The sequence below is a fragment of the Dysgonomonas sp. Marseille-P4361 genome (genome assembly GCF_900343125.1).
GTDB lineage: Bacteria > Bacteroidota > Bacteroidia > Bacteroidales > Dysgonomonadaceae > Dysgonomonas.
On sequence record NZ_OPYL01000005.1, the window covers coordinates 57672 to 115342 of the forward strand.

Here is a 57671-nt window from a genome sequence, read left to right on the forward strand (position 1 = left end):
TCGAGAAGTATGGAACTGTGGTATGTGCCGGAGGGGGAGTGGGAATTGCTCCTATGTTACCTATTATCGAGGCGATGAAAAAGGCAGGCAATAGAGTGATCTCTGTTATTGCGGCAAGGACAAAAGACCTAGTTATCCTTGAAGAGCAGGTTGCTGAAAATTCGGACGAGGTGATTGTGATGACAGATGATGGTTCTTATGGTCAGAAAGGTTTAGTGACAAATGGAGTGGAGATGGTTATTCAGCGAGAAAAAGTAGACCTTTGTGTAACAATAGGACCTGCTATCATGATGAAATTTGTATCATTACTTACTCAGAAATATAATATTCCTACAATGGCTTCATTGAACACGATTATGGTTGATGGAACAGGTATGTGTGGGGCTTGTCGCGTAACAGTAGGAGGTAAAACTAAATTCGTGTGTGTTGATGGTCCCGAATTTAATGCTCATGAAGTAGACTTTGATGAAATGCTGATGAGATTAAAAGCTTATAAATAACCAGAAGACATAAAAACTAACAACAATGCTGATCTTTTAATCAGTTTGATATAACTATGACAGAGCAAGAATATATACAAGCCAGACGTAGTGAGCCTTGGAGAGAAGAGCTGCGTAAATCTAAAAAAGCAAAAGAAAGAGGGGATGTCCCTCGTGTACATATGCCCGAACTCGATCCTGAGTATAGAAGTCATACTTTGGTAGAGGAGGTTAATTTAGGGTTATCTGCCGAGCAGGCTATGCTGGAAGCAACTCGTTGCCTCGACTGTGTAAACCCAACTTGCATGGAAGGGTGTCCTGTGAATATACAGATTCCGACTTTTATAAAAAATATAGAAAGAGGAGAATTCCTTGAGGCAGCAAAGGTCTTGAAGGAAACAAGTGCTTTGCCTGCAGTTTGTGGGCGTGTTTGTCCGCAAGAGAAACAATGCGAAGCAAAATGTATCTATATACAAAAAATGAAAAAAGAGCCGGTTGCAATCGGTTACTTAGAGCGTTTTGCGGCAGACTACGAACGTGAAAGCGGTAAAATATCATTACCGGAAATAGCTGTATCCAATGGAATAAAAGTAGCTGTTGTAGGATCAGGTCCTGCAGGTTTGTCTTTTGCCGGAGATATGGTTAAGTTAGGTTATGATGTTACTGTATTTGAGGCTTTACATGAGATCGGAGGAGTATTAAAATATGGCATTCCCGAATTCCGTTTGCCAAATCAGATAGTTGAAGTTGAAATAGATGGACTTCGCAAGATGGGAGTGAAGTTTATTAATAACTGTATTGTTGGCAAGACGATAAGTTATGAAGACTTACAACAAGGTGGTTTTAAAGGAATCTTTGTTGCCAGTGGAGCCGGATTACCTAATTTTATGAATATTCCGGGAGAAAACCTTATAGGGGTAATGTCTTCCAATGAATTTCTTACAAGGGTAAACCTTATGGACGCCTCAAATGAAGAAAGCGATACTCCTGTTCAAAAAGGTCGACTAGTAGCCGTTATTGGGGGAGGAAATACAGCAATGGATGCGGTTCGTACAGCTAAACGTATCGGGGCAGAACGCGCAATGATTGTATATCGTCGTTCGGAAGAAGAGATGCCTGCTCGTATTGAAGAAGTGAAACATGCAAAAGAGGAAGGGATTGAATTTCTTACCTTACATAATCCGATTCGCTACGAAGGAGACAATGAAGGGCGGGTAAAACGGATGTTGCTTCAGAAAATGGAACTGGGAGAACCTGATGCTTCAGGTCGTCGCCGTCCGGTAGAGATTGAAGGTGCTACCGAGTGGATCGATGTAGATGAGGTGGTGGTTAGTGTAGGTGTATCTCCTAATCCGTTAATTCCATCTACATTTAAAGGGTTGGAAATAACAAAATGGGGAACCATTGTAGTAAATCAAGATACAATGCGCTCAGACTTGCCTGATGTATATGCGGGCGGAGATATTGTTCGTGGAGGAGCTACAGTTATTTTGGCTATGGGAGATGGGCGTAAAGCTGCTGCAGCAATGAACAAGGCATTGGTGAAATGAAATAAATTTATATAGAAGTATAAAGAGGGTGTTATAATTATAATATCCTCTTTTTTGTTTCAAATATGTGTTTATTTATAAGAGTAGAAGGGGTGAAATATTGCTCACTTTTTCTGTGTTTGTGCATATGTTAACTTGTTGATACTAAAAACCGAAGACGATTGAAAATTTTATGACAAATTGATAATTTTAAACCTTGTTTTTTTTCTTTTATTCGAAGAGAAAAGGCTAAATTTGTGAAGCGATCAAAATAAATGATCATAAATTCGTAAATTAACTTATTTAGAGAGTATTACTATCGTATACTACTCTTTTTAATATACAACTAAAAATAATTATGGGAAGAGAAATTAAATTTAGTCTAATGTACCGCGACATGTGGCAGTCGTCAGGTAAGTATCAACCACGTGTAGATCAACTGGTACAAGTAGCACCTGCAATTGTTGATATGGGATGTTTTGCCCGTGTAGAAACTAATGGTGGGGCTTTTGAGCAAGTAAATTTGTTGTATGGAGAAAACCCGAACAAATCAGTTCGCGAGTGGACAGCTCCGTTTAACAAGGCTGGTATCCAAACTCATATGCTTGAGCGTGGTTTGAATGCTTTGCGTATGTTCCCTGTTCCTGCCGATGTTCGCCAATTAATGTTTAAGGTGAAAAATGCACAAGGAACAAACATTTCTCGTTCTTTTGACGGACTAAATGACCACCGCAACTTGGAGCTTTCGGTAAAATATGCTAAAGAAGCAGGCATGATTTCTCAAGGGGCTCTTTGTATAACATCTTCTCCAGTTCACACAGTTGACTACTATGTAAACTACGCTGATAAATTAGTAGAGTATGGTGTAGATGAATTCTGTTTGAAAGATATGGCAGGTATCGGTCGTCCAGCTTTCTTAGGTAAACTAGTGAAAGCTCTGAAAGATCGCCACCCAAATATTACTATTCAATATCACGGACATACAGGGCCAGGTTTCTCTGTCGCTTCTATGCTTGAAGTAGCAAGAGCCGGAGCTGATTATCTGGATACAGCAATCGAGCCTTTGGCTTGGGGTATGGTTCATCCGGATGTGATTACTATACAAGCGATGTTGAAAGATGCGGGATTCTCTGTGCCAGATATAAATATGTCTGCTTATATGGAAGCACGTTATCTGACTCAAACATTTATTGACGATTTCTTGGGTTATACAATCGACCCTTCTAACAAAATAATGAACTCATTGCTTATTGGACCGGGGCTTCCTGGCGGTATGATGGGATCGATGATGGCAGACTTGCGTACTATGCACCCTGCTATCAATATGGCTCTTCGCAATAATGGAAAAGCTGAGGTGACATTGAATGATCTGGTAATCCAATTGTTTGACGAAGTAACTTATATCTGGCCTATGTTAGGTTATCCTCCATTGGTAACTCCATTTAGCCAGTACACTAAAAATATTGCATTGATGAACATCTTCTCAATGGCACAAGGTCAATCTCGTTTCTCTAATATCGATAAAGATAGCTGGGGTATGATTCTTGGTAAATCAGGAAAACTTCCTGGTAAACTAGCTGATGAGATTGTTGATCTTGCTAAAGAAAAAGGGTTGGAATTCTATACTGGTAATCCTCAAGATGAATATCCAAATGTATTGGATCAATATCGTAAAGAGATGGATGAACTAGGTTGGGAATACGGAGAAGACGATGAAGAATTATTGAATTTTGCGATGTTTGATCGTCAGTATCGTGACTATAGATCAGGTGCGGCTAAAGAACGTTTCAATAAGGAAGTTGAAGCAGCAAGAGAAAAAGCGGGAGCTCCAATCGTTGTAACACGTCAGGTTGTTGAAGTACCTGCATTCGATGCAGAAGAAATAGCTCGAAAATATCCGGATGCAAAACCTCTTCAAGCTACAGTGCGTGGACAAGTTATCTGGCAAGTTGATGTAGAAGATGTTTCTACAGCGCCTGTTATTGGTACAGAAGTAAAAGAAGGAGATGTTGTTTGCTTCATTCAAACATATTATGGAATTGAAGAAGTGAAAGCATTGAAATCAGGTAAGATTGTTCAAATAGAAACAAAACAAGGAGCTCAGGTACAGAAAAATCAAGTTCTGGCATATATTGACTAATTCCTTGTTACCTTAAAATAAGAGAGGGGTTTTATATGCATATAAAACCCCTCTTTTTTTATTCAAAAATAAAAAAATATGAAGACAAAACATTTTATACTCATTGTTTTATTGTTGAGTGTAGTTACACAATTACAGGCGGGAGCAGATAATGTCATAGATAAAGAGAAATACACTATCCTTCTGACTGGGGCATCGTTTGCGTCACCGAATAATGAATGGTTTGAGTTGGGCTGCGAGAATTTGAGTGCTATCCCTTTGAATAGGGCTGTAGGTGGTCAGGCTATTGCTAATGCCGCTAACCTTATGGCAAAAGGAGAGCTTTACTCTTTAGAAGAATTGGAAGAAATTGATGCATTTGTAATAATGCATGTGCATAACAAAGATGTAGCAGCCAAAGTAGGATTAAAGAAAGATTTTAAAGATTATCCAATTCCATTCGATCGATCAAATTATGCAGCAGCCTATGATTATGTGATAAAGAAATATATAACGGATTGCTACAATCTGAAATTTAAAGAAGGATCTAAATATTATAATTCACCAAATGGCAAGCCTGCAACTATTGTGCTTTGTACGCATTGGCATGATGCACGTACTTTATTTAATACTGCTATTCGCGAATTAGGAGCAAGATGGGGATTTCCCGTAGTTGAATTTGACAAATATATTGGGTTCTCGAAAGAAAATATACATCCTGTCTTAGAGAAGCAGGTGAGTCTTCTTTTTACAAACGATAAAGAAACGATGGATGGGGTTGAATATGGCTGGCATCCTTACAATGGGAGAGATCAGTATATACAGCAGCGCATGGCTGCTATTTTTGTCGATTTGATGAAAAAAGTTTTACCTTTGAGGTAGTGTTATACCTGAAAGAATATATAACGGAATCTACTCTTATCGGTATCTGGAAAATAGAAGAATCGAGAGAGCTGCTCTTGGCAATGTTATCTTGTCAAGAATGGGTGCAGCATATTTTAACAATAAAGTCTGAATCGAGAGTGTTAGAAATACTAGCAGCAAGAATTCTCTTGAAAGAATTGATAGGAGAAGAGAAAGAAGTTTACTATACCAATTCGGGAAAACCTTTCCTGATGGATAAATCTTTTCATATCAGTGTGTCTCATACAAAGGGGTATGTTGCAGTAGCTGTGAATAAAGAAAAAGAGATAGGTCTGGATATAGAGCAGATATCTGAAAAGATAAAGCGTGTCCAAAGCCGTATAGTGTCAGACAAAGAATATATTGATCCTCAAAATGAGTTTATTCATCTTTTACTACATTGGTCGGCAAAAGAAGCGATGTTCAAATTTATCGATCGAGAAGGAGTTAATTTCTTAGAGAATTTGTTTGTCGATAAGTTTACACCGGAGGATAAAGGTTACTTTTACGCCTCAGAAACCCGAACGGAAGAACGGAATCGCTTTAAGGCTTGTTATCAGATAGAGAAAGAATTTATAATAGTATGCTTGGAGGCTTGTTGATCACCTCCAAGCATTTATTTTTTATTTCAAAAGGAAGCTAAAATCATCCTTGTTGCTTAGTTCTTTCGGTTCTTCTCCAAATTTGAAGATGCGAGCCGTTTTGGTTCCAATCAAAGAAAGCTTTCCTGACTCTAATTTAAGCATTGAACCTTCGCGTAGACCGACTACATATATCTCTTTATTTCCTGTAATAAATTCATTGATACGATCCTCTCTTGTTTCTCCTCCGTGTCCTTCAGGATGTACATCCAAATAGTGAGGGTTGATTTGGAAAGGAACAAGATTAATTACATCAAAGCCAAGCGGATCTATAATTGGCATGTCGTTGGTTGTGCGTAATGTAGGGCAAGCTACATTAGACCCAGCGCTCCATCCTATATATGGAGTCTCTGCTTGTACTTTCTTGCGGATGGCAGAAATGATATTGTTATCGCGCATCGTACGCACTAGCTTCCAGGTATTGCCTCCGCCCACAATAATAGCTTCGGCTTCTTCTACAGCTTTTACTGGGTCGGCAAAATGATGGATACTTGTAACCTTATGTCCTATATCTTTGAAACGGTTGTTTACTTTCTCCTCATACTCTTCGTACGAAAAAGTAACAGCAGCATAAGGAATGAATAAGGCATTGACTGGTTTCTCTCCTAAAAAATCCTTGATATTTTGTTTTGGGTAATCAAGGTAAGATTCACCCGGATTAGTCGAATTGCTTATCAATAATAATTTCATGGTTATAACTTTTTTTACGAATGTACCAAAGATAGCCTAAATAAGGTTATTTATTCCTCTTGTACAAAAAGTTTTTCCATTTCTCCTCCATATCTCCATGTTGATGCATCTCAAATCGAGCCATTGTGAAGAATAAATCGGAGAGACGGTTTATGAATTTCAGAATAGTAGCAGGAACTTCATCTACTTTGTTCAATGTCCACAATCTCCTTTCGCTTCGGCGGGCAATGGCACGAGCCATTTGTAGCTGTGCAGATAGTTGGTTACCTCCAGGCAAAATAAAGTGATAGCTGCCACCCATAGCGTCGTCCATTTGGTCTATCTGTTCTTCACAAAGGGTTATAGTTGCTTCGTCCAGCTTATTGGGATTTTTATCTCTTATCTCGGATGGTGTTGCAACTTGCGACATCGCCTCCATCAATTCATTCTGGATTCTGAATAGTAATTGCTGCCATTCATGATCGGGGGCAATTAAGGAACGCACAACTCCGATTATGCAATTCAATTCGTCCAGAGTCCCGTTAGCCTCTATGCGTACATCGTCTTTATCAACTCTCTGACCACCATATATTCCGGTCTTGCCTTTATCTCCTCCTCGTGTATATATTCTCATCTTTACTTGTTTAATATTTTGTATAAATGTAAGAAATGTATATTTATTGTTCGATTTTATTTATTTAATTTCTTTTATCTGCATCATTTAATTTACCTTTGTTTCTGATTAGGTGACACTCGGAAACATTCGTTTCGGTGTAAAAAGGGAATCCGGTTAAAATCCGGAACAGGATCCGCTACTGTGAGCTCTTTCGTATGTTTTGAGAAATACCATTGCCACTGTCCTTAGATGGATGGGAAGGCCTCTCAAAATAGAGTAAGTCAGGAAACCTGCCTAATGATAAAGAATATTCTCGGACTAAGAATAATAAAATGTATCTGCTGTTTACGTATTCGTATAAACAAACGATAGTGTAGATATGTTTTCGCATTTAAATAATGGATATAACTTTTTTGTATATATTACTGCCACTTATTGTAGGCTGGATTGCTGATTTTATTTTGGGTGATCCTCAGCGTATACCTCATCCCGTAGTTGGTTTCGGAAAACTTATTTCTTGGTGCAATAAATATTTCAATAGAGGTAAATTTCGAATGCTGAAAGGAGCAATATGTTCTGTTCTTCTGATTGGAGGTAGCTTCTTTTTAATGTACGCTTTGTTACAGCAATTGTATGTCCTGAGCCCAATTCTAGCAACAGCCTTTTCAACAATAATTGTATTCTTTTGTCTTGCCGGAGAAACTTTGGTTAGAGAGGTTAAACAAGTCTTTTTAGAAGTAGACTTTTCTTTGGGTAGAGGTCGACAGCAAGTTGCACGCATAGTGGGAAGAGATACTTCAGGTCTGTCAAAAAAACAGATACAGATAGCATCGTTGGAAACTTTGTCTGAAAATCTGAGTGATGGAGTTATTGCCCCAATGTTTTGGTATATGATACTTGGTGTACCCGGAATGTTTGCCTATAAAATGATTAATACGCTTGATTCGATGATTGGTTATAAAAACGAAAAATATAAAGACTTTGGATGCTGGGCTGCCCGTATCGATGATGTTGCAAATTATATTCCAGCCAGACTTACAGCTCTTCTTATGCTTCTTGCAGAAGGTAAACTCTCTTTATTCTCGTTTGTGAAAAACTATGGAAAAATGCATGCAAGCCCCAATTCGGGATATCCCGAGGCTGCCTTGGCTGGAATACTAAATTGTCGTTTTGGAGGGCCCAATAGCTATTTTGGGCAAGTAGTAGACAAACTATATATCGGCAATAATGACAGAGAAATAACATTGGAGGATATGTCTTTGGCCGTAAAGCTGAACAAGAAGGTTGAGGTACTAATGATTCTATTGGTTATTGTTTATACGATAGCCGTTCAAATAATATTTAATTCGTAATGAGAAAGATAACCCTAATAACAGGAGGGCAGCGTTCAGGAAAAAGCAGATATGCTCAGGAACTTGCCTTGTCATTATCGCCTAATCCAATCTATCTGGCGACTTCACGCGCTTGGGATGAAGAACATAGAGTAAGAATCAATCGTCATAAAGAGGAACGGAGTACAGAATGGACTACCATAGAGGAGGAAAAAGAATTAAGTAAGTATGACTATAATGGAGGAGTTGTGTTGATTGATTGTATAACCCTATGGGCTACAAACTTCTTCTTCGATTTAGAGTCAAATGTAGAGCTAGCTTTAGATGCTTTACAGACCGAATTCGAAAAACTGATAGCACAAGATGCTCAGTTTATCCTTGTAACGAATGAAATAGGAATGGGCGAAATGTCACAGAACTATTTGCAACGTAAGTTTGCCGATCTTCAAGGGTGGTTGAATCAGTATATTGCAAGCAGAGCTGATGAAGTGTATCTGATGGTTTCGGGTATTCCCCTTAAAGTGAAATGATAGAGATGTAATCGTTTGGAAATTATCTATATATGTAAACTTCGTAATAAAGTAACAGAAGAATATGAAACAGCAAAACATGTCACCTTTGTTCCTTTTTAGTTAAAATCAAGATTTATATAAAAACACCATAAAATGAAACAACAATTCAATATCGAAAAACCGAACGATGATATCCGTTCTTATCTACAAGAAAAAATAGATAACCTGACTAAGCCTAAAGGCTCATTGGGTACATTGGAAGAACTGGCTATGCAAATAGGTTGGGCGCAACAAACTTTAAGCCCTGAATTGAAGAATCCATGCCATATCGTTTTTGCCGGAGATCATGGTATAGCAGCAGAAGGGGTTAGTCCTTCGCCTCAGGAAGTGACTTATCAGATGATAGCAAACTTTTGGAATGGTGGTGCAGGTATTAATTTCTTATCTCGTCAACATGGTTTTAATTTAAAGATTGTTGATGCAGGTGTTAACTACGACTTTAAAGAAACAGACCCTATCATAAACAAGAAGATCAGAAAAAGTACACGCAACTATCTTCACGAAGCCGCAATGACTCAGGAAGAAATGGAGTTAGCTATTCAGAGGGGAGTTGAATGTGTGCAGGCCTGTTATGATGAGGGATGTAATGTGATCGGTTTCGGAGAAATGGGTATTACCAATACATCGTCATCTTCGTTGTGGATGACTTATCTGACAGGCATAACTTTAGATAAATGTATTGGCGCCGGCTGCGACCATACGGGGAGCATTATCAATCACAAATACAATGTCTTGAAAAAGTCGATGGAAAACTACAAGGGAGATCAATCACTTGAAGATATTGTTCGTTACTTTGGTGGTTATGAAATGGTGATGGCTGTAGGTGCTATGCTGAAAGCAGCTGAATTGAAAATGATTATTCTAGTTGATGGTTTTATTATGACAAACTGTATGCTGGTAGCCTCTAAGATGAATGAAAATGTATTGCATTATGCAATCTTTGGTCATCAAGGAGATGAGGCGGGACATAAACTATTACTAGAATATTTAAAAGCAAAACCAATATTGAACTTAGGACTTAGACTTGGCGAAGGTACAGGAGCTCTTTGTGCTTACCCTATCATTGATTCTTCGGTGAGAATGATAAATGAAATGAACTCTTTCAAGGAGATCAAGGTAACAAAATATTTCTAAGGGATGAAAGATATAGCGGCTGCATTTGTGTTTTTTACACGTCTTCCTCTTTGGCGATTGAAAGCTTTTAATGTCTCGATGGAACACTACAAGCAAGTGATAAACTATTGGCCTGTAGTGGGGTGGTTGACCGCAATAGTGATGGTCTCAGTTCTGTGGCTGTCGGCTCAGGTATTGCCTTTTAGTATAGCTGTATTACTAGCCATTATCAGTCGATTGCTTATAACAGGGACTTTGCACGAAGATGGTCTAGCTGATTTCTTCGATGGTTTCGGAGGAGGTGCGACTCGCGAGCGTATTCTTGCTATAATGAAAGACTCTCACATTGGGACTTATGGTGTTCTTAGTCTTGTCGTTTATTTCATGATGCTGTACACCCTTCTAAACTCAATGGACTTGCAGTTGGCATGCATTGCAATTTTAACGGGAGACCCTTTGTGTAAATTAATCGCATCGCAAATAACATTATTACTGCCTTATGCCCGAACAGAAGAAACGAGTAAGGCAAAGGTTGTTTATAATAAAATGTCGGTAAAGCCTTTTATTATATCCTTATTCTTTGGGTTATTTCCTTTGCTATTCTTGATGGGGATGATGCAATATATAGCAGTCATATTCCCCATACTAATATTCTTTATTCTAGTATTTTTGATAAAAAGGAAGATTGGAGGATATGCAGGTGATTGTTGTGGAGCGCTATTTTTGGTTTGCGAGCTGAGTTTTTATCTTGGGACCTTATCTGTTTATAATATCTTTAGATTATAATAAAGGGATGAACGTATAATAAAGAAGGCTAATCCTTAGGATTAGCCTTCTTTGTATTTATTAATCTCTGATTGTTAATATCCAGGATTTTGTTTTAATTGACCATTGCGCTCAATAGCAGCTTGAGGTATTGGCCAAACTAACATGTGCATGTTGTTGCTGAAGGTTTTACCATCCTTTTTGTTGTATGGTTTTGCTGTTGCTATATCTACCCATTTAAGAGTTTTATCAGCCTGAGCTTGAGGATATAGTCTGTTACGACGGATATCATCCCAGACTTTAAATTCTAGCGGGAATTCTTGTAGACGTTCAGTCAATACATCATCTATAGTAATTGTTGCAGGAACAGAGTAGCTGTCAGCTAAAGTACCATTCACAGTGAAAGCACGCTTTCTTACTACTTCTAAGTATTCTTTTGCTTTAGCTTGATTAGAAGCAGCTTGTTTTAGGAAAGCTTCAGCAGCAATCAAATAAACTTCAGACATACGTAATACTGGGAAATCGAGACTTGAACCCTTACTATTGATCATAGCTTCGTCATCGAACCAGAACCAGTTGCTGTATTGGTTATTTTCATATTCAATTCCTTCATTGGATACATACGTTTGGAAGAAAAAGTTTTTCTCCATACCACGTACGTCACCAGCTTTGTAACTTTCGACAATAGGATTGCTTACATGATACATGTTGTTTAGAACAGAAGTGCTGAAAACTTTGCTTCCATCGGATTTTACCCAGTTTGTAGCAGCACCTGCTAAACATGCATTGATATAAGGGTTACCTTTTTGTAATGGCTCGTTGTATTCTACAGCATAGATCGTTTCCTTGTTGTCTTTGTCTGTTTTAATAACATTGAAAGCACTTCTTAATTCTACATCTGCACTAGTTTCTAATGTATGACCTGATCCTCCATTAATAACGGCTTCAGCCATCTTTGCAGCTTCAGCATACATAGCTGTGTTTTGTACAGGATATCCAGCCCATTGAAGGTAAACAGATGCTAATAATGCTTGAGCAGCAGGTTTTGTTATACGAGAACCATTGTTGTAGAATGTTTTGTTCGGTAACACCTTGATTGCTTCAAGCAGGTCAGCTTCAATTTGTTTGTAAACGTCAGCGATAGGAGCACGCGGCTTTTCTATTGTAACTGGATCTGCTGTTGGATATACTTCTAATACTAATGGAACTCCTCCGTTAGCACCATCTTCAGCTTCTCCGTCTTTACATCCGAATTCTTTTACTAGAAAGAAATATGAAAGAGCACGGAAGAAATATGCTTGACCGATCAGTTCATTTTTCTTGTTTTCTGAAACAATTTGGTTATCTACCAAGCCCGGTAAACGTTGAATAACTAAGTTTGCTCTATTTATAGCCTCATAAGGCATACGATAAAGATTATTAACATCACTTGCTACTGTTTGAAATGTGATATTCAACATTTCTGTGTTAGCAGAGAAATCTCCATCTTTTCTATCATCAATAAATAGTCCGGACATTAACCCCCCGTACATAAGTCTTGTTGGGTGCCAACCATTGTTGCGGTTTCCGTAAAGAGCAGGAAGACCACTGTCATAAAGTTGATTCACACTTACTTCTGCATCAGCTTGAGAAGTCCATTCGTCTGTTTTTACACTATGTGGATCTTCTCCAAGAAAAGAGTCACAAGAGGTTGCTAGAGTAGCTAGCATCAACAGACCTGCAATGTTTCTTAATATGGTATATTTAATTTTTTTCATAAATCTCTTTTTTTTGAAATTAGAATGTAATGTTTGCTCCAAGTGTAAATGTGCGAGCTTTTGGATAAGCGAAGAACATTACACCTTGTCCCCATTTATTATCTCCTTTCGAAGAAGCTTCAGGGTCATATCCTTTGAAATCATCAGAGCAAAGCATAAATGCATTGTTTACGTTGAAATATAGGCGTAATCCTTGTAGTCCAACGCTGCTAGCAGCTTTCTTGTCGAATGTATAACCTAGTTGTACAAGGTTTAGACGAAGGAAAGATGCATCTGCTAACCAAGAAGAGTTAAAGTTTTGGTCACTATAACTGTCTCCGTATTGACGGTTATAAATCATTTGTACAGTTGTGTTTGTATTCTCTGGAGTCCACGCATCTGTAAGGATTGTTGAAAGACCTGATGTTAAGAAACGTGACTGAGTTGAATGTAAATAATCTTGAAGAACTTTAGCTCCCCATGAGAATTGGAAATCAAGTGTTAGATCAAAATTCTTGTAGTAGAAGTTATTGCTAAAGCTACCAGTCCAGTCGGGTAAACCTTTTCCTAAGATTGTTTTTTCTGTAGCTATTTTGCTACGTCCAATGTTATCGCCAGAATCATAGATGCCTAACCACTCATATCCACCAAAAGAAGATAATGACTCACCAACTTTCAATGTTCCCCAGTTTTCCCAGATAGTAGCATTATTGTTCCCTAATTTTTCTACTTTGTTCTTGTTGAAGTTCATATTCAATGTACTTGTCCAAGTGAAATCTTGAGTTGCTACTGGTGTAGCAGTAACCATAATATCAAGACCCCTGTTTGATACTTCTCCAATGTTATCCATAACAGTTTCAAAACCTGTTGAATATGGGATTGGACGTCCGTACAATAGATTGTCTGTGTATTTATAGTAGTAAGATACATCAAAGCTTAAACGATTTTTGAATAAACCTAGGTTTACTCCTACATCAAACATTTTTGATCTTTCCCATTTCAAATCTTTATTTGCTATTCTTTCAAGGCGTCCTGTAGATACTTTTTCTCCTCCAATAACAGTTGTTCCAGATGCTACAGTTGGAAGTGCTTGGTATGCAGATATTTTACTGTTACCTGTTACACCATAACTAGTATGGAACTTCAGCATGCTAATAGTCGGAAGATTTTGCATGAAAGATTCATTTGAAGCAATCCAAGCCAAACCTGCAGAAGGGAAGAATGAATATTTGTTATTGTCTCCAAACACAGAAGAACCATCAACACGACCAGTAATCATTGCAGAATATCTGTCTTTGAAAGTATATCCGGCTCTTAGGTAGTAAGAGTTCATCGCTTCACGAGTGCGACTAGAAGTTACAGATGCAGGACGGCTTCCTGCTCCCATATTATAATAGCCATAATAATCATCAATAAAACCTTTGGCATTAGCTGAAAAATAGTTGTACACCATTTCTGACCACTCTAAACCAGCAGTTGCATTGATACGGTGATCATCAAATACGTTGTTATATGTCAGGTAAGTTGTTTCTTGCCAGTAAAGTCTACTACTATTTGTTTGGTATGCGTTACCTTGGTCTCCTTTACCGAAATCATGTACATCTCTAGGACCATATTCGCGATTTGTATTTTGATCGCTGTCGATACCTAATTGAGTTCTTAGATCTAATCCTTTCGCTAAGTGGAATGTAAATGCGACGTTTCCTAAAATTTTAGTACGATACTGATTGCGTTTTACACTATTTAGGAAGTGAACAGGATTAGCTCCGTCTTCACCATTGAATGAAGCAGTTGTAACATCTTTGCTTCCTTCAGGATATTTTTGTACTGGTTTAAAAATAGCTGTATTGTTATCAGCCCAAGATCCATCAGGATTATAGATAGGATACCATGCCGGCATTTCTATCATTGTACGAAGTGCATTTTGACCTCCATCTCCATGGTCTGTATTATTACCCCATGCGTGGTTAACGGTTAAGCCTACAGAAGTAGATAACCATGTAGTTGGTTTTGCATCGTAAGAGATTCTTGCATTCAAACGTTTCATGTACGAATTTAGAAGTACTCCTTGTTGATCTGTAAAGTTTAAGAATGCTCCTAAAGAAGAGTTCTTTCCTGCTTGTTGGATGCTAACTTGGTGGTTGTGAGATAATGCATCACGAGTAGCTTCTCTTTGCCAATCAGTATCATAGATCGCTCTACCATTTTCATCGAAATAGCGAGAATCTGTGAAATGATCTTTCATGTCCAGAGAATAAATAGTACCATGATAAGTATTAGAGTTCTTCAATCCAGTCATGAAAGCTTCTTGCCATTGAGCAGCATTTAGTGTTTCCATGTAGCGAGCAACAGTACTTACAGAAACTGAACCGTCATAAGAGATTGAGATTCCTTCTCCTTCTTTTCCTCGTTTAGTAGTAACAAGGATAACTCCATTTGCTCCTCTAGCTCCATAGATAGCAGCAGAAGATGCATCTTTTAGCACTTCGATACTTTCGATATCATTTGGATTCAAAAGATTGAAGTTCTCTGTTACGATACCATCAACAACATACAAAGGCTCTGCAGATGCATTGATAGTTCCTACACCACGGATAAGTACGCGGCTGTATGCTCCTGGTTGTCCTGAGTTAGAGAAAATGTTAACCCCAGATACTTTACCTTTGATTCCATCAAGTGCGCTGAAAGACTGGTTTTTAACGATGTCAGCCCCTTTTGCACTAGAGATAGATCCAGTAACGTCAGATTTACGCATCGTTCCATATCCAACAACCACAACTTCGTCTAGAAGTTTAGTATCTTCTTGAAGAACAATGTTAAATACACTTTTGCCAGCGACAGCTTCTTCATAAGTAGAAAATCCAGTGTAAGAAACTTGGATTGTTGCGTTGCTTGCAACCGAGAGAGTGAAATTACCATCTATGTCTGTGATAGTTCCGTTGCTAGTCCCTTTTTCAATTACACTAGCTCCAATAAGAACTTCACCCATAGCATCTTGAACTGTCCCTGAGACAGCTACCTTTTGCGCGTACAAGCCTGTTGAAATGAAGCAGAATGCCAAAATCATGACAAACCTGCAACGCTTGCTTGAAAGCGCTTGATTAAGTTTTTCAATCGTGATCATAAAAAATAATAGTTTAAATGAAGTATATTAATGATACTAATCTCAATTAGAGAGTTTTCTGATAAAATGATGTGCTTTTGATGTTTGTTTCTTTCTTCTGTTTTAGCCCTATTATCGGCGTTTTTTTATTTGTTTATTACTTTTTTAGCCTCCATTTTTCTTTTTCTAAAACTGGGCGAAAATAGTAAATTAATTTTAAACAATACAAGTTAAAAAATAAGATTATTTAATATTGTCTGTTTTATATTTTCGACCCAGTCGCTATTTTATTGTTGTTTAGTTATTTATGCTTGATGCCTATTCTCTAGTTGTTTGACTTAAAGAATATGGCCAATCAGTAGGATTAATTCCTCTATCCTTGTTTGGTGTGCTTCCCATTATGTACTTCAAAGTTCCACCTTCTGTTATTTCTTTGTAAGTTAAATAGTTTTTAGAGAAAGGAATGCCATTGAGTGTTGCTGACTGAATATATACATTCTCCGGAGAATTGTTTTCAGCAATAATTTCTAATTTCTTGCCATCTTCAAACGTTACAGTCATTTTAGGAAACATAGGACTTCCTATTATATATTGATCTGTTCCAGGGCAAACGCTATATAATCCCATAGCACTAAGAACATACCAAGATGATGTTTGTCCTTGATCCTCATCGCCAGGATATCCGTTCTCTGTAGAATTGTATAGATAAGACATTGCTCTCCTAGCCCAATATTGAGCTTTCCATGGTTGCTTTGTATAGCTATATAAATAGATCATATGCTGTATGGGTTGATTTCCATGTGCATATTGTCCCAAATTCATCATCTTCATTTCTGTCATTTCGTGTATGACGCGACCATACGTACCGATTTTAAATTCGTTTGTTGTAGAAAAAACACTGTCTATTTTTGCTACGAATTTATCATCTCCGCCCAAGAGGTCTTTCAATCCGGCAGGGTCATGGAATACAGACCATAGGTAGTGCCAAGCACAGCCTTCTGTATAAGGACCTCCCCATTCAATAGGATCGAAATTTGGAGTCCATTCTCCGTTTTTCTGGCGACCTCTCATAAAGCCTGTTTCAGGATCGAATACATTTTTATAATTATAAATAGTCTTTTCGAAAATATCTTTGTGGAAATTGTTGTCGGTAGCTTTCGCCAAGGTATATGCACACCAGTCATCGTATGTGTATTCTAGTGTCTTTGCTGTAGATTCTGGTGTTTCCGGATAAGATACATATCCAAGAGTCCAGTAATCTTTCCATCCGTCACGACCGTTAGCAGGTCCCCATTCTCCTTTGTTTGTCGCTTCATGAAGATATGCATCTAGCGCTTTTTTAGGATCGAAAGTTCGTACACCTTTTGCCCAAGCATCAGCGAAAAGAGAAATGGCATGGTTTCCAATCATTCCTCCTCCTACAGAAGGGAAATCCCATGATGGTAACCATCCTGACTGATCATATGCAGCAAGCATAGAGTTTATGTATTGACCTTGCATAGTGGGGTGTAGCAGAAGAGTCAATGGGAATTGACCGCGAAAAGTATCCCAAAAGCCGGTGTCGGTATAGTAATAACCTTTATGTACCTTGTAGTCATTAGGACTACGATAATAAGGAGATCCGTCAACGTCTATTTCGTAGAATTTGCGAGAAAATAGACTTGCGCGGAAAAAGCAAGAATAAAATGTAGCTTTGTCTTCTTCAGTTCCTCCTTCGACTAACATACGTGAAAGATGTTTGTTCCATATTTCAAATGCAGCCTGTTTCGTTTGTTCTAGGGTTTTGTAATTACCTAATTCTCTTTTTAGTGTAATTTCAGCCTGATCAAGTCCTATGTAAGACGAAACTACTTTTGCCTGAACTTTGGCTCCTTTCTTAAATTCGATATATGCTCCAGCTCCGCCATTGTCAACTTTATCATATGTTTTACTGTTAGGAGTGATCGTTTTCCCATTGTCGGTCCATGTACCATAAGATACGAATGGGGCATCGAATTCAATGATAAAGTAGTTCTTAAATTCTTCTTTCAATGAAGATCCGTTTGTTACATATCCGGTAATTCTTCTTTTTTCGGGGTCTATATTTACTTTAGACCATTTAGTATAACCATCAAATACAACAAAGGAATCTCCACTTTTAGGAAAAGAGAATCGTATGTGGGCTCCTCTTTCGACAGGAGACATTTCTGTCTTAATGCCATTGTCCAATTGAACGCTGTAATAAAATGGTTTTCCGATTTCGTTGTCGTGACTAAATTTAGCGGCTCTGCTAAATTGGTCAACGGCAAGATCTCCTGTAATAGGCATAAGAGAAAATACACAATAGTCTCTCGTCCAAGAACTACATTGATGTGCTTGTTGAAAACCACGAATAGAATCTTTTTTGAATTGATACTTCCAGCCATCCCCATTGACTCCAGTTTGTGGTGTCCATGTATGCATGGCAAAAGGAAGAGCTGTAGTAGGGTAGGTGTTACCTCTGGTTAGAGCATGTTCAGAGTTTGTCCCCTGAAGCGTGTTTACATAATCGGCTGGATCTTGTTTTTTTGCAGATATACTATAGCAGGCAGTAAGCAAAAAAAGAAGTAGAAAACTTTTTTTTAACATGGTATTTTGTATTAAAAAATTATCAGGATTGTCTCTCGATATGTAATTTTAAAAAGTTATATGCAAATATTGCTTTAAAAAACAGAAAAACAAAATCGATAGCTTTCTATAATCTTTGATTTTAAGGTTTCTTTCGATTAATTAAGTTAATAAAAATGAATAGTCGTTCAATTTGTTGTATAGAGTAATTTTATTTCAATAATGCTACCCTTTATCTGTATTTATTCACTATCTCATTTGCATATTCTTTATTTTGGGGGTGATTTTATATTAAAAAAGATATTTTCTGTTAAATACATGATTATTCTCTACTTTTTTTTGTAATTTAATAGGGTCTAATACTACCTGCTTCGATAATTGATCTAATATTTCAAATAGAATGCCTGCTCGGTATTCAACTAAAACACAAATTAGTTATGGAAAAAAAGAGAGTTTACAGATTTGGAGATGGACAAGCAGAGGGAAGAGCTGAGATGAAAGATCTGCTTGGTGGAAAAGGCGCTAATTTGGCTGAAATGAACCTAATAGGAATCCCGGTTCCTCCTGGATTTACGATAACTACTGAAGCTTGTAACGAATATTTTGAAATAGGAGAAGAGGCAATCGAAAAACTTTTAAAGCCAGAGGTAGAAGCTTCTATTCGTTACATAGAAGATCTAATGAATACTAAATTTGGAGATTCGCAGAATCCTTTATTGGTTTCTGTACGATCAGGTTCTCGTGCTTCTATGCCGGGAATGATGGACACAATTCTCGACCTTGGATTGAATGATGAAATCGTTGAAGGCTTGTCGAAGAAAACAAATAATCCTCGTTTTGCATGGGACTCTTATCGTCGGTTTATTCAGATGTATGGAGATACCGTATTAGGCTTGAAGCCTAAAAGCAAGGAAGATGTTGATCCTTTCGAAGAAATTATTGATGAAGTAAAGAAAATTAAGAATGTAAATCTTGATAGTGAGCTTGGTACAGATGATTTAAAACTTCTGGTTCAGAGATTCAAAGCAGAAGTGAAAAAACGCACAGGGAAAGATTTTCCTACAGATGTATATGAGCAATTATGGGGTGCTATATGTGCCGTGTTTAACTCATGGATGAATGAACGAGCTATTCTTTATCGCAAGTTAGAGGATATTCCTGCAGAATGGGGTACAGCCGTTAATATTCAGGCTATGGTTTATGGGAATATGGGTGATAGATCTGCTAGTGGTGTGTGTTTCTCTCGTAATGCAGCTACCGGCGAAAATGTATTTAATGGAGAATTCTTGATAAATGCTCAAGGAGAAGACGTTGTTGCAGGTATTCGCACTCCTCAGGAGATAACCAGAGAAGGATCGTTGCAATGGGCTCGTATAATGAAAATTTCGGAGGAAGTAAGACTTGCAGAATATAAATCGATGGAAGAGTTAATGCCTGAGATTTATGAAGAGTTAAATTCTTATCAACAGAAACTGGAAGATCATTACAAAGATATGCAAGATATGGAGTTTACTGTGCAAGAAGGAAAACTCTGGATGTTACAAACTCGTAATGGGAAACGTACAGGTACCGCAATGGTTAAAATAGCGATGGATCTGCTGAAAGAAGGAAAGATTGATGAAAAGACAGCAATTCAGCGAATTATACCTAATAAGCTAGATGAGTTATTACATCCGGTGTTCGATCCTGAAGCTTTGGCAAAAGTAACACCTATAACAAAAGGACTTCCTGCGTCTCCGGGAGCAGCTTCTGGAAAAATAGTATTCTTCTCGGACGATGCTGCCAGATGGCACGAATCGGGACGAAAGACAATCTTGGTGCGCATAGAAACTTCCCCGGAAGATCTAGCAGGAATGACTGTCGTTCTAGGGATTCTTACCGCTCGAGGAGGTATGACTTCTCATGCCGCAGTAGTAGCTCGTGGTATGGGTAAATGCTGTGTGTCAGGAGCTGGAGATTTACAAGTAGATTACAAATCAAGAGTTGTTCGTATAGGAAATCTGGTGCTTAAAGAAGGTGATTTTATCTCTATAAATGGATATACAGGAGAAGTATATACCGGTCAAATAAAAACACAAGCAGCAGAATTATCCGGAGACTTTAGAGATTTGATGGAATTGGCATTCAAATATTCTCGCATGGAAGTATGGGCGAATGCTGATACTCCTGCTGATGCAGCAAGAGCACTTAGCTTTGGAGCCAAAGGTATTGGCTTGTGTCGTACAGAGCATATGTTTTTTGATGGTGAGCGTATTAAAGCGATGCGTGAAATGATTCTAGCCAAAAATACAGAATTTCGTAAGTTGGCATTAGAAAAAATGGCTCCATATCAACTAGAAGACTTTAAGCAAATATTTAAAGTGATGCAAGGCAAGCCTGTTACTGTTCGTTTGTTAGATCCGCCTTTGCATGAATTTATGCCTCATGATATAGCAGGTCAGGTAGAAATAGCAAAAGTAATGGGAATTCCGGTAGAAACAGTTCAACGACGAATAGAAACATTGGAAGAGCATAACCCTATGCTTGGAAATCGTGGCTGTCGCTTAGGAAATACATTCCCTGAAATCACAGAAATGCAGACAACTGCTATTTTGAAAGCTGTGTTGGAACTCAAAAAAGAAGGGATAGAGTGTAATCCGGAAATAATGGTGCCTATGACCTCCTCTTTAAATGAGTTCAAAGTGCAGAAACAAATTATTTTAGATGCTGCAGAGAAACTGTTTAAAGAAGAAGGAGATAGAGTCGACTTTAAGATTGGGACAATGATTGAAACCCCTCGTGCTGCACTGACTGCGGATGGTATTGCTACAGAGGCTGAATTTATGTCCTTCGGTACAAATGACTTAACTCAAATGACTTTTGGCTTTTCTCGAGACGATTTCTTCTCTTTTCTACCTGTCTATTTAGAGAAAAATATTCTATTGCATGACCCATTCCAGATCTTAGATCAAAAAGGAGTTGGTTTGCTTATGGATCATGCGGTGAGGCATGCAAGAAAAATAAATCCAGACTGTATGTGTGGCATTTGCGGTGAGCATGGAGGAGAGCCGTCTTCTGTTAAGTTCTGTCATAGAATAGGCTTGGATTATGTTTCTTGTTCGCCTATGCGTGTATCAATAGCGTGGATTGCATCAGCTCAGGCAGCTATAGAGAATAGGCAAACTATATTTGATTATTGATTTATGTATGTTGAATCCTTCTGAATGCTTTCAGTTGATTGTATGTAAATGAGGATCTCTAGTTATTTAATATATGTAAAAGAAAAAAGCACTTAGATCATTCTAAGTGCTTTTTATCGTCGGGATACCAGGATTCGAACCTGGGACCCCCTGCTCCCAAAGCAGGTGCGCTAACCGGACTGCGCTACATCCCGTTCTTTTGCTAACAGCGGTGCAAAGATAGGTACTTTTTTTATATTCCAAAATAAAAATGATAAAAATTTAGATAAAAAATAAAAAGGATAGAGTTGTTTTGATTTAAAATCTTCATTATGAGGATAATACATGAAATGTGCCTTGGAAAAGATTCGTTTCGTATCGGAAGATTTTTTAATAGCTATCAATAAAGCTGAATTTATTTAGATAAGATATTCTTTTTTATATGAAAAAGGTTTTAAATATGTCAAAAATGCAAGGAAAAACTCTTCTCGTTTACTTGGTGAAAACTTCTTTTAGTTAAAAAAATACAGATGTATCGATAGTCCTTATTTTTGATTATTTTTGCATTTCAATACAAATATTCATAATTGTAATTATTAAAAAACGATGAAAAAGGTACTTGTAACATTAGCTCTATTGGTGCTATCTTGTGTGGGATTTGCACAAAACATTCAATTACATTTCGATCCTCGTCATGCTTTACATGGAGACAAAATTTCAGAAAAAAATTATTTCACAGCAACATTTGAAATGTTTAAACCTGACAAGTGGGGTTCTACATTTATGTTCGTAGATCTAGACTTTAACCAAAGTAGAGGAAATATAGGTACTGCCTACCTCGAAATAGCTCGTGATCTTAAATTAGGAAAATCTCCGATTATGGCTCACGTAGAGTTTAATGGAGGTTTGGCCTCATGGGGAAAAATTCCAAATGCATATCTGGCTGGTGCTTCTTATGCTACAAATCTGGGAGGTGTTAATCTAAGTACATATGTAGCATATAAATATCATGCTTTTGCGAGAGTAAGCAATGATGTTCAGTGGACTGTTACGTGGGGTGTAAATTTACTGAACGATAAACTTACATTATCGGGATTCCTTGATTTGTGGACAGAGAACAAAGATAGAAGCCACGCTACTAGTTCTAACGATAAGAAAGTTGTATTGTTGACAGAGCCTCAAATCTGGTACAATGTAACGCCTAATTTATCTTTGGGTAGTGAAATAGAAATTAGTAATAATTTCCTCCCTTACAATAAAACTGTTGTTAATCCAACTCTAGCCGCTAAGTGGAACTTTTAAGGTTTAAAATACGATGAAAAATCTTTTAGAAAAAACATTCAAATTAAAGGAAAATAATACAACGATCCGCAAGGAATTGCTTGCCGGTCTTATTACTTTCCTTACAATGTCTTATATATTAATAGTAAATCCTAGTATTTTGTCTACAACGGGCATGGATAAGGATGCACTATTTACAGCAACAGCTTTAGCTACAATATTCGCTACATTGATGATGGCATTGTATGCTAAACTTCCTATTGCTCAGGCTCCGGGTATGGGATTGAATGCGTTTTTTGCATTTACTATTTGTGGAGTAATGGGGTATTCTTGGCAGTTTGCACTAACGGCTGTGTTTATAGAGGGAATAATCTTCATCTTGCTTACATTCTTTAATGTGCGTGAGCTTATTGTGAAAAGTATACCTAAGGTGTTGAAAGATGCAATTCCTGTAGGTATTGGCTTGTTTATTACGCTGATTGGTCTTAAAAATGCTGGAATTGTAGTTTCTAATGATGCTACACTTGTTTCTCTTGGCGATTTTGCTCAACATAGTGTCTGGATTGCTCTTTTGGGACTGATAGTTACAGCTGTGTTGTTTGTTAGAAACGTGAATGGATCAATATTGATCGGTATTGTTGTTGCTACAATTTTTGGATTGATACTTGGTGATGTGAAATTACCTGATTCTAGTATAATAAGTACACCACCTTCTATTGCGCCTATATTTGCTCAATTTCAGTGGGATGATATCTTTTCTTTCAATATGTTGATTGTAGTATTCACTCTGTTGTTTGTAAATCTATTTGATACTGTAGGAACTTTGATCGGAGTGGTGTCAAAAGCAGGCTTAGCTGATGAAGATGGCAATTTCCCTCAAATGAAAAAAGCTTTATTTGCTGATGCTTTAGGAACGACAGTTGGTTCTGTTTTAGGAACAAGTACAATTACTGCATATGTAGAGAGTGCTTCGGGTGTAGCTTCTGGTGGTAGAACAGGATTGACATCAGTAGGTACAGCGTTGATGTTCGCTTTGGCTTTGTTCTTTGCTCCTCTATTCTTAATGGTGCCGGCAGCTGCTACATCGCCAGCGTTAATTATTGTAGGGCTATTTATGATCTCATCTGTTGCTAAAATTAATTTCAACGATATGAGTGAAGGTCTGCCTGCATTCTTGACTATTGTGTTTATGCCATTTACATATAGTATAGCAGAAGGTATTGTATTTGGTATGTTAAGCTTTGCTATCATCAAAGTATTTGCCGGAAAATCGAAAGATGTATCTGTTACAGTATTTGTTATTGCAATCTTGTTCTTGCTGAAGATAATACTTGATGCTTCTCATGTAATGGGGTAGTATTTAAAATATACATATTTTAAGAGAGACCTTTTTCTAGTTTGAATAAAGGTCTTTCTTTTTTATATTTGTAGTGGTGAATAAAAAGCGCATATTGTGGATAAAACTACATTAAGAAACCATGTACTAACAAAGACTTCTTGGGTGAGTACAATCGGAAATTCTATTTTGTCTTTAGCTAAGATAGTTGTAGGGGGATTGTCAGGGAGCTTAGCTGTTATAAGTGATGGAATTGATTCATTGACAGATGTGGTTATCTCGATTGTGATGATATTTACTGCGCGAATAATCAGACGCCCTCCTAGTGAGAAATATGTTTTCGGTTACGAGAAAGCGGAAGGAATAGCGACAAAAGTTTTGTCAATGGTGATTTTTTACGCCGGACTTCAAATGTTATTTTTCTCCGTTCAGCAAATATTTACTTCAGAATCGAAGCCACTTCCTGGAATTATAGCTGTATATGTTACAGTCTTTTCAATTATAGGTAAAGGACTGCTCGCTTTTTATCAATATCGTCAAGGTGATAAAATTCAAAGTTCGATGCTGAAAGCGAATGCGCTGAACATGAGGAATGATGTTATTATCTCGGTTGGTGTTCTGCTCGGACTGATTTTTACTTTTGTTTTTCAGTTGCCAATACTTGATGCAATAACGGGGTTGGTTATAAGTGGATTTATAATAAAATCAGCAATTGGTATTTTCATGGACTCCAATATTGAACTGATGGATGGAGTAAAAGATGTATCTGTGTATGATAAGATATTTGAGGCTGTTGAAAGAGTCCCCGGAGCATATAACCCGCATCGTATGAGGTCGCGTCAGGTGGGAAATCTTTATGTGATATCTTTAGATATTGAGGTAGATGGTGCTATAACTTTAAATGAGGCTCATGATATTGCAGAAGCTGTTGTAGAGAGTATAAAGCTAACAGTGGAGAATGTATATGATATTGTGGTGCATGTAGAACCTAGAGGAGATAAAGATTCTGATGAAAAATTTGGTGTTAAAAGATAATCGGAATCATAGATTTAATCAGAATTTTCACTTATAAATAAAATTATAAGGTAGGAATAAAAAAAGCGACTAAATTACTTAGTCGCTCTTCTTTTGCTGAAAATTTAATCTGCGGAAGCGGGGGGATTCGAACCCCCGGTACAGTTACCCGTACGTCAGTTTAGCAAACTGGTGGTTTCAGCCACTCACCCACACTTCCTGAGATCGCTCAAAGCTGATTTTGCTTAATTGCGATGCAAATATAGCTGTTTGTTTTGATTTTACAAACAAGTTGTGAAATTAAATAGCATTTTCTTTAATTAAATACTCTGCTATTTGTACGGCGTTCAATGCTGCTCCTTTCTTTATCTGATCAGCAACTACCCAGAATGTCAACCCATTCGGATTGGCAATATCTTCACGAACGCGACCTACATAAACCGGATTTTGACCTGCTACAAATAAAGGCATTGGATATTCTTTTTCGGCAGGGTTATCTTGTAATACAATCCCTTCTGCTTTAGCGAAAGCTTCCTTTGCTTCTTTTGCAGATATCGGACGTTCTGTTTCAACCCAAATAGCTTCGGAGTGCGAGCGAAGAACAGGGACGCGTATACATGTTGCGCTGACCTGAATGTCAGAGTGCATTATCTTTTGTGTCTCGTAATACATTTTTAGTTCTTCTTTTGTATATCCGTTGTCTGTAAATACATCTATCTGAGGAATTAGATTGTATGCCAGTTGGTATGCAAATTTTTCGACAGTAACGTCTGAGTTGTATGCGATTTGCTGATATTGTTTTATTAGTTCCTCCATTCCGGCAGCGCCTGCCCCGGATGCAGCTTGGTAGGTTGCTACTTGAGCACGCTTGATCGGAGAAATTTTGTTTATAACATTCATCGCTACTACCATCTGTATGGTGGAACAATTAGGATTTGCTATAATTCCTTTTGGACGATCTTTTGCATCCTCTCCATTAACTTCCGGAACTACTAGTGGAACATCTTTATCCATGCGGAAAGCACTGGAATTGTCTATCATGATAGTACCATGCTTGGTTATTGTTTCTGCAAATTCGACAGATGTACTTCCTCCTGCTGATGTAAAAGCGATATCTATACCTTTAAAATCGTCGTTGTGCTTTAGTTCCTTTACTGTATATTGTTTTCCTCGAAACTCATACGTGTTTCCTGCACTTCTGGCAGAACCAAATAAAACTAACTCCTCGATAGGAAAATTCCGTTCATCTAGTACTTTAAGGAACTCTTGTCCTACAGCACCACTTGCACCAACAATAGCGATTTTCATTTTTTGTAGTTTATATAGATAAATTGTTAATAGATATACTGCAAATATAAGTATTTGTTATAATACATAAGGGGTTTGTAAGATAAATGATCATCCGGTTCTCCTTTTTACTTATCTTTTTTCTAGCAGAACAACATTTTCTACATGATGGGTATGAGGGAACATGTCTACTGGCTGAACTTTTGCTACTTTGTACTTTTCGTCAAGTAGGGATAAATCGCGAGCTTGAGTTGCCGGATTGCAGCTAACATAAACGATGCGGATAGGTTCTGCAAAAAGGATTGATTTAATAACATCATCATGCATACCGGCTCTGGGAGGATCGGTGATGATAACGTCAGGGCGACCATGCTCATTGATGAAATCCAGTGTGAGGATATCTTTCATATCTCCGGCATAAAATAAAGTGTTCTCTACACCATTGTTTTGAGAGTTGAATTTAGCATCCTCTATGGCATCTTCTACATATTCGATACCTATAACTTTTTCGGCCTGACGTGCGACGAAGTTCGCAATTGTTCCAGTGCCGGTATATAGGTCATAGACTAATTCTTTTCCTGTAAGTTGAGCGAAATCTCTGGTTATTTTATATAGATTATATGCTTGCTCACTATTTGTTTGGTAGAAAGATTTAGGACCAATTTTGAATTTTAAACCCTCCATTTCTTCATAGATATAGTCTTTACCTTTCCAGTTCAGAACTACTTGATCGGTAATTGTGTCATTTGCTTTTTCGTTTATGATATATAGCAAAGATGTGATCTGAGGAAATTTTTCGGCAATAGCATCTAGTAAGGCTTCTCTCTTCTTTCTGTCATTCTCATAAAAGACAACAATGAGCATAAGTTCGCCTGTAGAGGATGTCCGTATAATAATATTACGCATCAATCCTCCTTGGTTCCTCAAGTTGAAGAACGTATAGTCATTGTCATTGCAATATTGGCGGATGAAGTTGCGGATCTGATTCGAAATATCATCTTGCAGCCAACATTTATTAATGTCAAGCACTTTGTCAAACATTCCTGGTATGTGGAAGCCTAAAGCGTTCATATTGTCAAAGCTTTCGCCTGAATTAATCTGTTCTAGCGTAAGCCATTTTTTATTCGAAAAAGTGAATTCTAGCTTGTTTCTATAAAACTCAGTCTTCTCAGATCCTAATATAGGATCAATCTCAGGAAGTTCTATTTTTCCTATTCGAGTTAAGTTATCAACAACTTGCTTTTGTTTATACTTTAATTGTTCGATGTAGGGTAGTATTTGCCATTTGCATCCTCCGCAGATTCCGAAATGCTCACAAAATGCGTCAGTTCGGTTCGGAGAATAGGATATGAAACGTATTGGCTTTCCTTCTGCGTATTTATTCTTTTTACGTGTTAACTGCAAATCCATTACGTCTCCTGGTACAACATAGGGTATAAATACTACCATGTCGTCTATTTTAGCTATTGCTTTTCCTTCTGCTGCTATATCTGTAATTTCTACTCCTTCAATTATTGGAAGTTGTTTTTTCTTTCTACTCATTGATGTTTTTTTAGTTTCGAGAGTACAAAGATAATGCTAATTTTATTTTATCCGGCAAAAGAAAAGCCGTTGAAGAAAGTTAAAGTTCAACGGCTTCTATTCAATACTATTCATCCTCTTGATCTAATTCCTTTATTTCTTTCAGACTACTTGATATTGAGTCTATATTTAACTTATAAATCCGTTTGTATTCCCATATGGAAAGGGTGATGGCAACAGGTATACAGGCAATGATAGCAATCCATCTCCAGATTTCCATATTAGGGGATATAAGACCTGCGATTATAGCTAATGCAATAAAAATAAAAGCTAAAGCATATATTCCAGCCAACTGTTTTTTTATTCTAATATTATAGCTTTCTATTAACTTGATATTCGAAGTAATCCTCTTTGTGAAATCAATTTTATTGAGCAGAGTAATATTGTATATTCCTATTATGGTGCTAAGCAATAGCATACCTATACCCATAATAAATATAGATGTCTTAAATACACCAAAGTAGGTAGAGGTCATTCTATAAGCTAAAGGAATGATTACAATTAAGCATATGATAATACCGAAATAGGTATAATTGATCAATCGATTTAAAGCTTTACCCGACTTCGATTTTAGCATTTCCTTGATAATGTTTTCTTTTAAAGCTTCTTGCCTCTTTAGTCGTTCGTCTAGTGCCGACCATGTATTTTTTAATTCTTCGAATTCCATACTATTCCAATTTTTAACTGTTTGACATTTTTTTTAGTTTTTCTTTCGCTCGTTTCAGCTTTGTAGCCACATTACTGACTGTTATACCTGTGATTTCAGCTATTTCTTTATATGATTTTTCTTCGAGCCATAGTAAGACGATAGCTTTCTCTATTTTGCTAAGCTGGTTTATGAAGTTGTACATCTCTTGTATTTGTCCGGTTTTATCTTCAGGAGCGGCGATCGCATCTTCAAATATAGAAACAGATACTTTTGGGGGCTTTCTTAAGAATTTGCGAAGTCCCGAAATGCAGGTGTTAAGAGCTATGCGATATATCCAAGTAGATTGGCTACTTTCGTTTCTGAATTTAGGATAAGAGCTCCAAAGATTATATACGACTTCCTGATATAAGTCGACCAGCGGATATTCATCAGATACATAAAAAGAGCATACTTTGTAAATGATACGTTCATTCTGTTGTACCATCTCTATAAATGATTTCTCTAATTCAGCTTTATTCATATAATCATCTTTTACTATGTTAGTCGCTCATATTATAAGAAAATGACAACATAGAATGCATATTAAATAAAAATCCCTGAATAGCGGTCTATTCAGGGATTTAAAAAATATTTTGATTGTTTTATACAGTAGTACCTTCTAGGTTTTGAAGTTCTTTCTTTTCATCTAGTTTCTTTACCACTCTACCATAGATAACAAGAGCGATTGCTGAGATTAATCCAATTCCAACGAATACATACCAAATATAGTGTGCATGTTCTGTAGCTGCTGCATACTCTGTTGCAGAGGCAAAGTTTTTAGGGTCTGGACAGTATTTTTCAAGTAAGAAACCTGAAAGTCCGAAAGCAAAAAGATAAGAAAAAAATGAGTGCAAATGGCTAAAACCTAAATAAAGACCTTCTTCTCCTTTCGGCGATTGGAGTGAGAAATATTCAAGAAAGCGAGGAGATATGAAGCATTCAGCAATAGCTTGCATTGCAATACCTATTATCATCATAAATGCAACAGGATGCATTCCTAAAATAGACTCACCTCCTATTAGATTTCCGAAAGACATCACTAGTGCAGAGAAAGGAATAATCAACATCCCTATCGTCATAGAGCTAAGGGAGGTGTATCTTTTCATGAAAGTGGTAATGAAGTTTACACAAAGAGCAACGACAAATGGGTTTACGTTGGCATACCATCCGGGAGAGGCATCTTCTCCAATCAGGCGGATAACGTATTTAGGCATAGTTGCATACATTTGGCTTTGTATCATCCAAAACCCGCTAATGATCAATATAAGAGTGATAAGACGCCCATTCATACATACTTTCAATAAAGCACTTCCTATTTCGGAAAAGCTTTTTCCTTTTCCTTCAGTCTTTACAGATTTGTAGAATAAGAAGACGGCAATCAAGGCGAGAAATGTCATGGCTGCAGAGAAGAAATTGAGATATACAAGCCCTTCATCTCCCATACTTCTGCGAAGAGGATCAACAACTGTTTTTCCGGTAAAAGCTCCGATGTTTACCATCATGTAGAAAATTGAATATCCACGAGCGCGATTTTCTGAAGTCGTTTCTCTGGCAACAGTTCCCGATATGACAGCTTTGATAAAAGCACCTCCAATAACTAATAGGACAAGAACCGGAGCTATACTCCATCTTAATGCGCTATCCTCTAGACCGGAGAAAGTAGTTGTCATCCCATAGCTGACTAGTCCTGCACTTTGTAGTAGTGTTGGTAGTAGGCCCAACCCTCCATATCCTAAAGTAAGTAAAGCAAAAGCAAGTATTATCGAAGATCTAAAACCTATTTTATCGGCAAAGGCTCCAGTGAATGTTGGAAGTAAGTATAATGATGCCGAGAAAATACCAGAAATGATACCAGCTTCGATATCAGAAAAGCCCCAGACGTTTGATAAATAAAGGGTAATGACAATGAAGACAGCATAGTACGCCAGTCGCTCAAGTAGTTCGACACTGTTGGCGACCCAAAAAGCTTTAGAAAATTTACTCATCAGATTTTAGTAAAAATGTTAAATTTTAAACGAATTGATGCAAAAATAGGTAAATTATCTGATCAAAAAAGTTAAAGTATTTCCAAAAAGGTGTTAATTTGATTTTTTAAGCTCAATACAAAATGTAGTGCCCACTCCAATTTCGGAGGATTTTACATAGATTTTTCCCTTATGATAAGACTCGATGATTCGTTTGGCTAAAGATAATCCCAATCCCCATCCTCTTGATTTTGTAGTATATCCCGGATTGAATATTGTGCTGTGCTTAGATTTTGGAATGCCTTTGCCTGAGTCGGTTATGTCTATAGATACAATTTTGCCCTTATCACTAATTGTATAAGTGATATTACCTTGGCCTCCCATTGCATCAACTGCATTTTTTGTGAGATTTTCTATTACCCAACTTAACAAAGGGGGGCTTATTGTAGCAAAGAGTGGTTCTGTTGGTGTGTTAAGTGTGAAAACTACTTTTTTTGAAATTCTTTTTTCAAGGTACGATATAGTTTGCTCTATTGTCGTAGATATCTCTTTGGACTCTAATGCCGGGGTTGAACCTATTTTGGAGAATCGATCAGTTATCATTTGTAAACGATTAACGTCTTTCTCCATAGCGTTAAGAATAGTGGAGTCTGCATCTTTCATCTTCAAATATTCTATCCAAGCTAACAAGGATGATATAGGAGTGCCTAATTGATGTGCTGTTTCTTTAGATAACCCTACCCACAATCGGTCTTGTTCCATTTTCATTGTAGAGAATAATGCTAAAAAAGCAGTAATCATAAAAATGATCAAAACACCCGCTTGTACATAGGGGTATATTTGTAATCTTTTTAAAGTGTATGAATCGTCATAATATACATACTGGTCAAATTCCTCAACCTCGATGAGTATAGGTTTATGCTTTCTTGCAAACTCCTGAACTTTTTGTTTTAGAAATTCCTGCTCTTGTGCTTCGGGTAATTCTATATTATGCGATATATAATGATCATTTTTCTTATCATAGAGAATAACGGGAATTGTTGTATTGCTTGAAAGTATTTGTGCCACTAAGTTAATATTACTGTTCTCATTTTGGCTAACCATCTCTTGCATAGCTTCAGCCCAGATCTCAATCTTATTTCGTTCTTCTTTCGAGAGGTCTTTGATGAGATAGTGAGATACAATAAGAGATCCGCAGGCTATGATGATAGCTGCTATGATGAGCGAATATCGAAATAAAACTTTATTGTTCTCAAAAATTTTCATTCGATAAAGATAATCGTTTTATGGTATTAAACATTTTCTATAGATGTAAAATGATGTTAGACTATCAATTGTGATAAAATGTTTATCTTAGCGGCTTAGAAAAGAAAAAATTAATTAAATAAAATCAATTTATGAAAAACTTGTGGCTATTATTTATTGTTGCAGTATGCCTTGTAGGCTGTAAACAAGCTGTGCAGCAAGAGGAAACAGAAGAGTGGATTCAGCTTTTTAATGGAAAAGATCTGACAGGATGGACGGTTAAAATAAGAGGATATCCGGTTGGAGAAAACTTCGGAAATACATTCTATGTAGAAGATAGCGTGATGAAGGTTAAATATGATGCATATGGAGATAATTTCAATCAACGTTACGGACATATCTATACAAACGAAGAATATTCAGACTATAAATTACGTGTAGAATACCGCTTCGTAGGAGAACAAGCTCCCGGGGGTGAAGGTTGGGCTTGGCGCAATAGTGGCGCAATGCTGCATTGTCCCGATCCTGCAACAATGGCTTTAGATCAAGATTTTCCAGTTTCGATAGAAGCTCAGATGTTGGGTGGTGATGGTACAACCGAAAGACATACGGGAAACCTTTGTACTCCCGGTACATTAGTCCATATAAATGGAGAATTGTATGAAGGTCACTGCTACGATTCCAGTTCTAAAACATATCATGGCGACCAATGGGTGACGTTAGAGATGATCGTTTACAGCGATAGTATTGTGCATCATGTTGTAGAGGGAGATACAATATTAACATATACAAACCTGACTATCGGAGGTGGAAATGTTAGCCCTGAACCGAACCTGCCTCAAGGGCCGTTGAAGAGCGGACGTATTTCGTTACAATCGGAAAGCCATCCTGTGGAGTTCCGTAAGGTTGAACTGTTGAATTTAAGTAAGAAAAGAAAGTAATAATTGTAGACAGACATAAAGCAGAAAAGGAGAAGACGCTTTAACATCTTCTCCTTTTCTGTTTTTATCAATAAGTGTTTCTATCTGCCTATTGCATAACGCAAGCCTATATAGAATTTTCGTCCCATTGTCGGTCCCCATACCATTGTTGCATCAAAGGTGTTTCCAAAAGGATTCTCTGGTGAAATGATAGGATTCTTCTGATTGAAATTTGTAATATTCTCAGCACCTGCATATACACTCCATGTACGGAAGTTTTTTGTGATCTGAGCATTCAATATAGTATAAGGATCGAATGTCGTATTCCATAATGGATTCGTTGCGTCTGGTGTTGGCATTCTTCCTCCTCCGTTAAATTGAGCAGTAAGGTCGAATACCCATTTTCTTAATTTGGTCTCATACGAAGCGGTAGCCAAAGCTTTGTAGTCACTGATTAGCGGTTTTTTCATTAGCTTGCCTCCATATTCGGTTTTTGCATCTGTCCAACGATATGCAGCCAAGATATTAAAACCTCTGAATAGGGGATATGATGCTTCTATTTGAAAGCTATTCGCGTAAGATTTCCCTTTCAGATTATAGAACCTTACAGCATGAGGGTCGCTATCAACATCGGTTACGACCTGATTGTCGAAATCTGTCCTATACCATTCTCCCGAAATTGTTAATTCTTCTCCTTTAATTGGGATATGAAAAGAGACGCTTGTCCCATAATTCCAAGCAGACTCCTGTTTTAAGTTATTCTCAATTTCGAATCGTCTATTGCTGGCTAAGAAGAAGCTATTCTCAGGCATAACAAATACTGTACGATAGCCTTTCCCCGCTGAAGCTCTTAAGTTAACCCATTCGGTAGGCATATATTTCAGATGCAGGCGAGGGGTCACAAAAGCTTTCTTGTGCAGGGTGCTATAGTCGGTGCGAAGCCCTGCTAACGCAACAAACTTATTATCTTTGTTGAATGTGTACTGCATGTATCCTCCCGAGGTTGTCTCTTCGTCTGGTTGGTCTGCTATGGTATAGGGAAGCAGCATGGATTGATTGTATTTATCCCAATTCATGCTTAGCCCTGCGCTAATACGGTGCATAGGGGTTAAGTCTGTTTCGTACATTAGTGAAGCATACAGATTGTTTCCATATACATTGTATTTATTCGTTGCATACTGCGATTTTTGGTCGTGATAAGACCCTGTGAATATCAATGCTATATTCCCATTTCTGTTCTCGTCAATCAGATAAGCGTTCTTTGTATAAAACTCTCCTCTGTTTGCTTTCAGAGAGACTTCGAAAGGCTTGTCTTTATTGATTGAAGCATCATTCAGTGTGTGCATCGTTTGCCCACTGGTACGATAATCTTGCAAAAACTTAAGTCCGAACTGAGCAGCATATCTCCCAGAGGTGTAATGCCATCTGTTCATTACATTAAATTGATGCTTCTTCGGAGAGTCTAGGAAACTATCGTCGTTGTCATCGTGCGTAGCAGACTCATTCGAGTAATGTAAAAATACACCAGTGTTTAATTTTTCGCTTAAAATGAAGGCTGCATCAGCATTTCCTTCGTAGCGTCCTGCATCGCTGGCGAACACATTGAGGCTTAAAGGATCTGAATTGTTTGGTTTTTTGTACTCTACGTTCATTTGTCCGGTGATAGACTCATAGCCATTTTTTACAGAAGCTGCGCCTTTTGAGATCTGAATACTTTCCATCCATGGACCGGGAATATAATCGAGTCCGTATATAGATGCTACCCCTCGGAAGTTTGGATAGTTTTCTGTCAGAGTCTGCACATAGGTGCCGGCTAATCCTAATAGCTGTATTTGTTTTGCTCCCGTTACCGCATCGCTGAAAGAAACATCTACCGAAGGGTTGGTTTCGAAACTTTCCGACAGGTTGCAACATGCTGCGCGCTGGAGTTCTCTTGTGGTGATTTTCTCAGTTTGGAGGACTTCTCTGCGCGCCTTAATAGTTCCCGGAACGCTTTTCTCTATGATGACTTCATTGAGTTCCGTATTCTCTGAAAGGGTGATTTTTTGGATTTCATCGAAAGAGTGGATATGGACAATCTTGTCCTTAAAGCCAACGTATGATACAGTCAGCATGTGGTCTTTCCCAGCTACGCCTGATATTTCAAAATATCCTTCATCGTTAGTGATAACTCCTGAATTAGAGTTCTCCCATTTTACAGATGCTCCTATTAATGGCTGATCTTGGCTGTCGGATACATACCCTTTCAGAATGTCTTTACTGAAAGTGAGTAGGGGGATGAATAGAAGTATGAATAGTATTTTAAATGTTTTCATTTGATTCTAAATCGTTTATTTACAAAAGTAATTAACTTATACGCACGGAAGATTTATTACATGTCAAATGAGGACATATATGTAATAAAATGTAAGAAGTTAAGGAATCAAATGATAAGAACCCTGATCAGAGATAGATACTCTCTAGGGGGGATCTTCGTAGGTGTCTTAAGTTGAGTATATTCTTTCGTATCACCTAGCGTCAGGCTTACTGTAGTGCCAAGTGTATTCGGCAGTGTTGCCGACAACCAGACGAAAGGGCTTGCTACCTGCGGTCTGAAAGATGAGGCATCAATATCTATCGAAAGGCGAGACGATGAACAATGTTCAGCATCGTCGAAAAACGTATTTGCAGAAGTCTTCTTTTCTATGCTAACCTTTTCAGCGCAGCAAGATTTATGTATGTCGGCATCTGTCTGTCCTCTTTCTTGCGAACAGCAAGTATGCTTTTGAGTCATAATGAGGGTTTGCTCTCCGCATGAGGAACAGCAAAAGTTTATTACAGTTACTCCCATTCCGGTAAGGAATACAGTCGCTGCAATAATAATTAATATGACTCTTTGTACATTTCTCATCTTGCGAGCAAATATATAAAATAACTATAAAAAATGAATAGTTATTAATGAATTTTATAAGACTAGGGGTGAGATTATGTGCTCTTTATTTCCACTTCCAGTCTAGCTCCTCTTTGTAAGGAATGTTTAATGCTTTCGATCGGTCTTGTAAATATATCCTGACTTCCTCTGCCGGAACCCTTTCTTTAGGTAAGATAAAGTATACCGCTTTATTTACTTGTAGGTAGAAATAATCGCTCGTTTCGGTAAAAGAAAGTAAATCTTGAAGTTTCATAGAACTGGTAGCCTTCTTATCTTTCGCTTCTAAAGCAGAATCAGAGAACAATAATGTTATTGAATCATTATCAGGGTCAAATGTTTGTTCGACATATTTTCTGAAATGCCTTTTATAAAACCATTTAGTGTATAGTGGGTAAAGAAAAAAAACGAATATGGTGGCACTAAAATATATGTATTTTAAAAAGCTATCGATGACAAGAGTTGTAATACCGAAGATCAGAAATAAAAGAGATGCAAAGATTCTTCCTCTAAGTCTTTGCTTTTTTATTCTCGGATTATGTGATGCTGCATATAATTGAAAGTTAAGATAATCTTCTTTAGTCAGTTCAAAATGTAATTCAAGCATGTTTTTTATTATTAAGTATTATTTCGTCACTTCATCTATCAGGTAGAATATCGATTTGAAATTGATGTCGCTGTATTTGCTCATCCCTATTTCGCACGTACGACTAGTCGAATAACCATCCTTGCAGTTAGCCGGAATCTGTTCAGCCAGATGTCTTTGTCCGTGTTTGTTTAGTTCGGGGTAGGTGAATCCTCTGTCTCCCGCAAAACCACAACAGTTCGTCTCTACAAAGGAAACTTCTTTTGCACACATTTTAGCTAATTCCAATAGTTTATTCTCCATGCCGATTTTCTTCAAAGAGCAAACAGGGAATACGGTAACTATATCTCTTGGGTTCTTTACTGTTAACTTAGGCATGACGAAGTTTAACATAAATTCGACAGGGTCGTATATTCTTAAGTCTTTATTGGAGTGCGCTTCATAGAATGTGTAGAAACAAGGACTCATATCAAATAATACGGGGTATTTCCCGTTTTCTGATGCATCTAGTAGGGCGTCTTCTAATTCTTTTGCTTTACGCGTACCTTCTTCTTTGAAGCCTTTGCTGCTGAATGCCATGCCGCAACATAACTCGTTAATGCCTTCGGGGTAGATGATAGTAAAACCGGCACGTTGAAGCAACTCTTTTGTCTTTTGAGTCAACTCTACATCTCCTTTTTCATAACCTTTCGATTTACCCATCGAACGATTGATGCAAGATGGGAAATAGACGACTTTGTCCGGTTGTCCATCGTTAACGATAGTCTCTTTTATTTTGTGTGCACCTTTAGGCATATCTTTATTCCATTTCGGAATAGCTTTAAAAGAGATTGTTCGCAGGGCTGAAGCTATACCTCCCATAATTGTGCTACCAAGTATGGAATGAAAGAAATGCACAAAGTTTAGTCCTCTTCTGAGTATCGCTGTTGTGCCCGTCATGCGGTTGCCGATGTATGCAGCAACTTTTTTAGAAGTGTCAGATGATTGATTGTGACGGAGATCTTTGATAAACTTGCCGATATCTATCTTTACGGGGCAAGCCAAGCCGCACAATCCGTCAGTAGCACAGGTCTCGTTTGAATAATAATTTGCTTCATGCATCATAGTTCTCAATCTGGAAGTATCCTCTCTGTTGGCTTCAAGTCGGGCGATTTCTCTGGCTATCACTATTCGTTGACGAGGAGATAGGGTTAATCCTTCGGCTACACAGTTAGGTTCGCAAAAACCACATTCCATACACTTGTCTATAAGTTCGTGTGCAGCAGGTAGAGGTTTTAGGTTTTCTAAATGTATTTTCGGATTTTTGTTGATAATCACCCCTGGATTGATAAGATGATGAGGATCGAAAATGTTTTTGATACGTTGCATTATTTTGTATGCAGCTTCGCCCCATTCTTTTTCTACAAAAGGAGCCATGTTCCGCCCCGTACCATGTTCTGCCTTTAATGAGCCGTCAAACTGATTAACGACAATGTCTGCCAGTTCGTCCATCATGTCGGCATACTTTTGAACCTCTTTTGGGTCGTTAAAGTCTTGTGAAAAAACAATATGGAAGTTCCCGTCCAAAGCATGTCCATACAGAACAGCATCGGTATAGTTTGATCGTTTGAATAACTCTTTCAAGGCAACGCAGGCCTTCCCTAGCTGATGAATGGGGAATGCAACATCTTCAATGAGGCAGGTTGTCCCGGTTCTTCTCAGTCCGCCTATCGACGACAGCAGCCCTTTGCGTGCTTTCCAATTAAAATTATATTCTTTCGGGTCGGATGTGAATTTATAAGGAAGTATGGTTGGAAACGATTCTACAGCCTTTCGCACCAAAGCTTCTTTCTTAGCCATGTCTTCCATCTCATTCGCTTGAATTTCTACCAACAGCAGACATGCCGTTTCGGGTAGCGTTCGGAAATAGTCTGGAGCTTCGGGATCATCTTCTATAGAGCGGATCGCCTCTCTGTCCAGAAGTTCTACAGCAGCTACAGGTGATGTTTTTAGTAGAGGAACAGCATCGCACGCTTTTTCGATGGTTTCGAAAATCATCAATGTGCATGCTTTATATCTCTCATCAATAACAGTATGGTAAGTAATGTTGGATGTGAATGCCAAAGTTCCCTCCGAACCTATCATCAGATGTTTGATGATTTCAATCGGGTCTTCAAAGTCAACCAGGGCATTGATGCTGTAGCCTGTTGTGTTTTTTATCTTGTATTTTTGTTTTATGCGTTCCGATAGGGAGGGGTTTGCTTTTATTTCATCCCTCATATTTTCTATTTCGGCAATAATTTCGGGGTGCAGATTTTTGAATTGGAGCTTCGATTCTTCATCGGCAGTGTCTAATATCGTTCCGTCATACAATACTATCCGTATGTCGGCAATGGTTTTATATGAGTTCTGATCTGTGCCGCAGCACATTCCACTGGCATTATTGGCGGCGATGCCTCCGATCATTGCGGCATTGATAGATGCAGGGTCTGGACCTATTTTTCTGCCAAATGGTTTAAGGTAAATATTTGCCCTTGCTCCCACTATTCCGGGTTGAAGCCGTATTTTAAGTCCATCGTCTAATATAGTGTACTTGCGCCATTCGTGTGTGGCAACCATTAATACGGAGTCGGTAATAGCTTGTCCCGACAGGCTTGTTCCTGCTGCTCGATAAGTTACGGGAATGCCTAATTTCCCCGTTTGATAAATAACTTCTACAGCCTCATCTTCGTTGTGTACCTGAATCACTATTTTGGGAATCAAACGGTAAAAACTGGCATCAGTACCGTAAGCCAAAAGTTGCAACGGATTGGTGATTATTCGTTTTGTAGGTATTTTTTTTGATAATACTTCTGTTAATAATCTGTAATTGTCGGGTAGCATAGGCATAGATTTTTTTGTTGATCGAAAGCAATCTTGATTGCTTATGCAAGTTAGTAAACAAAAGCGAAATTCTGAAAAAGAACGAGAATTAATAAGACTGAAAGTTTTAGTGTTTTACTAAAACCATTTTAACATATTTACTGTTATAGATAAAAGAGATACTTTTAAGTATAAATATTTTAGGTAGATTTGTTTTATTGACATAAACTAATAACTAGTAACTAAATTATGGGATTTATAGGATCGATAATAATCGGGATTCTGGCCGGTTTTATAGCAGGAAAGATAATGAAAGGTAGCGGGTTTGGCCTGATTCTAAACCTTATTGTCGGAGTAATAGGAGGATTACTCGGTGGATGGATCTTTTCTTTACTCGGATTGAGTGTAAACGGGCTGATTGGAACATTGGTAATGTCTACAGTAGGTGCTGTGGCTCTGTTGTGGATTATATCTTTATTTAAAAAGAAAGAGTAGAATACAAACTTATAAAAAGAGAACAATATGAGAAAAGTTTTGATTGGAGCGGCCATAGGTGCTGCCGGAGTAGCAGTGACTTGTTTGTTGGTAAAACTATACAAAGAAGGTAAGTTCGATGGAGCTTGTGATGACTTGAATGCATTTGCTAGTCGTAGAAAAAGAGATTTTCGCAATGCTGTAGATGCTGGAAAAAACCAACTAGAGTATATAAAAGAACGCGTAGAGTATGGCGTTCAAAGTGGTAAAGAAAAGTTAGTAGGAGAAGACGATTAATGTCTCAAAAATGATATAATTATAAATGGAGAGCTTGGAAAATTATATATTCAGGCTCTCTGCTTTTTTATGCAAAGTGTATGGTTATATCCTGTTTCTTAGTTTTGGACAATTAAAAATGAGCTATTTTATTAAAGCTTAATAAAAAAGCTTCTTTTTTGTGAAATAAATATGTTTGAAAACATATGAATACAAATAAAAAATAGTACTTTTGTGGCTAATTGGGAAAGCAGCCCATTTTTAGCATTAAATAGCTGATAGATATGAAAATACAGATAATAAACGGTCCGAATTTAAATTTGCTTGGAAAAAGGGAGCCGGATGTTTATGGGAATGAGTCATTTGAAATGTATTTCGCCCATCTTCAAGAAAGTTTTCCCGGATGTGAATTATCTTATTTTCAATCAAATCATGAAGGTGCTATCATTGACAAAATACACGAGGTCGGCTTTTCTTATGATGGTATCGTTTTGAATGCAGGTGCATATACGCATACATCAATAGCCATTCACGATGCTATAAAGGCTGTAAAAACACCAGTGTTGGAAGTACATATTTCCAATATACATTCGCGAGAAGAGTTTCGCCATAAGTCTGTCATTGCAGCAGCTTGCAAAGGTTCAATTATTGGATTAGGCTTGCGATCGTACGATCTGGCGATTAACTATTTTACAAAATGAATAAAAACTGTAATTCTAAATAATTACGAAAACTATATATTAAACAAATTCCATTTATGACTCAAAAGAAAACGAAAATTGTAGCTACAATTTCAGACATGCGTTGTGATGTTGATTTTCTTCAATCATTGTATAATGAGGGAATCAACGTTGTAAGAATGAACTCTGCTCACATGACAGAAGAAGGTTTTGTGAAAGTGATGACAAACGTACGTGCGGTATCAAAAAGCATTGGTATCATGATGGATACTAAAGGTCCTGAAATCCGTACAACTGCTACTGCTACTGGTGAGAAGATCGTAGTAAAAACAGGAGATAAAATTAAAGTTGTTGGAGACTTGAATTTCCTTTCTACTCCAGAGCAAATGTCAGTATCTTATCCTAGCATTGTTCAAGATGTACCTGTAGGTAGCACATTGTTGATCGACGATGGAGAAACAGCTCTTAAAGTAATTGACAAAACAGCTGATCACCTGTTGTGTGAAGTTCAAAATGATGGAACAATAGGAAGCCGTAAGAGTGTTAACATTCCGGGAGTAAGTGTAAATCTTCCATCTATCACAGCTAAGGATAGAAGAAGTATTGAAATTGCAATCGAAAACGGTGCTGACTTCATTGCTCACTCTTTTGTAAGACATAAACAAGACGTTTTGGATGTGCAAAAAATCCTTGACGAATACAATAGCCCTATCAAGATTATCGCTAAAATCGAAAATCAAGAAGGTGTTGACAATATCGACGAAATCTTCGAAACTGCTTATGGAGTAATGGTAGCTCGTGGAGACTTAGGAATCGAAGTCCCTCAAGAAAATATTCCTGCTATCCAACGTTTACTTATCCGTAAAGCTATCGAGTATAAAAAACCAGTTATTGTAGCTACTCAAATGTTGCATACAATGATTGAAAATCCACGTCCTACACGTGCTGAGGTAACAGATATTGCTAACGCAGTATATTACGGAACTGATGCTGTGATGTTGAGTGGTGAAACTGCTTATGGTAAATATCCAGTTGAAGCAGTACGTGCAATGGCTCAAATCTGTGAAACTACAGAAAAATCTAAACTGGCAGAAAAAGCAATTCCTGTACCATTCAAAGATTCTGAATATGATATTACTTCTTTCTTAGCGAAACAAGCTGTGAAAGGTGTAACTCAATTGGGTCTTACAGCAATCGTAACAGATAGCTTCACAGGTCGTACAGCTCGTACAATTGCTGCGTTCCGCAGTAAGAGTCCGGTATATGCAATCTGCTGTGACGAAAATGTAATGCGTCAGTTGTCTGTTTGCTACGGTGTAAAAGCTTCTTATCAAGAGTCAACAGGATATACAACTCACAAGCATAAAGAATATTTCGTAAAAGCATTAAATACTCTATTAGAGAGTGGTCTTGTGAAAAAAGAAGATCAAGTTGCTTACTTAAGCGGTTCGTTCGGTGAAGGTAAAGGAACATCTTTCCTTGAAATCAACGGAGTTGGTCGCGTTGTAGATGCAGTTGATGGTTTCGAAGTGCCAGTAGACTAATAAATACAAAGCAATATATTCTTAAAAGAGATAGGAGCTTTCGCTCTTATCTCTTTTTTTTATAAAAAACTCTATCTTTGAGGACGAAAATTAAATTTAAATGGGATTAGACAAAGACGAAGCAATAGAGAAATATATATTGTCTCATATAGATGAGGAAGGAGATTTGTTGAAGCGATTGGATAGAGATGCGCATGTGAATCTTCTAAAGCCCCGCATGCTTTCTGGTCATTTGCAAGGGCGAATGTTGAAGATGTTTTGTCGGATGACTCAGCCTAAATATATCTTGGAGCTGGGTACTTTTACGGCTTATGCTACTTTATGTTTAGCTGAAGGTGCAGCCGACGATGCCGAAATTCATACGCTAGAGGTGAATGATGAGATGGAAGACTTTATAATGAAGTATCTTCATCAAACGAAGCTTAAAGATAAAATTCATCTTCATATTGGCGATGCATTGGAGATAATTACAACATTGAACTGTACGTTCGACCTTGTTTTTATCGATGCAAATAAGCGTCACTATATAGAATATTATAATGCTATTTTTGATAAAGTTCGTTCGGGAGGACTAATTATCGCAGATAATACTCTTTGGGACGGGCATGTGTTGGATACGCCTAAGCAATCCGATAAGCAGACAATAGGAATACAGGCTTTTAATGATATGGTAGCTAAGGATGATAGGGTGGAGAAGGTGATTTTGCCTATTCGCGATGGCTTGACTCTTATCTGGAAAAAATAGAGAGCTGCATTTTATTGTCTTATTATAGAAGCGCAGGGCTAATAGGATATAGATTTTAAGAAGTAAATAAAGGACTTTGGTTTAATAATGGTTACTTTTGTACTTTAAAAACAATTTTAGAAATGGATACAACCAGACAACAGAAGATAAATAAGCTTATACAGAAAGAATTAGGAGAGATTTTTCGCAAGCAAACGCAGCAAATGCGTGGTGTATTGGTGTCAGTCAGCACAGTGAGAGTTACTCCCGATTTAGGTTTGGCTAAAATTTATCTCAGTATTTTCCCATCAGAGAAAGGGAAGGAATTATTAGAAAATATCAAAGCGAACTCAAAAGCGGTTCGTTTCGATTTAGGTCAGAAAGTGGGAAAGCAATTGCGTATTATTCCCGAATTGGCTTTCTACTTAGACGACTCGTTAGATTATCTTGAAAATATTGATAGATTATTGAATACAAACAATAGTAAGAATAACGAGTAACTTGAATCTTCCGTTACATATTGCAAGGCGTTATCTTTTTGCTAAAAAATCGCATAATGCTATCAACATCATATCGGCTATATCAGTCTTTGGTATTGCTTTGGCTACGATGGCGCTTGTGTGTGTATTGTCGGTTTTCAATGGATTTACAGATGTAGTTACTATTACGTTTAGCACATTCGATCCCGAATTGCAGATTACACCAGCTCAGGGTAAAGTTTTTAATTCTCAGGCAGAGAATATTCTGAAAATAAAAGAATTTGAGGAAATTGAGTTTGTCTCAGAATCGTTGGAAGAGAATGCCTTGTTGAGAAATGGTGATCGTCAAGAGCCTATCCTGCTGAAAGGAGTTTCTCCTCAATTCGAGCATCTGGCGCAAATTGATTCATTGATCGTAGATGGTAGTTTTGTACTCAGAGAAGGTGATATTGACAATGGAGTGATAGGGGGAGGGTTGGCCATGCAGCTTGGAGCAAGAGCTAATTTTGTGGATCCGGTCGAAATCTATGTCCCTAAGCGGAATGTCAGGGTAAATCCAGCTAATCCTGCCGCCGCATTTGACCGAAGTTTTGCTTTTGTCAGTGGAATATTTATTCTGAATCAGGCAAAATACGATGATCAGGTATTTATTGTTTCTATCGATCTGGCTCGAGAGCTGCTGAGGTATGATGAACAAACAGTATCTTCCTTAGATATTAAAGTAAAAGGAGGTGCTGATGTCTCGACTTTACAAGATAAGATAAAATCGGTTTTAGGATCCGATTTTATGGTGAAAGATAGATTTGAGCAACAAGAAGACCTACATCGCATGGTGAATATGGAAAAGTGGGTGACTTTTCTTATTCTAGGTCTGATAATGGTTATTGCTGTATTTAATCTTGTCGGTTCGCTTACAATTCTGATTATCGAAAAAGATGAGGATGTACGCATATTGAAAACGATGGGAGCGAGCAATAAGCTAGTCGTAAATATATTCTTGTTCGAGGGCTTGCTAATCAACTTTGTAGGGATTATAGTCGGGCTTGTTGTAGGACTATTGTTGTGTCTTGCTCAGCAATATTTTGGAATCTTAAAATTAGGATCTTCGCCCGAAGCCTTTTTTATTAGTGCTTATCCTGTATCGGTTCAAGTAATGGATATTCTATTGATATTTGTATCAGTAAGCTTGATTGGGGTATTAGCAGTTCTTTATCCTATCAATAACTTGAGAAAGCGATTGTAGGATTGACTATAAGATGAGTTGCCAGAATTCAACATCAATCAGTTTGTTGAATTTTATTCCCGACTCTTTAAAATTTCCAACGAGTTTAAAGCCTAAATGTTCATGCAGTTTCTGACTGGCGTAGTTTGGTAGTGATATTACGCCTATTAAAGAATGAATATTTATTAGTCGCGATCTGTTTATTAACTCCTTATACAGCGTTTTTCCAACACCTTTTCCTGTGAAGTTGTGATCCAGGTAAATACTAGTCTCCAATGTGATATTGTAGGCTACGCGTTCTCTCCAGCTATTAAGATAGGCATATCCTGTTATTTCATCATTTTCTTCGTATACGATGAATGGGTATCCTTTCGATTTAATATTTAAAATGCGGTTTTTTATATCATCTTCGCTTACTCGGTCGTATTCAAAGGTGATGATAGTCTGTTCAATATAATAATTGTATATTTCAGCAATTCGCTTTGCGTCGTTCAATGTGACGTCCCGTATCATTATTGCAAAAATATCTCTTGAGGAGGGACTTCTTGTTGTTGATTTTGGTAAGATGCAGGCTCAATAGCAACAATACTGTCCACAATGTATTTTGTGTATCCTCTCCAAGGTATTGCTCCGAAATACTCTTTGTAGTGAAGTTTTACGTTTTCTCCGCTTAATGACATGAGCTGTATGGCAAGATCTTTATCTTCTACCGAGAATTCAAACTCATTCGATTGTAGGCCTTGTTGCCCTGGTCTGAATCCCGATAAAATTAAGTGACCTTCGTAAGTTTTAAATATAATACCCTTGTGTTTTACGTCGTTCAGTATACCGGCTTTCACGCCCGAATTGCTGTAAGGTACATAAAACCATATATAGCCAAAGATGCCGAGTCCTACAATTATGACAGAGAGGCTTATAATGATGAATTTTTTCATAAATAAAGTTTTTGTTCGGTCTGTTAAACTAGAAATAATAAGAATTCAGTTTAATCTAAAGGCAAAGATATTCATAAAATTAGATTATTTTTGTTTTTAGCATTGAAAAACAAGAAGGTTCTTGAAGTAAACTTATAGATAGAAAAAGAAGATATGATTATAAAGAGTGCAGAATTTGTAATAAGTAATGTAGACTATCGAAAATGTCCGTCTGATGGTAAGCCGGAATATGCTTTTATTGGTCGATCCAATGTGGGGAAATCCTCTCTGATTAATATGTTGACAAACAGAAAAGGTCTAGCTATGACCTCTTCTAAGCCGGGGAAAACCCAATTGATAAATCATTTTGTGATTAATGATAATTGGTACTTGGTCGACTTGCCTGGTTATGGTTATGCTCAGCGAGGTAAAGAAGGGCGTGAGCAAATTAGAAAAATCATAGAATCTTATATTTTGGAGAGGACAGCGCTGACTTGTCTTTTTGTTTTACTCGATTCTCGACACGAACCGCAGCAGATAGATCTTGAGTTTCTGAACTGGCTAGGAGAGTCAGAAATTCCTTTTGCTATTATATTTACCAAAATAGATAAGTTAAGCAAGGGACGTTTGAAAGAGAATGTAGATACGTATGTAAATAAGCTGCACGAGACATGGGAAGAGTTGCCTCCAATATTTTATACATCGTCAGAACATCGTCTAGGGGGAGAAGAAGTGTTGGGTTATATTGATGAAATAAATAAAAGCCTTAAATAGTAAATAAAACTAATACGAATGAAAACATTGGAGATCCCCTTTGTGGATATAGAAGCTATTAGTGATAGAAATACAATAGTAGATAAGTTGAGCGGAGTGAGCGAAAATGAAATTGCTTGCGTGAACTGGCCTGACAGCTATCCGTCGAAACCTAAGGTCTCGTTTAAGATTGCCCATAATAACGAATCTCTGTTTCTGCATTACTTTGTGGAGGAAAACGAAATTTTGGCAGAAACTAGGGAGGATAATGGTCCTGTATGGACAGACTCGTGTGTTGAATTCTTTATTTCGTTTGATGATGCTTTCTACTATAATGCTGAGTTTTCGTGCATAGGGAAAGCTCTCTTGGGTTATCGTGCGAGCAAAGCTAATGCCGAGCATGCAGGTAAGGATGTCATGGATTCTATAAAACGATACCCTAGTTTGGGTACAGAACCTTTTGGCAAAAAGAAGGGGCAGTTTGAATGGGACTTGTTATTGGTTGTTCCATTGTCTGCTTACTGGAGTTCTAATCTGAAATCTTTTCATGGAATTGAGGCCAAAGGGAACTTTTATAAATGTGGTGATAATCTTTCAGAATGTCATTATTTGTCATGGAATCCTATAGGTACTGAAAAGCCTGATTTCCATCGCCCTGAATATTTCGGGAAACTGCTTTTTTTATAGAAAAATAACTGCTTATAATTTTGGTATATAGGAGGTTGTTCTTTTGTCTGGCTTTTTTTATGTTAAAAGTCTTTTAAGGGTGCTTTTTTTCTATATCTTTGCGTCTAAATTTCAAGTATTTTAGAATAATTTAGAATAAATTTCTACTTTAAAATATAAGATATATTTAAAATTTTATGAAAAATAGCTTATTCGATAGGTTTAAACCTAAAGAAAACAAATTCTTCCTATTGCTTCGCCAAATGGCCGAAGCTATTGTAACAGCATCAGATCTTATTGTGGAGTGTGTACAGTCGGCAGATCACGATTCGGCTGTAAAGTATTATAAACTTATCAAAGAACAAGAGCGTATAGCAGACGATCTTCAGGCTGAGATCTTTGAAGAGCTTAATGAGACATTTATAACTCCATTCGACAGAGAAGATATTAATAGCTTGTCTGAAAGATTAGATACAGTTATGGACTTGATTAATAGCTGTTCTAAGAGAATTATGCTGTATAGTCCTAAGACAATGCCAGAAGCTGCAGCAAGGTTAGCTGTCCTGGTAAGAGAGTCTGCAAGTTATCTGATTAAGGCTGTTGATGAGCTTGAAATGATTAAAAATAGACCTGATAAAATTAAAGAATACTGTGTTCAATTAGACTTGATTGAAAATAAAGCAGACGATGTTTATGAACATTTCCTTATAGATTTGTTTGAAAACGAAACGGACGCTATAGAAGTAATTAAGCTGAAAGAAATTTTGCATGAACTAGAACGTGCAACAGATGCTGCTGAAGGTGTAGGTAAAATTATTAAAACGGTTATCGTTAAGTACTCATAAAAAGAATAGGATGACTCTTTTAATTGTTATTATAGTTCTGGCTATTATCTTCGATTTTATTAATGGTTTTCATGATGCAGCAAATTCAATAGCAACAGTTGTTTCAACAAAGGTTTTGACTCCAACTCAAGCTGTGATATGGGCTGCATTTTTTAATTTTGTAGCCTACTTTATTGCTAAATATATTATTGGTGGTTTCGGTATTGCCGATACTGTATCCAAAACCGTAAATATGGATTATATAATCCAAACTTTTGGAAACCCGTCTATTGTTATTATTGCTGGATTAGTTGCTGCAATTACTTGGAACCTTATCACTTGGTGGTTTGGAATTCCATCTTCTTCATCACATACCCTAATTGGTGGTTTTGCAGGAGCCGGTATCGCAGCGTCAGGATTTAGTGCTATTCATGCTGGTGTTGTAGGGGTTATTGCTTTATTTATAGTTGTTGCACCCTTGATCGGTATGGTTGCGGGGAATCTGATTACAATTTTAACCCTTCATCTGGTAAAGAAAGCAAAACCAGGTAAAGCTGATAGGTGGTTTAAAAATCTTCAGTTGGTATCGTCTGCAGCATTGAGTATAGGACATGGTCTGAATGACTCTCAGAAAGTAATGGGTATTATAGCTGCAGCGTTGATTGCTTATACAGCAACTACGCCAGATGTTCATCCATGGCTTTATATGAATGATATGAATGATATGCATGATTGGGTGCCTCTCGTATGTTTTACAGCTATTGCTCTAGGAACAGTATGTGGAGGATGGAAAATTATGAAGACAATGGGTAATCGTATTACAAAAATTACTCCAATCGAAGGTTTCTGTGCTCAAACAGCAGGTTCATTAACACTATTCATCACAGAGATATTACATGTTCCGGTAAGTACAACTCACGTTATTACAGGTAGTATTATCGGAGTAGGTTCGGTTAAGCGTCTTGCAGCTGTTCGTTGGGGTGTAACCAAGGATCTAGTTTTAGCATGGGTGTTAACTATCCCGATTAGTGCAGTAATGGCAATGCTGGTTTATCGTTTGATTATACTATTCGTTTAGAGAGAAGAATGGATGAAATATTTTAAAATAAAAGTAGAAGGATAGTATCCTTCTACTTTTTTTTGTGAATTGTTCGTGATGAATATTCTTGTCTCATTATTGTATTATTCATTGAAAAACAATATCTTTGCACCGCTAAAAAGCAAAATATGTTAAACTATTAATGATACTGATCAGGACTGGCGCCAGATCGAATTTTGAATGATTGATAATTTAAAAAATGTACAACCAGTAGCAGATTTTGACTGGGACAAGTACGAAAAAGGTGACTCACTATCGGCTAAGAGTCAAGAAGAATTAGTAGAAACTTATGACCAATCGTTGAATAAAGTAAACGACAAAGAAGTGGTTATGGGTAAAGTAACAGCGATGAACAAACGTGAGGTTGTTGTAAACATCGGTTACAAATCAGACGGTGTTGTATCAATGAACGAATTCCGTTACAACCCTGATCTGAAAGTTGGTGACGAGGTAGAGGTATACATCGAAAGCCAAGAAGATAAAAAAGGTCAATTGATTCTTTCTCACAAGAAAGCTCGTGCAACTCGCTCTTGGGATCGTGTTAACGAAGCTCTTGAAAAAGACGAAATTATCAAAGGATTTATCAAATGTCGTACTAAGGGTGGTATGATCGTTGATGTGTTCGGTATTGAAGCATTCTTACCAGGATCACAAATCGACGTTAAACCAATTCGTGACTATGATGTATTCGTTGGTAAAACAATGGAATTCAAAGTTGTAAAAATCAACCACGAATTTAAAAACGTAGTTGTTTCACACAAAGCTCTTATCGAAGCTGAACTTGAACAACAGAAAAAAGAAATTATTTCGAAACTTGAAAAAGGTCAAGTACTTGAAGGTACAGTTAAAAACATCACTTCTTATGGTGTATTTATCGACCTTGGTGGCGTAGATGGTCTTATCCACATCACTGACCTATCTTGGGGACGTGTTCAACATCCAGAAGAAGTGGTTAAATTAGACGAGAAGATCAACGTTGTAATTCTTGATTTCGATGATGATAAAAAACGTATTGCTCTTGGATTGAAACAATTAACTCCACATCCATGGGATGCACTTAGCGCAGACTTGAAAGTTGGTGATAAAGTGAAGGGTAGAGTGGTTGTTATGGCTGATTATGGTGCATTTATCGAAATTGCTCCTGGTGTAGAAGGTCTAATCCACGTTTCAGAAATGAGCTGGGCTCAACACCTACGTAGCGCACAAGACTTCATGAAAGTTGGTGACGAAGTAGAAGCTGTTGTTCTGACTCTTGATCGCGACGAGCGCAAAATGTCTCTTGGTATCAAACAATTGAAACCAGATCCATGGGAAAATATCGAAGAGAAATACCCAGTTGGAAGCCAACATACTGCTAAAGTACGTAACTTCACTAACTTTGGAGTATTTGCTGAGATAGAAGAAGGTGTAGATGGACTTATCCATATCTCAGACCTTTCTTGGACTAAGAAAATTAAACACCCTAGCGAAGTAACTCAAATCGGTGCTGATATCGAAGTTCAAGTTCTTGAGATTGATAAAGAAAATCGTCGTTTGAGCTTAGGTCACAAGCAACTAGAAGAAAATCCTTGGGATGTATTTGAAACTATCTTTACAGTAGGTTCAGTACACGAAGGAACTGTAGTTGAAATGGTTGATAAAGGTGCAGTAATCTCTCTTCCTTACGGTGTAGAAGGTTTCGCAACTCCAAAACACTTAGTGAAAGAAGATGGTTCTCAAGCTAAAGTTGAAGAAAAACTTGAATTTAAAGTGATCGAATTCAACAAAGACTCTAAGAGAATTATCGTTTCTCATAGCCGTGTGTTTGAAGACGAAAAACCTGAAGCTAAAGAAGCTGCAGCTGAAAAGAAAGCTAAAAAATCAGCTAAGAAAGAAAAAGAAGAATCAGTACAATCTAATAGCAATGTAGAAAAAACTACTTTAGGTGATATTGAGGAACTTGCAGCTTTGAAAGAAAAACTTTCAGGCGATAATAAATAAGAAATAATCCTTATTTACCACATATTGAGGAGCTGTCTAGGAATAGGCAGCTCTTCTTTTTTAGTGTGTCAGCCTTTTAGGACAGATGCATCATATTTAAAAGAAAAGCCTCAGGCAAAGTTGTCTGAGGCTTTTCTGCGATTATTATAATATTCTAATTATTGCTTCCAGAATTCAAGGTATTTCTTTGCAACAGAGATATAATCGTGATTCTTTTCAACAAATAATCGACTGTTTCTGGATATTTCAGGTATCTCTTTCTTGTTTAGAACAATCCATTCGAGCTTATCAAACACATCGTCTTCGGTCGGATGTACATTTATTATCGGACGATTTTCATACTCTCCATACAGATCGTAAATATAAGGTTCTCCTCCACCTACGAGGACTTTTCCTTGAGCCATTGCCAACAAGGCATTCATTGCAGGAGTGTGTGAATATAATTGGTCTAACACGACATGTGCCTGCGACATTAATTGTTGATAGACATCGTAGCTAACCGATTCTACCCGGGTGACAATAACCTTGTCAGGATATTTGTCTTTTACTCTGGCAAGTGCCTTTTCCATAACGTCAGTCCCTTTGAACTTTTCTCGAATCTTGTTAATCCCGATAAAGAAATTCACTTTCTCCGGTTCTTCGGGTATTGGTTGAAATTCGATTTCGGAAATATTCATAGGGAGAGGTATATATTTTACCTTGTCTCCGAAAATAGGTTCGTATGATTTGTAATATTCATACAAGCAAGCAGCTATCCCATTGACCGAATTGGCAAGTTTTACATTGAATTTTTCAAGAGGGGTATCAATCCACTTGTCGATGAAGCGTTGGTTGAAATCAACATTAATAGGCTTACCATCAACAAAGAACTCCGAATAGTCGAAAATCTCATTGCCCATACAAGCTCTTACCCAGTAAGAATCATCCCCGAATGCTCCCATAAAGACCTTTTTGTTGTTCTTTAGTAGTTTCTTCGATAGATAATCGTTTATACGCACATTCTGGGTAGTAAAACAAGGGTTGATCAATTGAACAACATCGTATCCATTAAATTGCTTAAATTTATCAAGGACTGATAATAAGCTGGTAAATGTATCTTTTATGCTCGAACTCTTACGGGTGAGGTCTATATCTCTGGGATAGTTTTTAAACCCATCACCATCAGATGCTACAACAACCTCATGTCCTAGTGTACGTAATCCTTCGGCTAACGTCAGATGAGCACGGCTATATTCTCCGATTAATAATATTTTCATAAAGTTTCTTTAAGTTTACTGCAAAGATACAATTTTTATAAGATGATCTCTTATTTCGTATAGAAAGTCAGATCCTTAGCTTTAATTGCGAATGTATAGTCTTTATCAATATATAAGACAGGGAATGTTTCTTCTTTATTCCAACTTTTATTTTTCTTACTGATATCTTTTGCATCGGATACAAAAAGAAAGAGGTTTGATTCAGAATTGTCATCGTAAATAGGGTGAACACCTTTCTTTTGTAGGTTAGAGTCTTTTTTTATTAACTCTTCAAATTCTATCTTCTCTCCCAGATTCTTAATGTAATAGCTGTTATGACGATGTGAATCTGTTATAAATACAGAAAAAACTTTATTGACTTCCTCGTGGATAGGTCTTGCAAGACAGACAAGAAATGAATCAGGCGTGTTTATTTTAGTCTTGAAGATATGCCTTTTAATCGCTTTGAACCATATTGTACCCACAACAAATAGTGCCAGATATGGTATTGAGTAAAGAGATGCAAGCATGTCTTGTTTCAGTATATAGATAATACCCGCCAAACCAACGAACAGTAAACATATAGGAGCTATGATTAAAATAGTTTTCCACCATGGTGTTTTGCTTAAGTAACTTCTTTTGAAACTATAGTCTCCTTCTAGTTTGGCATAATCTTGAGGTTTCATATAAATTGGATTGTTTATGAATTTCTAATTGTATAAATGTTCTTGCAAAAATACAACATAGTTAAACTTCACGAGCTTTTGCTTCTTGTTCTTTATGATATCATCGTGTAAAATTAGCTTTATTTCACAAAAAAGATAGCTTTTAGAAAGGATAAGAAGATTAATTTTTTATTATTATAACTGAAAGCATAAAGTATATAAAAAACTAAAAAATGAAAACATCTGTTCGAAACATGAGGTTATAGTAGAAGAAAAAACTAATTTTACGATTGATTGTAAAGAAATAAGTAACTTTTTTACAGCATAGAAGAGTGATGGATACTTTAAGAGAAAATGTACATAAGGCTAACGAGCTGAACTTTACTAAATTTAAACAACTTGTCCGAAATTTAGAAGAGCAGCTGACTCCTGACGAATTACAGAAACTGAAAACTGTAATCAAAAAATCATTAGCAGAGAAAATTTATCATAAAGAAGAGAGAGAAGACAGTGCGGCTGATCTGATAATCAGTACGTGTATTATTCTGATCGAAGAGATGAGTATGCGAAGCGCTTCTGTTATAGCCCTTATTCTTTATGGGCCAGTCGTGTATAATACAATAAGTATAAATGATGTAAAGAAGCTGTTTGGTGCAGATATCGCTGATATTATTTCCGGACTTATTAAGGTTAATAATCTGGAAATGAATGAATCGGCGATTGCTTCCGATAATTATATAAAGCTTCTGATTTCGCTTGCCGAAGATATGAGAGTAATCCTTATCAAGATAGCAAGTCGTTTGTACGAAATGAGATGTGCCAGAAATTATAGTGAGCAATATCGCCTCAAACTAGCACTGGAAGTTTCGTATCTGTACACACCATTAGCCCATAAGCTTGGTTTGTATAAAATAAAGACAGAGTTTGAAGACTTGTATTTGAAATATACCGATAGACAAGCTTACGACTTTGTGGTGCAAAAGATAAATGAGAGTAAAGACTCACGTGATAAATATATTGCCGAATTTATAGAGCCAATCAACGGAAGATTGAAAGAAACAGGGCTTAAGTATGATATAAAGGGGCGTGTGAAGTCAATTTCGTCTATCAATAATAAATTGAAGAAACAGAAAACGGATTTTGAACATATTTACGATCTGTTTGCCATACGTATCATATTGGATTCGGAACTGGATAAAGAAAAGGCAGAATGTTGGCAAATCTATTCTATCGTTACCGATCTTTATACACCAAATCCTAAACGATTGAAAGACTGGTTGTCTATTCCCAAGAGTAATGGATATGAGTCATTACATACGACTGTAATGGGACCTGAGTCGCGTTGGGTAGAGGTGCAGGTCAGAACCCGAAGGATGGATGAGATAGCTGAAAAAGGGCTTGCTGCTCACTGGAAATATAAGGGGTTGAAGAGTCAGTCTAGAATGGATGACTGGCTTACCAGCTTACGCGAAATGCTTGAGAATAAAGATATGGGTAGTGTAGAGAAGCTCGAGAATTTTAAACTTGATCTTTACGACGATGAAATCTATGTTTTTACTCCCAAAGGAGATTTGCATAAACTGCCTAATGGAGCTACAATTCTTGATTTTGCATTCTCTATTCACTCCAGAGTAGGATCTACCTGTGTTTCGGGTAAAGTTAATGGACGCAATGTTTCTATTCGTCATAAACTAAAAAACGGAGATCAGATAGAGATTATGACTTCACCTAATCAGTCGCCTAAGCGCGATTGGCTTAGCTTTGTTGTGACATCGAAGGCGAAGCATAAAATACGTCAGACACTAAAAGAGGAAGCTAATAAACAGGTTGAAATAGCCAAAGAAATGCTTAAACGTCGTGTCAAGAATAGAAAAGTTGAAATAAATGAATCTATAATGATGCGATTGATTAAGAAGCTAGGTTTCAAGACAGTTACCGACTTCTATATAAAAATAGCAGAAGAAACGCTGGATGTAAATAATGTCATCGAGCAATATTTAGCTTTAGAGAAGAAAGAAACAGAACAGCATGAAAAGTATGAGGTTGTAAGTGCTGAAAATTATATTCCTCAGCAGACTGCTCCGGTGAAAGAGTCGAGTAGCAAGGAGGAGTTGGTTATTGATCATAACCTGACAGGTGTAGATTACAAACTAGCCAAATGCTGTAACCCTATCTATGGGGATGAAATCTTCGGGTTTGTTTCTTCGCAAGGTATTCGTATTCACAGAAAGAATTGCCCTAATGCGCAGAATATGATCTCTCGTTTTGCTTATAGAGTAATTCCGGCTAAATGGTCTGGCAAATCAGGGTCTAGCTATACTGTAACGCTTCGTATTATTGGGCACGATGATATTAGTATTATCAATAACTTAACTTCTATTATAGCAAAAGAAGCAGGGATAAGCATACGATCAATTAGTATTGATTCTAACGATGGTTTGTTTCAGGGGAATATATCCGTTGTATTGAGCAATACAGATATGCTTAATGGATTGATGAAAAAACTAAAGACAGTAAAAGGAGTGAAAGGTGTTACTCGGCTGAACTAATATAGCTGTTTGAGTATAAAAAATAGGAGTCAGAATCTTTATAGAAAGATTCTGACTCTTTTATTTAGCTCTATAATTGCCGCAGCAAATATCATCGATAGTAAGAACGATATTGGAAACATAATTGCATCTGCATTGTATGGAGATCCATTTACTAAAAATATAGCAACCACATGTACATAATATATACTGGCAGTCACCTTTGCTATGTAATTATCTCCGCCTAGTTCGTATTTAGAAAACTTCAATACTGATAAGAATATCAGTGGAGCGACAAATGGACTGACTAAGTATATTTCATCCTTTACAGGATCCAATTCTCCTACTTTAAAATTATAATACAATAGAACTGACTCTAGAATAAGAAGGGCAAAAAGAACTGTGCTCAGAAGAACAACATAATTGCTTTTGAAGAAAGGTCTCTCTTCTAAATTCATTTTCTTTATGTAGTATCCTGAAAACATGAAAGGGAACCCCATAAACAGGAATGTTCTCACGATGGTAGGGTACATGTAGATATGTACATCGAATACATATATTTTCTGGATTACATATCCTATAAAGAAGCAAATGAATGAAGCTATCAGTACGTATGTTAGTTTACATTTCCTAGTTAGGAAGATCAAAATTGCAGCTCCTATCAGGCTGGCTATATACCACAAATGGTAGTATCCTGTAATAAAGTTGATTAGGATTAATTTTTTTCCACCTCCCGACATGTACCACAGGAAAGGGAGATATATAATTGTCCATGTGATATAAATTATCAGAATCTGTTTAAGGTATTTCTTTACCTTTTGTTTGTCATCAACGATATCAGCAAAGTAATATCCGTTAATAATAAGGAATATAGGTACTGTAACTCTGGCAAGCCCATCTGAAACAAGCCAGCCGCATATACCGTATGTTGAAATATCGCTATGAGCCAGTACTACTAAGAAGATGAGTACCATCCTTAGATAATCGATACTTATATTGCGTCCTTTTGTAAGCATATGATAAAGTAGTTTTCAATAATATCGGTGCAAAAGTACATCTTTTTTTAGAATAATCATACCAATGATAACTATAACAGAATGTGTTGTGTCATTTTGAAAAAATAAGGGTAACAAAATTTTGTTACCCTTATTAATATCACTTTATATACTTTATTATTTGATTTCGTTAAGAAGATCTACTTTTCCTTCATCAACTAATTTCAAGATTAATTCGCCAAATAATGTATTTTGCCATGCAAACCATGAGCGAGTAAAGTTGCTAGGATCATCTTTGTGGAAAGATTCGTGCATAAATCCGGTTTCTGCATCTGTATCCATAAGCATTTTTACACACCATTGGATTTCTTTATCGTCTTGGCTTGTAAATGCTTTCATCATGATACTCATTGGCCAAACCATATCATAGCCGATGTGAGGTCCCCCAATTCCTTCTCCGGCAGTACCCTTGAAGAAATAAGGATTGTCTTTGCTCCAAACAAAGTTACGAGTGTTTTGATAGATCGGATCGTTTACATCTACATCTCCAAGGTAAGCTAATGAAAGCAAGCTTGGTGCATTAGAATCGTCCATTAAGTATTTGTTACCGAAGCCATCAACTTCGAAAGCATAGATAGTTCCATGTTTTGGATGGTTGAATGTGGCATATTTCTTAAGAGCATCTTCTACTTCTTGAGCCAAGTCAGTACATTCTTTAGCTTTAGCAGAATCTTTAGTTATTTCTGTTAAGATTTCAGCTGCTTTTCTTAAAGATGTAACAGCAAAGAAGTTTGAAGGAACTAAGAATTGGAAAGTAGTAGCATCATCAGATGGACGGAAAGAAGATACGATTAATCCTACAGGGTTAACTGGGTTTCCTAATCCGTGGTTGTTTAATGTATCTAGCTGACGCTCTGTTTTGCGTTGGAATTTATATGGACCTACACCGTCTTTACGTTGTTGCTCTTTGAATGTTTTAAGGATGTTAGTGATTGCTTGTACCCACTCTTCATCAAAGATGCTTGTATCGCCTGTTACTTTCCAGTATTGGTAAGCTAAACGCAGAGGATAACAAAGAGAGTCTATTTCCCATTTACGTTCGTGTAATGCTTCTGTCATATCTGTCATGTCGCTCATCCATTGATGATCCGGATTTGGATCGTGTGGATCAAGGAATGCATTTGCATAAGGGTCGATGATGATGCATTTGAATTGACGACGGATAACACCGGCTAGCATTGCTTTAAGCTTCGGATCTTTGTTTGCTAATTGAACATAAGGCCAAACTTGTGCTCCTGAATCGCGTAGCCACATTGCGTGAATATCTCCCGTGTATACGACTGTGTCATCTTTCCCATCTGTCTGATAGTGACGAACAGTTGTGTCAAGTGTGTTAGGAAAACAGTTCTCAAACATCCAAGCAAGCTTTTGGTTTGTTAGTAGTTTCTTAACTCGAACGATCTCGTTCTCTACAGCTTGTGATGTAAATAGACGTTCCTTTGCTGCCGGACGGTTTGTCTTTTTATAATTACCCTTTTTGATAATTTTCGTATTATCCATAGGTAGGCTTAGGTCGTTTGCTTGCATGTTGCCGCCTCCGACTGCCATGAGTGCTGCAAGTGCACAGCCTAAAAAGATTTTT

At 37.2% G+C, this 57671-nt stretch carries 48 protein-coding genes, 2 tRNA genes and 1 riboswitch (1 of these 51 only partly in view); of the genes, 27 read left to right on the forward strand and 23 right to left on the reverse strand.

What is annotated here, in order from left to right:
- The 5 genes from DHU68_RS10465 to DHU68_RS10485 all read left to right on the forward strand — a co-directional run.
- A protein-coding gene (locus DHU68_RS10465) for a sulfide/dihydroorotate dehydrogenase-like FAD/NAD-binding protein (protein WP_108822943.1) crosses the window boundary here: on the forward strand, window positions 1–500 show its 3' portion. It extends 283 nt beyond the left edge of the window; only the last 500 of its 783 coding nucleotides appear in the window; its start codon lies off the left edge, out of view; it ends in the stop codon at window positions 498–500.
- 56 nt (window positions 501–556) lie between these two features.
- Complete coding sequence (gene gltA / locus DHU68_RS10470; protein WP_108822944.1) at window positions 557–2029, forward strand: NADPH-dependent glutamate synthase; 1473 nt, start codon at window positions 557–559, stop codon at window positions 2027–2029.
- Window positions 2030–2366: 337 nt separating this feature from the next.
- Window positions 2367–4148, forward strand: a complete 1782-nt coding sequence (locus tag DHU68_RS10475) for a biotin/lipoyl-containing protein (RefSeq protein WP_108822945.1) — start codon at window positions 2367–2369, stop codon at window positions 4146–4148.
- Window positions 4149–4226: 78 nt separating this feature from the next.
- Complete coding sequence (locus DHU68_RS10480) at window positions 4227–5009, forward strand: DUF5040 domain-containing protein (RefSeq protein WP_108822946.1); 783 nt, start codon at window positions 4227–4229, stop codon at window positions 5007–5009.
- The gene (locus DHU68_RS10485) at window positions 5009–5632 is read left to right on the forward strand and encodes a 4'-phosphopantetheinyl transferase family protein (RefSeq protein ID WP_108822947.1); all 624 of its coding nucleotides are present in this window, start codon (window positions 5009–5011) and stop codon (window positions 5630–5632) included. The genes DHU68_RS10480 and DHU68_RS10485 overlap by 1 nt, the downstream gene beginning before the upstream one ends.
- Window positions 5633–5653: 21 nt before the next feature.
- Here DHU68_RS10485 and pepE read toward each other — a convergent pair whose 3' ends face one another.
- Window positions 5654–6361 (reverse strand): dipeptidase PepE, encoded by a 708-nt coding sequence (gene pepE / locus DHU68_RS10490; protein WP_108822948.1) that lies wholly within the window; start codon window positions 6359–6361, stop codon window positions 5654–5656.
- Between the two features lie 46 nt (window positions 6362–6407).
- Window positions 6408–6974 (reverse strand): cob(I)yrinic acid a,c-diamide adenosyltransferase, encoded by a 567-nt coding sequence (locus DHU68_RS10495; protein WP_108822949.1) that lies wholly within the window; start codon window positions 6972–6974, stop codon window positions 6408–6410.
- Between the two features lie 93 nt (window positions 6975–7067).
- A riboswitch (cobalamin riboswitch) is annotated at window positions 7068–7269 on the forward strand.
- 85 nt (window positions 7270–7354) lie between these two features.
- On the opposite strand from DHU68_RS10495, the gene cbiB reads away from it, so the two are divergent.
- The 4 genes from cbiB (at window position 7355) to cobS (ending at window position 10758) form a co-directional block, all read left to right on the forward strand.
- Window positions 7355–8308 carry an adenosylcobinamide-phosphate synthase CbiB gene (cbiB, locus tag DHU68_RS10500; RefSeq protein ID WP_108822950.1) on the forward strand — a complete coding sequence of 318 codons (954 nt, stop codon included), beginning with the start codon at window positions 7355–7357 and terminating at the stop codon, window positions 8306–8308.
- Window positions 8308–8817, forward strand: coding sequence for a bifunctional adenosylcobinamide kinase/adenosylcobinamide-phosphate guanylyltransferase (cobU, locus tag DHU68_RS10505; protein ID WP_108822951.1), 510 nt, complete (start codon window positions 8308–8310; stop codon window positions 8815–8817). Before cbiB ends, cobU begins: the two co-directional genes overlap by 1 nt.
- A gap of 135 nt (window positions 8818–8952) precedes the next feature.
- Complete coding sequence (cobT, locus tag DHU68_RS10510) at window positions 8953–9993, forward strand: nicotinate-nucleotide--dimethylbenzimidazole phosphoribosyltransferase (protein WP_108822952.1); 1041 nt, start codon at window positions 8953–8955, stop codon at window positions 9991–9993.
- Between the two features lie 3 nt (window positions 9994–9996).
- Window positions 9997–10758, forward strand: coding sequence for an adenosylcobinamide-GDP ribazoletransferase (gene cobS / locus DHU68_RS10515; protein WP_108822953.1), 762 nt, complete (start codon window positions 9997–9999; stop codon window positions 10756–10758).
- A gap of 74 nt (window positions 10759–10832) precedes the next feature.
- Here the strand turns inward: cobS and DHU68_RS10520 are convergent, their stop codons facing one another.
- The 3 genes from DHU68_RS10520 to DHU68_RS10530 all read right to left on the reverse strand — a co-directional run bounded on the left by DHU68_RS10520 (window position 10833) and on the right by DHU68_RS10530 (window position 18183).
- Window positions 10833–12494, reverse strand: a complete 1662-nt coding sequence (locus tag DHU68_RS10520) for a RagB/SusD family nutrient uptake outer membrane protein (RefSeq protein ID WP_160111120.1) — start codon at window positions 12492–12494, stop codon at window positions 10833–10835.
- A 19-nt stretch (window positions 12495–12513) separates the two neighbouring features.
- On the reverse strand, window positions 12514–15597 hold the full coding sequence (locus tag DHU68_RS10525) for a TonB-dependent receptor (protein ID WP_255412482.1): 3084 nt from the start codon (window positions 15595–15597) through the stop codon (window positions 12514–12516).
- A 297-nt stretch (window positions 15598–15894) separates the two neighbouring features.
- Entirely contained in the window at window positions 15895–18183 is a 2289-nt protein-coding gene (locus DHU68_RS10530) for a GH92 family glycosyl hydrolase (protein WP_108822956.1), read from the reverse strand.
- A gap of 416 nt (window positions 18184–18599) precedes the next feature.
- Here DHU68_RS10530 and ppdK point away from each other — a divergent pair, with 416 nt between their 5' ends.
- Window positions 18600–21341 carry a pyruvate, phosphate dikinase gene (ppdK, locus tag DHU68_RS10535; RefSeq protein ID WP_108822957.1) on the forward strand — a complete coding sequence of 914 codons (2742 nt, stop codon included), beginning with the start codon at window positions 18600–18602 and terminating at the stop codon, window positions 21339–21341.
- A gap of 119 nt (window positions 21342–21460) precedes the next feature.
- Here ppdK and DHU68_RS10540 read toward each other — a convergent pair.
- Window positions 21461–21535, reverse strand: a tRNA-Pro gene (locus DHU68_RS10540).
- 391 nt (window positions 21536–21926) lie between these two features.
- Here DHU68_RS10540 and DHU68_RS10545 point away from each other — a divergent pair.
- From DHU68_RS10545 to DHU68_RS10555, 3 genes are all read left to right on the forward strand, one after another.
- Window positions 21927–22622, forward strand: coding sequence for a DUF5020 family protein (locus DHU68_RS10545; RefSeq protein ID WP_108822958.1), 696 nt, complete (start codon window positions 21927–21929; stop codon window positions 22620–22622).
- A gap of 13 nt (window positions 22623–22635) precedes the next feature.
- Entirely contained in the window at window positions 22636–23958 is a 1323-nt protein-coding gene (locus DHU68_RS10550; RefSeq protein ID WP_108822959.1) for an NCS2 family permease, read from the forward strand.
- Between the two features lie 96 nt (window positions 23959–24054).
- Complete coding sequence (locus DHU68_RS10555) at window positions 24055–24972, forward strand: cation diffusion facilitator family transporter (RefSeq protein WP_108822960.1); 918 nt, start codon at window positions 24055–24057, stop codon at window positions 24970–24972.
- 112 nt (window positions 24973–25084) lie between these two features.
- Here the strand turns inward: DHU68_RS10555 and DHU68_RS10560 are convergent.
- The 7 genes from DHU68_RS10560 to DHU68_RS10590 all read right to left on the reverse strand — a co-directional run bounded on the left by DHU68_RS10560 (window position 25085) and on the right by DHU68_RS10590 (window position 31737).
- Window positions 25085–25171, reverse strand: a tRNA-Ser gene (locus tag DHU68_RS10560).
- A gap of 80 nt (window positions 25172–25251) precedes the next feature.
- Window positions 25252–26259 carry an aspartate-semialdehyde dehydrogenase gene (locus tag DHU68_RS10565; protein WP_108822961.1) on the reverse strand — a complete coding sequence of 336 codons (1008 nt, stop codon included), beginning with the start codon at window positions 26257–26259 and terminating at the stop codon, window positions 25252–25254.
- Window positions 26260–26370: 111 nt separating this feature from the next.
- Window positions 26371–27780 carry a 23S rRNA (uracil(1939)-C(5))-methyltransferase RlmD gene (gene rlmD / locus DHU68_RS10570; protein ID WP_108822962.1) on the reverse strand — a complete coding sequence of 470 codons (1410 nt, stop codon included), beginning with the start codon at window positions 27778–27780 and terminating at the stop codon, window positions 26371–26373.
- Window positions 27781–27886: 106 nt separating this feature from the next.
- Entirely contained in the window at window positions 27887–28486 is a 600-nt protein-coding gene (locus DHU68_RS10575; RefSeq protein WP_108822963.1) for a hypothetical protein, read from the reverse strand.
- Window positions 28487–28499: 13 nt separating this feature from the next.
- Window positions 28500–28988, reverse strand: coding sequence for an RNA polymerase sigma factor (locus DHU68_RS10580; RefSeq protein WP_108822964.1), 489 nt, complete (start codon window positions 28986–28988; stop codon window positions 28500–28502).
- Between the two features lie 121 nt (window positions 28989–29109).
- The gene (locus DHU68_RS10585; RefSeq protein ID WP_108822965.1) at window positions 29110–30492 is read right to left on the reverse strand and encodes an MFS transporter; all 1383 of its coding nucleotides are present in this window, start codon (window positions 30490–30492) and stop codon (window positions 29110–29112) included.
- Window positions 30493–30585: 93 nt separating this feature from the next.
- Window positions 30586–31737 (reverse strand): HAMP domain-containing sensor histidine kinase, encoded by a 1152-nt coding sequence (locus tag DHU68_RS10590; RefSeq protein ID WP_108822966.1) that lies wholly within the window; start codon window positions 31735–31737, stop codon window positions 30586–30588.
- 131 nt (window positions 31738–31868) lie between these two features.
- Here DHU68_RS10590 and DHU68_RS10595 point away from each other — a divergent pair, with 131 nt between their 5' ends.
- Window positions 31869–32657 carry a DUF1080 domain-containing protein gene (locus tag DHU68_RS10595; RefSeq protein ID WP_108822967.1) on the forward strand — a complete coding sequence of 263 codons (789 nt, stop codon included), beginning with the start codon at window positions 31869–31871 and terminating at the stop codon, window positions 32655–32657.
- An 80-nt stretch (window positions 32658–32737) separates the two neighbouring features.
- On the opposite strand, the gene DHU68_RS10600 is transcribed toward DHU68_RS10595, so the two are convergent.
- From DHU68_RS10600 to DHU68_RS10615, 4 genes are all read right to left on the reverse strand, one after another.
- The gene (locus tag DHU68_RS10600; RefSeq protein ID WP_108822968.1) at window positions 32738–34951 is read right to left on the reverse strand and encodes a TonB-dependent receptor; all 2214 of its coding nucleotides are present in this window, start codon (window positions 34949–34951) and stop codon (window positions 32738–32740) included.
- A gap of 107 nt (window positions 34952–35058) precedes the next feature.
- On the reverse strand, window positions 35059–35526 hold the full coding sequence (locus DHU68_RS10605; RefSeq protein WP_108822969.1) for a hypothetical protein: 468 nt from the start codon (window positions 35524–35526) through the stop codon (window positions 35059–35061).
- A gap of 85 nt (window positions 35527–35611) precedes the next feature.
- Window positions 35612–36151, reverse strand: a complete 540-nt coding sequence (locus tag DHU68_RS10610) for a YcxB family protein (protein WP_108822970.1) — start codon at window positions 36149–36151, stop codon at window positions 35612–35614.
- An 18-nt stretch (window positions 36152–36169) separates the two neighbouring features.
- The gene (locus DHU68_RS10615; protein WP_108823085.1) at window positions 36170–38992 is read right to left on the reverse strand and encodes an FAD-binding and (Fe-S)-binding domain-containing protein; all 2823 of its coding nucleotides are present in this window, start codon (window positions 38990–38992) and stop codon (window positions 36170–36172) included.
- Window positions 38993–39220: 228 nt separating this feature from the next.
- Between DHU68_RS10615 and DHU68_RS10620 the strand changes: the two genes are divergently transcribed.
- The 7 genes from DHU68_RS10620 (at window position 39221) to DHU68_RS10650 (ending at window position 44391) form a co-directional block, all read left to right on the forward strand.
- The gene (locus DHU68_RS10620; RefSeq protein ID WP_108822971.1) at window positions 39221–39466 is read left to right on the forward strand and encodes a GlsB/YeaQ/YmgE family stress response membrane protein; all 246 of its coding nucleotides are present in this window, start codon (window positions 39221–39223) and stop codon (window positions 39464–39466) included.
- A 27-nt stretch (window positions 39467–39493) separates the two neighbouring features.
- A complete protein-coding gene (locus DHU68_RS10625) occupies window positions 39494–39742 on the forward strand; it encodes a hypothetical protein (RefSeq protein ID WP_108822972.1) in 249 nt (82 codons plus the stop codon).
- A gap of 263 nt (window positions 39743–40005) precedes the next feature.
- Entirely contained in the window at window positions 40006–40422 is a 417-nt protein-coding gene (gene aroQ, locus DHU68_RS10630; protein ID WP_108822973.1) for a type II 3-dehydroquinate dehydratase, read from the forward strand.
- Between the two features lie 56 nt (window positions 40423–40478).
- The gene (gene pyk, locus DHU68_RS10635) at window positions 40479–41945 is read left to right on the forward strand and encodes a pyruvate kinase (protein WP_108822974.1); all 1467 of its coding nucleotides are present in this window, start codon (window positions 40479–40481) and stop codon (window positions 41943–41945) included.
- A gap of 100 nt (window positions 41946–42045) precedes the next feature.
- Window positions 42046–42690 carry an O-methyltransferase gene (locus tag DHU68_RS10640; protein ID WP_108822975.1) on the forward strand — a complete coding sequence of 215 codons (645 nt, stop codon included), beginning with the start codon at window positions 42046–42048 and terminating at the stop codon, window positions 42688–42690.
- A 122-nt stretch (window positions 42691–42812) separates the two neighbouring features.
- Window positions 42813–43169: a 30S ribosome-binding factor RbfA gene (gene rbfA / locus DHU68_RS10645; protein WP_108822976.1), complete on the forward strand. Its 357-nt coding sequence runs from the start codon at window positions 42813–42815 to the stop codon at window positions 43167–43169.
- Between the two features lies 1 nt (window position 43170).
- Complete coding sequence (locus tag DHU68_RS10650; RefSeq protein ID WP_108822977.1) at window positions 43171–44391, forward strand: FtsX-like permease family protein; 1221 nt, start codon at window positions 43171–43173, stop codon at window positions 44389–44391.
- A gap of 6 nt (window positions 44392–44397) precedes the next feature.
- Here the strand turns inward: DHU68_RS10650 and DHU68_RS10655 are convergent, their stop codons facing one another.
- Together DHU68_RS10655 and DHU68_RS10660 are read right to left on the reverse strand one after the other, a co-directional pair.
- Entirely contained in the window at window positions 44398–44883 is a 486-nt protein-coding gene (locus DHU68_RS10655; RefSeq protein ID WP_108822978.1) for a GNAT family N-acetyltransferase, read from the reverse strand.
- Window positions 44883–45305, reverse strand: a complete 423-nt coding sequence (locus DHU68_RS10660; protein ID WP_108822979.1) for a hypothetical protein — start codon at window positions 45303–45305, stop codon at window positions 44883–44885. Before DHU68_RS10660 ends, DHU68_RS10655 begins: the two co-directional genes overlap by 1 nt.
- A 153-nt stretch (window positions 45306–45458) precedes the next feature.
- On the opposite strand from DHU68_RS10660, the gene yihA reads away from it, so the two are divergent.
- From yihA to rpsA, 5 genes are all read left to right on the forward strand, one after another.
- On the forward strand, window positions 45459–46058 hold the full coding sequence (gene yihA, locus DHU68_RS10665) for a ribosome biogenesis GTP-binding protein YihA/YsxC (RefSeq protein WP_108822980.1): 600 nt from the start codon (window positions 45459–45461) through the stop codon (window positions 46056–46058).
- Between the two features lie 18 nt (window positions 46059–46076).
- On the forward strand, window positions 46077–46724 hold the full coding sequence (locus DHU68_RS10670; protein WP_108822981.1) for a carbohydrate-binding family 9-like protein: 648 nt from the start codon (window positions 46077–46079) through the stop codon (window positions 46722–46724).
- Window positions 46725–46900: 176 nt separating this feature from the next.
- A complete protein-coding gene (locus DHU68_RS10675; RefSeq protein ID WP_108822982.1) occupies window positions 46901–47548 on the forward strand; it encodes a DUF47 domain-containing protein in 648 nt (215 codons plus the stop codon).
- A gap of 10 nt (window positions 47549–47558) precedes the next feature.
- Window positions 47559–48605: an inorganic phosphate transporter gene (locus tag DHU68_RS10680; RefSeq protein ID WP_108822983.1), complete on the forward strand. Its 1047-nt coding sequence runs from the start codon at window positions 47559–47561 to the stop codon at window positions 48603–48605.
- Window positions 48606–48809: 204 nt separating this feature from the next.
- On the forward strand, window positions 48810–50606 hold the full coding sequence (rpsA, locus tag DHU68_RS10685) for a 30S ribosomal protein S1 (RefSeq protein WP_108823086.1): 1797 nt from the start codon (window positions 48810–48812) through the stop codon (window positions 50604–50606).
- A 158-nt stretch (window positions 50607–50764) separates the two neighbouring features.
- Here rpsA and DHU68_RS10690 read toward each other — a convergent pair whose 3' ends face one another.
- Window positions 50765–51862, reverse strand: a complete 1098-nt coding sequence (locus DHU68_RS10690; RefSeq protein WP_108822984.1) for a glycosyltransferase — start codon at window positions 51860–51862, stop codon at window positions 50765–50767.
- A 50-nt stretch (window positions 51863–51912) separates the two neighbouring features.
- Window positions 51913–52527, reverse strand: coding sequence for a hypothetical protein (locus DHU68_RS10695; protein WP_108822985.1), 615 nt, complete (start codon window positions 52525–52527; stop codon window positions 51913–51915).
- A 314-nt stretch (window positions 52528–52841) separates the two neighbouring features.
- Here DHU68_RS10695 and DHU68_RS10700 point away from each other — a divergent pair, with 314 nt between their 5' ends.
- A complete protein-coding gene (locus DHU68_RS10700; protein WP_108822986.1) occupies window positions 52842–55055 on the forward strand; it encodes a bifunctional (p)ppGpp synthetase/guanosine-3',5'-bis(diphosphate) 3'-pyrophosphohydrolase in 2214 nt (737 codons plus the stop codon).
- Between the two features lie 38 nt (window positions 55056–55093).
- Here DHU68_RS10700 and DHU68_RS10705 read toward each other — a convergent pair whose 3' ends face one another.
- Together DHU68_RS10705 and DHU68_RS10710 are read right to left on the reverse strand one after the other, a co-directional pair.
- A complete protein-coding gene (locus DHU68_RS10705; RefSeq protein WP_108822987.1) occupies window positions 55094–56050 on the reverse strand; it encodes an acyltransferase family protein in 957 nt (318 codons plus the stop codon).
- 156 nt (window positions 56051–56206) lie between these two features.
- Window positions 56207–57637: a glycoside hydrolase family 125 protein gene (locus tag DHU68_RS10710; protein ID WP_369831340.1), complete on the reverse strand. Its 1431-nt coding sequence runs from the start codon at window positions 57635–57637 to the stop codon at window positions 56207–56209.
- Window positions 57638–57671: the final 34 nt, after the last annotated feature.

What these genes read in the sequence shown, in the direction of transcription:
- DHU68_RS10600 (WP_108822968.1), bottom strand. Translation starts at nt 34,951, where the DNA reads ATGAAAACATTTAAAATACTATTCATACTTCTATTCATCCCCCTACTC.
- DHU68_RS10520 (WP_160111120.1), bottom strand. Translation starts at nt 12,494, where the DNA reads ATGAAAAAAATTAAATATACCATATTAAGAAACATTGCAGGTCTGTTG.
- cobS (WP_108822953.1), top strand. Translation starts at nt 9,997, where the DNA reads ATGAAAGATATAGCGGCTGCATTTGTGTTTTTTACACGTCTTCCTCTT.
- DHU68_RS10625 (WP_108822972.1), top strand. Translation starts at nt 39,494, where the DNA reads ATGAGAAAAGTTTTGATTGGAGCGGCCATAGGTGCTGCCGGAGTAGCA.
- DHU68_RS10525 (WP_255412482.1), bottom strand. Translation starts at nt 15,597, where the DNA reads ATGATCACGATTGAAAAACTTAATCAAGCGCTTTCAAGCAAGCGTTGC.
- DHU68_RS10585 (WP_108822965.1), bottom strand. Translation starts at nt 30,492, where the DNA reads ATGAGTAAATTTTCTAAAGCTTTTTGGGTCGCCAACAGTGTCGAACTA.
- DHU68_RS10565 (WP_108822961.1), bottom strand. Translation starts at nt 26,259, where the DNA reads ATGAAAATCGCTATTGTTGGTGCAAGTGGTGCTGTAGGACAAGAGTTC.
- gltA (WP_108822944.1), top strand. Translation starts at nt 557, where the DNA reads ATGACAGAGCAAGAATATATACAAGCCAGACGTAGTGAGCCTTGGAGA.
- DHU68_RS10580 (WP_108822964.1), bottom strand. Translation starts at nt 28,988, where the DNA reads ATGAATAAAGCTGAATTAGAGAAATCATTTATAGAGATGGTACAACAG.
- DHU68_RS10495 (WP_108822949.1), bottom strand. Translation starts at nt 6,974, where the DNA reads ATGAGAATATATACACGAGGAGGAGATAAAGGCAAGACCGGAATATAT.
- DHU68_RS10575 (WP_108822963.1), bottom strand. Translation starts at nt 28,486, where the DNA reads ATGGAATTCGAAGAATTAAAAAATACATGGTCGGCACTAGACGAACGA.
- rlmD (WP_108822962.1), bottom strand. Translation starts at nt 27,780, where the DNA reads ATGAGTAGAAAGAAAAAACAACTTCCAATAATTGAAGGAGTAGAAATT.
- DHU68_RS10545 (WP_108822958.1), top strand. Translation starts at nt 21,927, where the DNA reads ATGAAAAAGGTACTTGTAACATTAGCTCTATTGGTGCTATCTTGTGTG.
- DHU68_RS10700 (WP_108822986.1), top strand. Translation starts at nt 52,842, where the DNA reads ATGGATACTTTAAGAGAAAATGTACATAAGGCTAACGAGCTGAACTTT.
- DHU68_RS10670 (WP_108822981.1), top strand. Translation starts at nt 46,077, where the DNA reads ATGAAAACATTGGAGATCCCCTTTGTGGATATAGAAGCTATTAGTGAT.
- DHU68_RS10640 (WP_108822975.1), top strand. Translation starts at nt 42,046, where the DNA reads ATGGGATTAGACAAAGACGAAGCAATAGAGAAATATATATTGTCTCAT.
- cobU (WP_108822951.1), top strand. Translation starts at nt 8,308, where the DNA reads ATGAGAAAGATAACCCTAATAACAGGAGGGCAGCGTTCAGGAAAAAGC.
- DHU68_RS10480 (WP_108822946.1), top strand. Translation starts at nt 4,227, where the DNA reads ATGAAGACAAAACATTTTATACTCATTGTTTTATTGTTGAGTGTAGTT.
- DHU68_RS10655 (WP_108822978.1), bottom strand. Translation starts at nt 44,883, where the DNA reads ATGATACGGGACGTCACATTGAACGACGCAAAGCGAATTGCTGAAATA.
- aroQ (WP_108822973.1), top strand. Translation starts at nt 40,006, where the DNA reads ATGAAAATACAGATAATAAACGGTCCGAATTTAAATTTGCTTGGAAAA.
- DHU68_RS10610 (WP_108822970.1), bottom strand. Translation starts at nt 36,151, where the DNA reads ATGCTTGAATTACATTTTGAACTGACTAAAGAAGATTATCTTAACTTT.
- DHU68_RS10705 (WP_108822987.1), bottom strand. Translation starts at nt 56,050, where the DNA reads ATGCTTACAAAAGGACGCAATATAAGTATCGATTATCTAAGGATGGTA.
- DHU68_RS10550 (WP_108822959.1), top strand. Translation starts at nt 22,636, where the DNA reads ATGAAAAATCTTTTAGAAAAAACATTCAAATTAAAGGAAAATAATACA.
- DHU68_RS10680 (WP_108822983.1), top strand. Translation starts at nt 47,559, where the DNA reads ATGACTCTTTTAATTGTTATTATAGTTCTGGCTATTATCTTCGATTTT.
- DHU68_RS10695 (WP_108822985.1), bottom strand. Translation starts at nt 52,527, where the DNA reads ATGAAACCTCAAGATTATGCCAAACTAGAAGGAGACTATAGTTTCAAA.
- pyk (WP_108822974.1), top strand. Translation starts at nt 40,479, where the DNA reads ATGACTCAAAAGAAAACGAAAATTGTAGCTACAATTTCAGACATGCGT.
- cobT (WP_108822952.1), top strand. Translation starts at nt 8,953, where the DNA reads ATGAAACAACAATTCAATATCGAAAAACCGAACGATGATATCCGTTCT.
- DHU68_RS10690 (WP_108822984.1), bottom strand. Translation starts at nt 51,862, where the DNA reads ATGAAAATATTATTAATCGGAGAATATAGCCGTGCTCATCTGACGTTA.
- DHU68_RS10675 (WP_108822982.1), top strand. Translation starts at nt 46,901, where the DNA reads ATGAAAAATAGCTTATTCGATAGGTTTAAACCTAAAGAAAACAAATTC.
- DHU68_RS10590 (WP_108822966.1), bottom strand. Translation starts at nt 31,737, where the DNA reads ATGAAAATTTTTGAGAACAATAAAGTTTTATTTCGATATTCGCTCATC.
- DHU68_RS10605 (WP_108822969.1), bottom strand. Translation starts at nt 35,526, where the DNA reads ATGAGAAATGTACAAAGAGTCATATTAATTATTATTGCAGCGACTGTA.
- rbfA (WP_108822976.1), top strand. Translation starts at nt 42,813, where the DNA reads ATGGATACAACCAGACAACAGAAGATAAATAAGCTTATACAGAAAGAA.
- DHU68_RS10620 (WP_108822971.1), top strand. Translation starts at nt 39,221, where the DNA reads ATGGGATTTATAGGATCGATAATAATCGGGATTCTGGCCGGTTTTATA.
- DHU68_RS10475 (WP_108822945.1), top strand. Translation starts at nt 2,367, where the DNA reads ATGGGAAGAGAAATTAAATTTAGTCTAATGTACCGCGACATGTGGCAG.
- yihA (WP_108822980.1), top strand. Translation starts at nt 45,459, where the DNA reads ATGATTATAAAGAGTGCAGAATTTGTAATAAGTAATGTAGACTATCGA.
- pepE (WP_108822948.1), bottom strand. Translation starts at nt 6,361, where the DNA reads ATGAAATTATTATTGATAAGCAATTCGACTAATCCGGGTGAATCTTAC.
- ppdK (WP_108822957.1), top strand. Translation starts at nt 18,600, where the DNA reads ATGGAAAAAAAGAGAGTTTACAGATTTGGAGATGGACAAGCAGAGGGA.
- DHU68_RS10710 (WP_369831340.1), bottom strand. Translation starts at nt 57,637, where the DNA reads ATGGCAGTCGGAGGCGGCAACATGCAAGCAAACGACCTAAGCCTACCT.
- DHU68_RS10660 (WP_108822979.1), bottom strand. Translation starts at nt 45,305, where the DNA reads ATGAAAAAATTCATCATTATAAGCCTCTCTGTCATAATTGTAGGACTC.
- DHU68_RS10530 (WP_108822956.1), bottom strand. Translation starts at nt 18,183, where the DNA reads ATGTTAAAAAAAAGTTTTCTACTTCTTTTTTTGCTTACTGCCTGCTAT.
- DHU68_RS10615 (WP_108823085.1), bottom strand. Translation starts at nt 38,992, where the DNA reads ATGCTACCCGACAATTACAGATTATTAACAGAAGTATTATCAAAAAAA.
- cbiB (WP_108822950.1), top strand. Translation starts at nt 7,355, where the DNA reads ATGGATATAACTTTTTTGTATATATTACTGCCACTTATTGTAGGCTGG.
- DHU68_RS10595 (WP_108822967.1), top strand. Translation starts at nt 31,869, where the DNA reads ATGAAAAACTTGTGGCTATTATTTATTGTTGCAGTATGCCTTGTAGGC.